Source organism: Rhodocista pekingensis, assembly GCF_042665545.1.
GTDB lineage: Bacteria > Pseudomonadota > Alphaproteobacteria > Azospirillales > Azospirillaceae > Rhodocista > Rhodocista pekingensis.
This window is the reverse complement of record NZ_JBHTCM010000009.1, coordinates 1-55,557: the sequence shown is the minus strand read 5'-3', so window position 1 is coordinate 55,557 and position 55,557 is coordinate 1. Positions and strand designations below refer to the sequence as shown.

Sequence of the window (55,557 nt, the reverse complement as noted above, 5' to 3'; positions counted from 1 at the left end):
AGGAGCTGTTCGCCTCCTATACGGAGAACATCCGCGCCTTCGTCTCGGCCGCCACCAGCGGCCCCTTCTCCACGACGCCGGAAGGCTTCGCCGCCATCCGCGACAGCCTGGAGCCGGAGACGTCGCAGACCGTCGAACTGGGCTGGCGCTTCCGCGTCGATACCCTGCAAGGCAGCGTGACCGGCTACTACGTGAAGTTCGACGACCGCCTGCTGACCCTCTCGCTCGGGGCCGGCATCGTCGGCAACCCGACGGCGCTTCAGAATGTCGGCAGCGTCACGACGAAGGGCGTGGAGGCCGCCGCCACCTGGGAGTTCGTCGAGAACTGGTCGGTGTTCGGCTCGCTGACCTACAATGACAGCAAGTACGACGACAACGTGCTGGACGCCAACGGGGTGATCACGGCGGCGACCAAGGACAAGAAGGCCACCGATACGCCGGAGTTCATGGCCAAGGGCGAGCTGGCCTATGACGACGGCGACCTGTTCGGCACGGTCGGCGTCTCGCACACCGGCAAGCGCTACTACACCTACCTGAACAACGGGTCGGTCCCGTCCTACACGCTGGTGGATGTCAGCCTCGGCTACCGCTTCTCCGGCTCCGGCTGGCTGGACGGGCTGGAGGTGCAGGCGAACGTGACGAACCTGTTCGACAAGGAATACGTCTCCACCATCGGGTCGAACGGCTTCACCAACGCGGACCCGAACGGCACCTTCCAGACCCTGCTGGCCGGGGCGCCGCAGCAGTTCTTCGTGACGCTGCGCAAGTCCTTCTGATCCCCGCCCGGGGCGCCGCGGCCCGCGGCGCCCCGTCCTTCAGCCATATCCGGGAGCCCGCCATGTCGGACACCGATCCGGACCGCCGCCGGTTGCTGACCGGCATGGCGGCAGCCCCCCTCGCCCTCGCCGCCGGCCTGCGCGCCGACGGAACCCGGGCCGACGGAACCCGGGCCGAGGGGGCCGCCGCCGGACCCGCCCCCTGTCCCGCTGCCGACGAGGGCCGCACCATCCGCCGCATCGCCTTCGGCTCCTGCGCCAAGTCGGAGAAGGAGCAGCCGATCTGGGACGCCATCGTGGCGGCGGAACCGGACCTGTTCATCTTCCTGGGCGACAATGTCTATCTGGACACCCGCGACCCCGAGGTGATGCGCCGCAAGTACGCGGCCCTGGCGGCCAAGCCCGGCTTCCAGAAGCTGCGCGCCCGCACCCCGGTGATCGCCATCTGGGACGATCACGACTACGGCGAGAACGACGCCGGCGCCGACTATCCGATGAAGGAGGAATCGCGGCGGCAGTTCTGCGATTTCTTCGGCGTGCCGGCGGAGTCGCCCCGCCGCACCCAGGACGGCATCTACACCAGCGTCACTTTCGGCCCGCCGGGCCGGCGCTTGCAGATCCTGCTGCCCGACCTGCGCTGGAACCGCACCCCGATCCGCACCCTGGACCTCGGCGGCAGACCCTACGACGCCTGGGCGGACGAGCAGGCCAGGGCCGGCCGGCCGGTGCCCGGCCCCTATGCGCGCAATCCCGACGATCCAGCCACCATGCTGGGGGAACGGCAGTGGCAGTGGCTGGAACAGCAGCTCGCCCGGCCGGCGGATGTGCGCATCCTGGCGTCCAGCCTCCAGGTCGTGGCCGACTTCCCCGGTTGGGAGGCCTGGATCAACTATGCCCGCGACCACCAGCGGCTGATCCAGACGATCCGCGACAAGCGGGCCGACGGGCTGTTCTGCATCTCCGGCGACACCCATTACGCGGAGATTTCCCGCCTGGACGTGAACGTCCCCTATCCGCTGTGGGACTTCACCTCCTCCGGCCTGACGGAGGTCTGGCCGGTGCTGCCGCCCAATGCGCGGCGCCAGGGCGAGGCCTGGCGGGCGGAGAATTTCGGCCTGATCGAGATCGACTGGCAGGACGGGAACCCGGTCGTCACCGTGCAGATCCGCGACATCGTCGGCGCGGTCCGGCTGGAGCAGCGCCTGCGCGTCGCGGATCTGGCCGTGCCGTGAGCCCCTGACGGGGGCCGCCGGTCAGGCGGCCTCCGCCGCCGGGGCCGGTCAGGCGGCCGCTTCCACCGGGATGGTCCGCAGCCGCATCGTCACATGCTCGATGCCGCCGTCGTCGTAGCTCTCCCCCTCCGTCCGGAAGCCGAAGCCGGCGTAGAAGGGCTGGAGATGCAACTGGGCGGACAGCACCACGTCCACATGCGGATGGTGGAGCGTGACCTGGCGCAGGCTCTCGGCCACCAGCCGGCGTCCAAGCCCGCGTCCGCGGGCCGCCGGCGCCACCACGAAGCGGCCGATGAAGGCCGGCGCATCGTCCCGCGGGCCGCAGCAGCGCGCATAGCCGAGAAGCTCGCCGCCCGGACGGTCGCGCGCGCTGAGGTGCCAGCAGAACGGGTCGCGGCCGTCCAGGTCCTGGAAGGCCGATGCCTGCTCGACGATGAAGACGGACTGCCGGAAGCCCAGCAACTCGTAGAGCCGGGCGGCGGAAAGGTCGTCGAAGGTACTCCAGCGGTAGTGCATGCACCGCCTCCGCAAGGTTGACGGACCGGGCTCGGCGGCACCCGGTCCGATGGGTCGATGGAACGGCCTGCGCCCGCCCGGCGGACCGTTCTTGTTACTCCGCAGCCTCCAGGAACCCGCCGCTCTGCCGTTGCCAGAGGGCCGCATAGCGGCCCCCCAGCGCCAGCAGGTCGGCATGGCTTCCCTGCTCCACGATGCGCCCGCCCTCGACATAGAGGATGCGGTCCATCCCCGTGATCGTCGAGAGCCGGTGCGCGATGGCGATGACGGTCCGCCCCTGCATCAGCGTCCACAGCGCCCCCTGGATCAGGTGCTCCGACTCGCTGTCGAGCGCCGAGGTGGCCTCGTCCAGCACCAGGATGCGGGCGTCCTTCAGCAGGGCGCGGGCGATCGCCACCCGCTGCCGCTCGCCGCCGGAGAGCTTCACGCCCTGCTCGCCGACGACGGTGTCGTAGCCGGTGGGCCGCCGCGCGATGAACTCGTGGGCATGCGCCTGCCGGGCGGCCTCCTCCACCTCCGCCTGGGTCGCCCCCAGGCGGCCGTAGGCGATGTTCTCGCCGATGGTGCGGTGGAAGACGCCGGGCTGCTGCGGCACCTCCGCGATGGCGGCGTTCAGGCTCTCCTGCGTCACGGTGGCGATGTCCTGCCCGTCGATCAGCACCGCCCCGCCCTGCGGCTCGTACTGCCGGCGGATCAGCTTGACGAGCGTGGACTTGCCCGCGCCCGAGCGACCGACCAGACCGATCTTCTCCCCCGGCCGGATGGTCAGCGACAGCCCGTCGAAGACCTTCGTCCCGTCGGGGAAGCTGAAGCGCAGGTCGCGCACCTCGATCCGCCCCTCCGTCACCGCCAGCGGCATGGCCCCCGGCGCGTCCACGATGCCGTGCGGGGCCGACACCAGATCCAGCGCCTCCGACAGCGTGCCCAGCTCCTCGAAGAAGCTCAGCAGCCGGTCGGACAGGTGCCAGACCGTGTTGGAGATCTGGAAGCCCAGGGTGAAGACGAGCGTGAACTCGCCCACCGTCATCGCCCCCGCCAGGGTCCGGGCCAGCGCCACCCAGACCAGCACGCCCAGCAGCAGGATGATGCTGGCCATCTGGAACAGCCGCATCACCACGAGATACCAACGCAGCCGCCGCGAGCGGAACCGCTCGGCATTGATCCAGTGGCCGAGGAAGCTGCGCTCGAAGGCGATGCGGGCGAAGCCGCGGATCAGGTCGGCGTTGGTGATCGCGTCGATGATCCGGCCGGAGCTGGTGGAGACCGCCTCGCTCATCTGCTCCGACAGGCGGAAGCAGTGCCGCGCCAGCCAGCCGCTGACCGCGATGTAGAGCACCGCCCACGCCATCAGGAAGGCCGAGAACGCCGGGGCCGCCGTCCACAGCAGCACGACCGCCACGGCCAGGAGCACCGCCGTCCGGATCATGTCGAACATCATGATCTCGATGATGCCCAGGATGGCGTTGGCGCCCTGCTTGATCTTCTGGCCCAGCTTCCCGGCGAAATTGTCCTGGAAGTAGGTGTGGCTGTGTCCCATCAGCCAGCCGAACATGCGCTTCTGCGCCAGCGCCCGGATCGAGGGCGAGGTGTAGATGTCCACCACCTGGTAGACGCGGTACATGCCGATGCCGAAGAACCAGATGCCGAGCAGCAGCACGAACCAGCCGAGGATGCCGATGCCCTCCACCGGCTGGCCCGCGCTGGCCGCGGTCAGCCCGTCGATCAGCCCCTTCAGGGCATAGGGCTCGAACGCCTCGATCGTCTGCCCGGCCACCACCGCCGCCACCATGAGCGCGATGCGGCCGGCGAACTTTTCCCGCATCAGGGACCAGATGAAACGGAACGGCCGCCGCTCCAGCGGGCGCACGGTCTCGCCATCCTCCCAGGAGAAGGCGCGGTCCTGATCCTCCAGGCTGTCGATGCGGACGGCGCGCATGCCCCGGTCGAGGGAGGCGCGCAGGAAGGTGGCGAACATGGAAGGGACTCCCGGGCGACGGCCCGTACCGACGGCGAAGGCGGCCCCGATGACCGGGACCGCCTTCCGTATATTCATCCGATGTCGGAAGATATGACGGATAAAACCTGAGCCGTCAACCCGGAAATCCCCTGTGCTATCGGTGCCGCCGGGCGGGGGCCCGCCATCCGGCCCCCGCTGCCGTTCTCCCTGACATCAGGCGCCGCGGATGGTGGCGATGAAGCGCTGCACCTCGTTGCGCAGACGGTCGGCCTGACCCGACAGCGTATCCGCCGCTTCCTGGGTCTCCGTCGCCATCCGGTCGGTACGGCCCGCCGCCTCGGTGACCTCCGCCATGCTGGAGAGCGCATCGCGCGTGCCCAGTGCGGCCTCCTGGATGTTGCGGCTGATCTCCCGCGTTGCCGCCCCCTGCTCCTCCGACGCGGCGGCGACGGCCGTCACCGCTTCGTTGATGCCGGTCATGATGCGGCTGATGGCGCGGATCGCCTCGGCCGCGCCGCTGCTGGCGGACTGCATGGCGGCGATCTGGGCCGTGATCTCCTCCGTCGCGCGGGCCGTCTGGCCGGCAAGACTCTTGACCTCCCCGGCCACGACGGCGAAGCCCTTGCCGGCTTCCCCGGCGCGGGCCGCCTCGATCGTGGCGTTCAGCGCCAGCAGGTTCGTCTGCCCGGCGATCTGCTGGATCAGGTGGATCACGTCCCCGATCCGCTGCGTCGCCGCCAGCAGTCCCGCCACGGTCCCGTCCGTCCTGTCGGCCTCGCCCACGGCGTCGGCCGCAAGGCGCGTGGTCGAGGCGAGACGGACATTGATCTCGTCGATGGTCCGGGCCAGTTCCTCGGCCGCGGCGGCCACCGTCTGCACCCGCTCGCTCGCCTGATCCGCCGCGGCGGCGGCCGTCGCCGCCTGACCGTCGGTCGTGCGGGCGATGGCGCTGAGATCGCCGGCATTCGCGCGCATCCGGTCGGCCTGGGCCGAGACGTCCCGCACCAGCCCTCCGACCGAGTCCTCGAAGCGCAGGGCCAGCCGCTCCAGCTCCCGGCGCCGCTCCTCCGCGGCCCGCTTTTCGTCGTGCCGCCGCTGCTCCTCAAGCTCGGCCATGCGGAGGCTGTTCGCCTTGAAGAGCCCGAGGGCCTGATTGATGGCGCCGATCTCGTCCTTGCGCTCCCGGTCCGGCACCTCGACCTTGAGGTCGCCGGCGGTCAGCGCCTGGATCGTCGTGATGCTCCGCTGCAAAGGCTGGCCGACCACCCGCCGGGTGGCGAGCCAGAGCGCCCCCAGCAGCACGACCAGAAGGGCGGCGCTGCTGAGGAGGATGAAGCGACGCAGCTCCATGGTCGGCTGCTGCACCTGATCCACCGGCAGGTTGACCAGGATGGACCAGGGCGTCCGGCTGCGCCCGACCGTGACCGGCAGGAAGAACTGCTTCACCGGCGCCTTCAGGCTGGCCGAGACGGAGAACTGCTCGTAAGGCTGGCCGGCCTTGATGGCGGGCAGGACCGGCCGCAGCCGCTCGTTGGTGTCCGCGATCGGCCTGCCCAGATGCGCCGGATTGAGGTACGCCGCCCAGCGGCCGCCGTTGGAGATGAGGTAGGCAGCCCCCGTCCCGTAGGGCTTCACGGTCTTCAGCGTCTCCCAGATGGCCTCGGTGGAGATATCGACGCCGGCCACGCCGATGAAGCGTCCGTCCTCGACGATGGGAACGACCAGCGAGACCAGCAGGACGTCCCGCCCGCCGACCGTGTAGCTGAACGGCTCGACGATGACCTCCTGCAAGGTACGCCGGGGCTCGTTGTAGTAGTCGCCGGCCGGGCCGGGATCGTCGTAGCCGGTGATCGCCTCCAGCGCGACCGTCCCGGACGCCCGGTTCCAGTAGGGCAGGAAACGGCCCGTGGCGTCGCTGCCGGGCGCGCCCACGAAATCGGCGTCGCGGCCGTCGAGCGCGTCCGGCTCCATCCCGATCCAGAGGCCGAGAAGCTCGGGATGGGCCTCGGCAAGGCCCTGCATCCAGGTCAGCAGGCGGGCCCGGTCGACCAGTCCGCCCTTCCTGAAGCCGAGGATCGAGGCCGCCATCATCCGGCTCATCGCCATCGCTTCGTTGAAGCGGCCCTGCACCTGCTCGGCATAGCGATGACCGATTTCCCGGCCCTCGCTGTAGGCCAGCGCGTCCGTGGCCGCACTGCTCTTCGCCGTGATGGTGACGACCCCCGCCCCGAGCCCGACGACCATCACGAAGGCCGTGACGAGGAGAAGCCTGGTGACCAGGGAATGCTGACGCAGCATCCGATCCTCCGCTGCATAGGACTATTACGGAGGATTTAGCACAAAAGTACTACATCCGTGTGCAGGCAGCTTTTCCCGCGACACTGTGCCCGGTGGCGCCCGGCGTCGATCAGCCCGCCAGCAGGGCGACCAGCCATTTCAGGGCCGTCAGCCCGGCCGCCGCCGCGGTGGCCAGGGCCGCGCGCCGGTTCAGCAGGGTGCTGCGGTTGAAGGCGGTGACGATCCGGTTGAGGTCGCGGGCGTCCAGCTCCTCATGGAAGGAAACGCGGCGGAGGGTGCGTCCGCTGGCCTGGAACCAGAGCACCGCCGACAGCAGCGCCGTACCGATCGCCAGCACATCCACGATGAGCAGCACTGTCCCGAGCATGGTCCCCGTCCGTCCCCGGCCCCCTGGCCCGAAGGGCAGAATAGACGGACCGGCGCGGCCGTGGCAGGGGGCCAGGGGCAGAAACCGAAGGAGCGGGCAGCAGAAGGGCAGCGCCGTCAGCGCACCTGGTACTGGCTGGGCGGGACGCCGAAGGTGCGGTGGAACAGGGCGGTGAAGGCGCTGGGGCTGTCATAGCCCACGTCGAAGGCGACGGTGGTCACCGGCCGGCCGGCGGAGAGCAGCGACAGCGCCTGCATCAGGCGGGCCTGCTGGCGCCAGACGGCGACGCCCATGCCGGTCTCCCGCTTGAACTGGCGCGTGAAGGTGCGGCGGCTCATCCCCGCCACCCGCGCCCAGTCGTCCAGGTCCCGCTGGTCGGCGGGATCGGCCAGGATGGCGCGACAGACGCGGACCAGCCGCTCGTCCGCGGGCATCCGCACCTGGTAGGGCGCGCTCGGCATGCGCCCGATCTCCTCCAGCAGCAGGGCGACGATGCGGCCCTCCCGGCCCTCCGTGTCGTAGTCGGGGGGAAAGCTCACCACCTCCAGGATCAGGGCGCGCAGGAAGTCCGACACCTCCAGCACCCGGCACGGCCCGGACCCGGCATCCGCGTGCGGGTCGATGTAGAGGGTGCGCAGCGCCACCGGCCCGCGGCAGGACACTTCGTGCGGGGTGCCGGCGGGCAGCCACAATGCCCGCTGCGGCGGCAGCACGAAGGAGGTCGTGTCCGTCACCACCGACATCACCCCGGCCGAGGCGTAGAGGAGCTGCGTATGCCGGTGGGAATGCAGGGGATCGACGAAGCCGGGCGGGTATTCGTCCTGCAACGCGATCACCGGCCGTTGCGTCACCAGATAGTCGGCGCTGCGCTTCATTCCCCGCCCCAGGCGTCCGTTGGCCCGAACGGGGTGACTTCATCCCGGCCGGCGGCAGCGGGTCAAGGTCCGGCGGACGGAACGGCCCGATCCCGCCGGTGAATGGCCCGTCCGGGAAAGCCTGCCATCCCCGCGGGCCGTTAGCATCCCTGTCCGTGAAACCAGCACGAGCGCCGCCCGTGACAGCCGACGCGATCCCGGCCGGGGATCTGGACCCCGAGATCCGCCGCTTCCACCGCGCCATCACCGAGGGCTACGCCGCGCACCCCAGGGGGCCGGACCACAGCGTCGCGGACAGCCGGCGGGTAGCGGAACTGGTGCGCGCCCCCTGGACGGCCGGCGGTCCCGCGATGGCGTCCACGGAGGAGCGCCGGGTAGGCGACCTTGCGGTGCGGGTCCGCATCCATCGGCCGCGGACCGGCGGCGACCTGCCGGTGCTGCTCTATGTGCATGGCGGCGGCTGGATGCTGTTCAGCCTGGACACGCACGACCGGCTGATGCGCGAATACGCGGCCCGCGCCGGCGTCGCCGTGGTCGGCATCGACTACAGCCTGTCGCCGGAGGCGAAGTTCCCCCGCGCACTGGAGGAGATCGTCTCCGTCGCCGGGTGGGTCCGGGCCGACGGGGCCGCGGCGGGGTTCGATCCGGCGCGGGTCGCCATCGGCGGCGACAGTGTCGGCGCCAACATGTCGGTCGCGGCCAACCTGCTGCTGCGCGAACGCGGCCTGCCGGTGCTGACGGCCATGCTGCTGAACTACGGCGCCTTCGACCACGCCGTCACGCCGTCGCACCTGCGCTATGGCGGCGACGGCTACCTGCTGAACAGCGCGGAGATGGAGGTCTTCTGGGCGGCCTACCTGCGCGGGCCGGAGGACTATGCCGAGCCGCTGGCCGTGCCGCTGCGGGCGGACCTGCGCGGCCTGCCGCCCGCCTTCATGACCATCGCCCGCTGCGACATCCTGCTGGACGGCAACCTGGCCATGGCCGCCGCCCTGCGCGCCGCCGGGGTGGAGGTGGAGAAGCGGGTCTACGACGGCGCCAGCCACAGCTTCCTGGAAGCGGTGTCGATCTCCCCCCTGGCGGACCGGGCCCTGGCGGAGGCGTCCGACTGGCTGTCCCGCACCCTGGAAAGGAGCTGAGCATGGCCCCCCCGTTCCAGCCCGCCGATCCGGCCGAGATCGCCGCGCTGATCGAGGCGCACCCGCTGGCCTGGGTGGTGGCGCACGGCCCCGCCGGCTTCGCCGCGGCGCCGCTGCCGCTGCTGGCCGACCTGGACGCGGACGGCAACGTCGTCCGGCTGGTCGGGCACATGGCGAAGCGCGGCCGGCTGGCGGCGGTGCTGGCGGAATGCCCGCGCGCCCTGATCCTGTTCCAGGGGCCGGAGGGCTACATCTCCCCCGCCTGGGTGCGCGACCGGACCTGGGGGCCGACCTGGAACTACGCGGTCGTGCAGATCGAGGCGGACATCGTGCTGTGCCCCGACCAGACCGACGCGGCGCTGATCCGGCTGGCGGAGCAGATGGAACGGCCGCGGGGCAATGGCTGGGTGCCGGCGGACATGGGCCGCCGCTACGAGGGACTGTCGCGCGCCATCGTCGCCTTCCATGCCGAGGTCCGGTCGCTGGACGCCCGCTTCAAGCTGGGCCAGGACGAGCGGCCGGAGATCCTGGAGGACATCCTGGCGGCGCTGCCAGCGGACGGTGAACTGGCCGCCGCCATGCGGCGCAACAATCCCCGCCGCTGACGGGACGGCGGGGTCCGGAAGGTCCGCGGAAGGGGGCTTCCGCGGCGTGGGGATGGCGTCGCCCCGATCCGGCCGCGGTCCGCCGCAGCGCAGCGACTCCCGCCGTCCCAAAGCGCGCCGATGGCCCGATCGCAACAGCAAATGGCCCCTACGGGCGCGCCGGGCCGCCCGCGATCTGCCTACGCTTGAACCCGGAAAGAGGCCGCACACGGCCCGCGAACACGCTTGAACAGGGGTCTTCAACGATGGCGAACCAGACGTCCCTCCGCGCGGCCTGCCTTGCCGGTGCCGCCTGCCTCCTTCTCCCCGCCGTCGCGGCCGCCCAGGACAGCGGCGGCGACAGGGGCGTGCTGATCGAGGAGATCATCGTCACCGCGACCAAGCGGCTGGAGAGCGCCCGCGACATCGCCGGCTCCGTCTCCGCCGTCAGCGGCGAACAGCTCGAAGCGCTGGGCGCGCAGAGCTTCTCCGACTACATCCAGCGCACCCCCGGCGTCGTCTTCAACGACTTCCAGCCCGGCACCTCCCACGTCGTCATCCGCGGCATCGCGACCAGCGCCGGCAACGTGCAGGGCCAGGGCACGACCGGCTATTACATCAACGAGGTGCCGCTGACCGAGCCGGGCTGGACCATCGTCATTCCGGACATCGACACCTTCGACGTGGACCGGGTGGAGGTGCTGCGCGGTCCCCAGGGCTCGCTGTTCGGGTCGGCCGCGATGGGCGGCGCCGTCAACTACGTCGCCAACAAGGCCGACGCGTCCGGGATGGATGCGGCGCTGGAGGCGACCCTGTCCCGGACCCGCAACGCCGATCCCTCCTGGGCCGGCAAGGCGATGCTGAACCTGCCCGTGGTGGCGGACAAGCTGGCGGTCCGCGCGGTCGGCAGCTTCCGCCGCGAGGCGGGCTTCCTGGACAATGTCGGCATCGGCGAGAAGGGATCGAGCGACATCGACGTCGGCGGCGGCCGCGCCTCCGTCGTCTGGACCCCGGACGAGCTGACGGAGGTGTCCTGGCTCAGCCTCTACCAGAAGACGGAGGCGGACGACGCGCCCTACCGCAACCCGGCGCTGGGCGACCTCACCCGCTCCACCGCGCTGGCCGAGCCGCACGACACCGAGGTCCAGGTCCACAGCCTGCGCATCGACCGCGACCTGGGCTTCGCCACCTTGACCGCGCTGGGCGCCTACCAGAAGAAGGAACAGGGCTTCGTCTTCGACTACACGCCCTACCGCGGCGCCTACAACGCCGACCTGGGCCTGAACCTGACCAATCCGCTCTACATCAAGAGCGGCGGCGACAGCACCGGCAAGAGCGCGGAGCTGCGCCTCGCCTCCAACGATGACGGGCCGTTCACCTGGCTGGTCGGCGGCATGTACTTCGAGACGCAGAAGGACCTCTATGAGGCGCTGGGCGCCCGTGGGGCCGCGGCGGCATTCGACGCCTCCCCGCTGTACGGTCCGGGCGCCGGCGCCGTCATCGCCCCCGACGGCGAGATCTTCAACGCCTTCTATACCGACCTGGACGGCAAGGAGTACGCGCTGTTCGGCGAAGCCAGCTACGCCTTCACGCCCGAGCTGAAGCTGACCGCCGGCGGGCGCCTGTTCAAGACGGAGGTGTCGGAGACCGCCACCTCCGCCGGGTTCTCGGTCTTTCCGGGCGGCGGCAGCGCCAGCGTGACGGAGACGAAGGAGGACGGCTTCTCGCCCAAGGTCTCGCTGAGCTACACCCCGACCCCCGACCTGATGGTCTATGCGCTCTATTCGGAGGGCTTCCGCTTCGGCACCCCGAACACCCAGGGGCTGAGCGCCTATCCGGTGCCCGGCGGCTCCCGCAGCGACAGCCTGAAGAACTACGAGATCGGCCTGCGCAGCACCCACCTGGACGGCGACCTGCTGCTGGACGCGACCCTGTTCTATGTGGACTGGACGGACATCCAGCTCCGCCTGCAGACGCCGGACAGCTTCAACTACGCCACCAACGGCGGGGCGGCGGAGATCAAGGGCATCGAGTTCTCCGGCTCCTGGCACGCGACGGACAATCTCGATCTCCAGACCAGCATCACCTACCAGGAGGCCCGGCTGGAGGAGGACCTGTTCATCCTCTGGTACGGGACGGCGCCGAAGGGCGCCCGCCTGCCCGGTTCGGCCGACTGGTCCATCTCCAACACGGCCGTCTACCGCTTCGACGCAGCCTACGCGCCCACCCTCACCCTGTCGCACCGCTACCTGTCAGAGGGGCTGAGCGACCTGAACTCCGCCGTGCCGGGCGTGACGCCGAACGAACAGGGCGACTACAACATCTTCGACGCCCGCCTGGGCGTGGACCTGGGCGGCACGCGGGCGACGCTGTTCGTCACCAACATCACCGACGAGCGCGGCGTCACCCGCACGGTGCCGGAGGCGAACGGGCTGAGCCAGGGCATCCTGCGCCCGCGCACCTTCGGCCTCACCCTCGCCTGGGCGATGTAGGCGCGGGGGGCCGGGCCGGCCGGCGGGTGGAAGAAGGATGCAGGCGATGCGGCGGCGGCAGTTCCTGACGACCTCCCTGGCAGCGGGACTGCTGCCGCTGGCCGGCTGCGCGGCCGGTCGGGACGCAGGTTCGTCTTCCGGTTCGTCCGGCGGCGGCCCGGTCCCGCCGCGTCCGCCGAAGCGGCCGAAGCGCATCGTCCAGCTCGGCCGCGTCCGCATCGACGACTATGCCTGGCTGCGCGATCCGGACTGGGCGCGGGTCTCCCGCGACACCGGCCTGATGGACCCGGAGATCCGCGCCCATCTGGACGCGGAGAACGCCTATGCCGAGGCGATGCTGGCCCCGACGCGGGAGCGGCAGGCCGTCTTCGCCCGGCGGATGCTGGCGCTGGCCGGAACGGACGCGCCGCCGCAGCCCGTCGCGGACGGGCCGTGGGAGTACTACGAGTATGTACGGCCGGGGGAGGACCATCCGGTCCATGCCCGCCGTCCCCGCGGCGGCGGTGCCGAGCAGGTGCTGCTGGATGCCCAGGCGCGGGCGCGCGGGCATGCCTATTTCCGGCTGGCCGAGGCGACCCACAGCCCCGACCACGGATTCTTCCTCTGGGCCGAGGATGTGGAGGGCGGCGACCGCCACCGTATCTGCGTCCGCGACCTGACGACGGGCCGGGTGACGACGACGCCTGAGGCCGACGCCTACGGCTACATGGGCGTCGTCTTCTCCCCGTGCTCGCAGTACGTGTTCTGGATCTGGCGCGACCCGTTCAGCCGGCCGATGCGGCTCTACCGCCGCCCCTCCCGCGGCGGGGAGGACGTGCTGGTCTATGAGGAGACGGACCCGGCACTCTTCATGGCGGTGCGCCGGACGGCATCCGACAACTACGTCGTCATCCACACGCTGGGGCCGGACCTGGACGAGATCCGCCTGATCCCCGCCGCGACCCCCACCGCCGCCCCCCTGCTGGTGGAGCCGCGCCAGCCCGGCCTGCACTACCAGGTGGAGGACTGGGACGGCGCGCTGGTCATCCTGACCGATGCCGACGGGGCGGTGGACGGCAAGCTGATGCGCGCCGACCCCGCGCGGCCGGGCCGCGCGCACTGGCGCGAATGGCTGCCGCACCGACCCGGCCGGCACATCATGGAGATACGCCCCTTCCGCGACCATTTCGTGCGGCTGGAGCGGGTGGACGCGCGCCCCACCCTGATCGTCACCCCGCGCGGCGCCCCCCCGCACGGTGACGCTCTTGAGGACACGGTGACCTTCCCGGAAGCCGCCTATGCCCTGACGCTCCCGCCGGTGCAGGAGCATGACGGCGCGGCGCTGCGGCTGGTCTACCAGTCGCCCCACACCCCGCCGCAGACGATCGACTACGACATGGCGGCGCGGACGCGTCGCATCGTCCAGGCGGGCACGGCGGGCGCCGGCTTCTCCCCCGACGCCTACGAGGTCCGGCGGCTGGACGCCCCGGCCGCGGATGGCGCGCTGGTGCCGGTGACGGTCCTGATGCGCAAGGGCACGCGGCTGGACGGGCGCAGCCCGCTGCTGCTCTACGGCTACGGCGCCTACGGCATCTCCTCGGAAGCGGAGTTCTCCGTGCCCGCCCTGGCGCTGGTGGAGCAGGGCTGGATCTACGCCATCGCCCATGTCCGCGGCGGCTCCGAACGCGGTCAGGGCTGGTTACTGGACGGGCGGCGGTTCAAAAAGCGCAACAGCTTCACCGACTTCATCGCCGTGGCGGAGACCCTGATCGCGCAGGGCTACACGGCCCGCAAGCGGATCGTCGCCTACGGCCTGTCGGCCGGCGGGCTGCTGATGGGCGGGGTGCTGAACCTGCGGCCCGACCTCTGGGGCGGGGCGATCGCCCAGGTGCCGTTCGTGGACATGCTGAACACCATGAGCGATGCCGACCACCCGCTGGTCCCGGCCTTCCGGCCCGACTGGGGCGACCCGCTGGCGGACCCGGAAGCCTACGACTACATCGCCTCCATCTCCCCTTATGAGAATGTGCGGGCGCAGCCCTATCCGCCGGTGCTGGCGACGGCCGGCATCCGCGACGACCGCGTCTCCTACTGGGAGGCGGCGAAATGGGTGGCGGCGCTGCGGGAGAAGACGACGGGCACGGCGCCGGTGCTGTTCCGCATCGACATGGCCGCCGGCCACCAGAGTGCGGCCGGCCTGTCCGACCGGATGAACCAGATGGCCCTGTTCTGGGCCTTCGCGGAATGGAGCCTGACCCAGGGCTGAGCCTCGGGCGCGCAGGAGGAACCAGCATGAAGACCGCCGACGCCCTGGCGCTGGGCCGGCTCGACGCGCACGACCAGGCCGCCCTGCTGCGGGCGGGGGAGCTGTCCGCCGCCGAGCTGGTGGAGGCCGCGATCCTGCGCATCGAGGTGCTGGACCCGTCGCTGCACGCGGTGAGCTGGCCCGCCTTCGACGAAGCGCGGGCGCGGGCCGCCGCCCCCCTGCCCGACCGGCCGCTGGCCGGCGTGCCCTGGCTGCTGAAGGACTCGCTGGACTGTCCGGGCATGCCCAGCCGCGCCGGATCGGCCAGCCGCATGGACGTGCCGGTGGCGCGCGCCTTCCCCTATGTGCAGCGCCTGGACGCCGAGGGGCTGGTGCCCGTGGGCAAGAGCGCCATGCCGGAGTTCGGCCTGCTGGGCGTGACGGAGCCCCGGATCGCGCCGCCGACCCGCAACCCCTGGGCGCCCGCCCGGTCGCCCGGCGGTTCCAGCGGCGGGGCCGGGGCGGCGGTGGCCGCCGGGCTGGTGCCGCTGGCGCACGGCAGCGACGGCGCCGGCTCCATCCGCATCCCCGCCTCCTGCTGCGGGGTTGTCGGGCTGAAGCCGGGCCGCGGCGCCACCGTGCGGGTGCGCGCCCGGCACGTCATCGAAGACCTGCTGGTGGGCGACAGCCTGATCGCCCGCAGCGTGCGCGACGTGGCCTGGGGCTTTGCCGCCGCCCACCCCGCCCGGCCGGCCCCCGTGACCCGGGCCGTGGCGCGGCGGCTGCGCATCGCGGTCGTGCTGCCGACCCTGCGGGGCGAGATGCCCGATCCGGTGCTGGTGGAGGCGGTGACCCGCACGGCCGACCTGTGCGAGCGGCTGGGCCACCGGGTGGAGAACGCCGCCTGGCCGTTCGACGGGCCGGCAGCGGACGCGGCGGAGCGCACCCTCTGGTGCCATATCGGGGCGGACTGCGTGGATGCGGTGCGGACCGCGGGCGGCGACCCGGAGGCGCTGCTGGAACCCTGGACCAACGCGCTGGGCCGCATGGCGGAGGCGCTGCCGACCGACGCGCTGGAACGCGCCTACGGCCAGATCGCCGGGCTGCCCGTCCGGCTGGCGGCGTTCTTCCAGGAGTACGACCTGATCCTCTCCCCCACCCTGGCGGCCCCGCCGCCCCCGATCGGCTTCATGGCGCCCGACCTGCCGGGGGAGGTGCTGCTGGAACGGATGTTCGGCTGGCTGGGCTACACGCCCTTGCAGAACCTGGCCGGAACCCCGGCGATCACCCTGCCGCTGCACGGAAGCGCCGACGGCCTGCCCGTCGGCGTCATGGCCGCCGCCGACCGCGGGGCGGAGGACCTGCTGCTGGGCCTCGCCTTCGAACTGGAAGAGGCACAGCCCTGGCGCGACCGCTGGCCGCCGCTGTCCGTGGCCGGGGAGGTGCCCCGGGCCGGTTGAGGAGACGCGGATTCAGGGGCGGCGCAGCCCCCGCGCGACGGCGGGCCGGCGGAAACGGAACGCCGGCTGCCAGCCATGCGCCAGCACGGCGGCGAGCAGAAACCCCGCCGCGGCCAGTTCCAGCACCTCTTCCAGCCGGCGCAGCACGAGGTAGGGGCGGATGTCGAGGTCGATCAGCACCGCCAGGGCAAGCAGCGCCACGGCGATGACGGCGCGGCGCTCCGCCGGCCGGTCGGCAAGGGGACGGGCCACGGCCCGCAGCAGCGGCCAGAGCCGCCAGAGCAGCAGCCCGGCCAGCCCGGCGCCCAGCACGGCCGCGGCCAGGACAGCCGCCTTGTGCGCCGACAGCCAGGGCCGCGCCTGACGCCAGAGCAGCATCGCCAGATCCTGTCCGCCATCCAGTTCCCCGCCGCCCGGCATGGCCGGCATGGCATAGCCGAACAGGCGCGCGCCGAAGCTGATCTCGCTGAGGAAGCAGAGCAGGGCCAGCCCGGCGACGCCCCGGCGCAGCCAGCGCCGCCCACCCGTCCCCGCCAGGGCGATGACGGCCGCCGCGAGATACAGCAGGGCCGACAGCGTCTCCACCGGCCCGTCCTCCGGCAGCAGCCGCGCGGCCATCCTCTCCGACACCAGACAAAGAACCGCGACCCCTGCCACGGCCCCGGCGATCAGCCGGTCCGTCCTGCCATCCATCAGATCGCCTTCCACGCCTGCGACATCATTCCGTCATGAAAACGTCATCGACAGCACTGTGGCCAGACGCCAATCCGGTCCGGACCGGCGGCGCACCCAGCTACCCCCGTCGGCGGCGTCGGCGCCCGATCGGAGTCCGGCCGGACCGGGGCCGCAGGGCGGCGACGCCGATGCTCTGCTCCGCGGTGGCGAGGATGCGGTCTGCGTGGGGGCGCAGGGCTTCGCGCTGGACATCGCAACGGGCGCAGTCGGCAACGCGCCGCAGGGCCTCCAGGAGCCGGATGAGGACGGCCGGCTTGCCCTGCCCGGCCTGCCGGATCGGGTCGAACGCCGCCGCCGTCATCCCGCTGTGGTCGCTGCCCGAGCGGATGATGCGGACGCTCCCGTCCCCATCGCGCACCAGCGCGGGGTCGGGGGCGTCCGGGTCCCTTTCCCGGCCGCGCTGCGGCGCCATCTGACAATCGTCGAGAAAAAACCGGCCGGCTGTCGATCCGACCGGGCCCCGTTCGTCGTGAGGGCATGGGGCCGTTGCGGCCCCTTCGAACCGGAGGAGAGAGACGATGCGCGTCATGGTCCTGGTCAAGGCGACGGTGGACAGCGAAGCCGGCATCCTGCCCACCAGCGAGCTGCTGGAGGCGATGGGCCGGTACAACGAGGCGCTGGCGAATGCCGGCATCATGCTGGCGGGCGAAGGGTTGCAGCCCTCGTCCAAGGGTAAGCGCGTCGCCTTCGACGGCGCCGACCGGCGGGTGATCGACGGCCCCTTCGCCGAGACGCGGGAGCTGGTCGCCGGCTACTGGCTGTGGGAGGTGAAGGACATGGCCGAGGCGATCGAATGGGCGAAGCGGTGCCCCAACCCCATGCCCGGCCCCAGCGAGATCGAAATCCGGCCCATCTACGAGATGTCCGACTTCGGCGACGTCCTGACGCCGGAGATCGCCGCGCTGCATGAGCGGGTGGGGACGAAGACGGCGGCACGTTGAGCCTTCCCCCTGGATCGGGACCCGTGACGACGGGCGAAACCCATCGCGCCATCGAGGCGGTCTTCCGCATCGAACGGGCCAGGCTGGTCGCCGGCCTGGCCCGGCTGGTGCGCGACGTGGGCCTGGCCGAGGAACTGGCCCAGGACGCCTTCGCCACGGCGCTCGTCGCGTGGGAGGCGGGGGGCGTGCCGGAGAATCCCGGGGCCTGGCTGATGGCCGCGGCGAAGCGCCGGGCCATCGACGGCCTGCGCCGCGGCCGCATGCTCGACCGCAGGCACGCCGAACTGGCCCGCGAACTGGAAGAGAAACGCGACCGCGGCGTCGAGGAGGTCGAGGCGGCCATGGACGACGATGTCGGCGACGAGCTGCTGGGCCTGATCTTCGCCGCCTGTCATCCGGTCCTGTCGCCGGAGGCGCGGGCCGCCCTGACCCTGCGCCTGATCGCCGGGCTGAGCACGCAGGAGATCGCCCGCGCCTTCCTGGTGAGCGAGGCCGCCATCGCCCAGCGCATCGTCCGGGCCAAGCGGACGCTGGGCCGCGCCGGCCTGACGTTCGAGGTGCCGCGCGGCCGGGAGCGGGAGGCGCGCCTCGGCTCCGTCCTGGAGGTCGTGTACCTGATCTTCAACGAAGGCTATGCGGCCACCGCCGGCGATGACCTGATCCGTCCCGCCCTGTGTGCGGAGGCCCGGCGGCTGGGTCGCATCCTGGCTGCCCTGGCCCCCGACGAGCCGGAGGTGTCGGGCCTGCTGGCACTGATGGAGATCCAATCCTCCCGCCTGCCGGCGCGCACGGCCGCGGACGGGTCGCTGGTGCCGCTGCCGGACCAGGACCGCAGCCGCTGGGACCGGCTGCTGATCCGGCGCGGCCTTGCCGCCCTGGAGCGGGCGGTGGCCCTGGGCGGCGGCGACCGGCCCTACACGCTGCAGGCGGCGCTGGCCGCCTGCCACGCGCGGGCGCGCACCGCGGCGGAGACGGACTGGCCGCGGATCGCCGGCCTGTACGATGCCCTGCGCGCGGTGATGCCGTCGCCGGTGGTCGAGCTGAACCGCGCCGTGGCGCACAGCATGGCTTTCGGCCCGGAGGCCGGCCTTGCGCTCCTGGACCGGATCGGCGGCGCGCTGGACGGCCATGCGCCCCTGCCCGCCGCCCGCGGCGATTTCCTGCTGCGCGCCGGGCGACGGGCGGAGGCCAGGGTCCAGTTCGAGCGGGCCGCGGCGCTGAGCCGCAACGGGCGCGAGCGCGCCTTCCTGCTGGCCCGCGCAGCGTCCTGCGACAGCGGGGCATGAGCGTCACGCCGGGACGCCTGACGCCCCGACGGGGCCTCACACCGCCGGCATGGCCCGGTCGATGATGGCGCGGGTGTCGATCGTGGCGTCGAAGGCGCCGTACATCGCCCCCCGCTGCCGCAGCCGCAGGGCGCAGAAGGCGTCCGCCAGGGGGTTGTCCCACTCCAGCAGCACCGCCGCCTGGGCCGCCAGCGCCAGACGCTCCACCAGCATCCGGGCCGTGCCCTCGGTCACGCGGCGCAGGTCGATGCCCGCGATCCAGTCGTCATAGTCTGGGTTCCGGCCGGCCTGGGCGGTCAGGTAGTCCTTCAGCGCGGCGGCGCTCTCCGGCTCCCGCGCCATGGCGCGCAGCACGTCCAGCGCGATGACGTTGCCCGAGCCTTCCCAGATCGCGTTCAGCGGCGACTGGCGGAACAGCCGGCCCATCGGGCCGGTCTCGATGTAGCCGGCGCCGCCCAGGCACTCCATCGCCTCGTAGACGACGCCGGGCGTGCGCTTGCAGACCCAGTACTTGGCGACCGGCGTGAGCAGGCGGGCGACCGGGTCCTCCGTGTCAAAGGCACGGGCCAGCCGGAAGCCCAGCGCCGTCGCGGCCTCCGTCTCCAGGGCGAGGTCGGCCAGCACGGTCGCCATGGCCGGCTGGTCGACGAGGCGGCGCTGGAAGGCGGAGCGGTTCTTCGTGTGCCACAGGGCCTGCGCCACCGCCCCGCGCATGATCTGCGCCGAGCCGACGACACAGTCCAGGCGGGTGTGCTGGACCATCTGGATGATGGTGGCCACACCCCGCCCCTCCGGCCCGACGCGCCGGGCCAGCGCGCCGTGGTATTCGATCTCCGACGAGGCATTGGAGCGGTCGCCCAGCTTGTCCTTCAGGCGCATCACGCGGAAGCCCGGATTGCGCTCCCCGTCGGGCAGCCAGCGCGGCACCAGGAAGCAGGTCAGGCCCCCCTCGGCATAGGCCAGCGTCAGGAAGGCGTCGCACATGGGCGCCGAGCAGAACCATTTGTGGCCGGTCAGGCTGTACCAGCCCTCCTGCCCGGTCGGGACGGCCCGCGTCGTGTTCGCGCGGACGTCGGAGCCGCCCTGCTTCTCCGTCATCGCCATGCCGATGGTGACTCCCGCCTTCTCCCCGGCCGGGCGCACGGCCGGATCGTAGCGGCCGGCCAGGATGCGCGGCACCCACTCTGCCGCGACCGCCGGCTCGACCCGGAGCGCCGGCACGGCGGCATAGGTCATGGTCATGGGGCAGATCGTGCCGGAGTCCGCCTGCCCCGACAGGTACAGGATCGCGGCATGGCCGACATGGCCGGCGGGCGAGCCGTCCCAGGCGATGGCGGCGAAGCCGTTGTCGAGCCCGAAGCGCATCAGCTCGTGATAGGCGGGGTGGAAGCGCACCTCGTCGATGCGGCGGCCGTAGCGGTCGAAGCTGTCGAGTTCGGGGATCCGGCGGTTGGCCTCCACGCCCCAGTCGATCACCTCCGCCGTGCCGGCGCGGGCGCCCAGGGCGGCAAGCCGCGCCTCATGCACCCCGCCGCCGGCCTTGCGGACGGCCTCCACCAAGGCCGTGTCGCCGCTGAACAGGTTCAGCCCTTCCAGGGGCGGCGGCTGGTTGAAGACCTCATGGGTCTCGAGCTGGGTCAGCGGCCGGATGCTGGACATGGTGCGTTCCTCCCTTGGTCGGCGTCGGCAAGGTGGACCCGCCCCTGCCCGGAAAACGCGCGATCCCGGCGCGCGTCACAGGCATCATGGCCTTCCCGACCCCCTCATTGTTGCGTATCATGTCGGAAATGGACGTAGACTGCAACACCCATCCCCCCGGCGAGGCCGGCGCCATCAGCGCGCGGACCCTGATCCTCGACCTGATGGACACGGGCTCGCCCCCGGATTTCTCGACCCGCGACCTGGTGCAGGCGGGCGCCGCCTTCGGGCTGGAGGCGACGGGCATCCGCACCGCCCTCACCCGGCTGAGGCAGGAGGGGCGTGTGCGGGCGCTGGACCGCGGGCGCTACGCGATCGGGGCGAAAGCGGAACCCCTGCAACACCGCATCCTGGGCTGGCGGGAGGTCCAGAGCCGGCGACGGCTCTGGGGCGGCGGCTGGCTGCTTGCCGTCGCCGGCCCGCAGGAACGGGCCAACCGCACTCTCTGGCGGCATACGGTGCGCGCGCTCGACCTCGAAGGCTTCGCGGAGGCGGAAACCAATGTCTGGGTGCGGCCGGACAATCTGGAGGGCGGGCCGGAGGGCGGGGCCGCCGCCATGCGCCGGCGGCTCCTGGCGCTCGACGGCGCCCCCAGTCTGCTGCTTGTCCAGGCCACGGCCCTGGACGAGCAGCGGGAGGCGCGGTTCAGGACGCTGTGGCCCGTGGCCGGACTGGCGGCCTCCCATGCCGGGCTGGTCCGCCGGCTGGCGGAGAGCGCCGCCCGCCTGCCGGCGCTGCCGCTCGTCGAGGCCGCGGCGGAAAGCCTGCTGACCGGGCGGGAGGCGATCCGCGCCATCCTGCGCGACCCGCTCCTGCCGGAAGCGCTCTGCCCGCCCGATGCCCTGACCGCCCTGATCGCCGCAATGGACGCCTACGACCGGCTCGGCAAGGACATCTGGCGGCGCTATCTCGGCACCTGACCCGGCAGCACCTGGGGCGGGCTGAGCGCGACGATGCCGTCCAGGGAGCAGTGTCCGTCGTGGTCGAACACGGCGATGTGGAGCGTCCCGTCATGGAGGGTCAGATAGTACGGCACGAGCGGCGGGTCCGCTGCCGGCAGGAGGCCGCTCAGATCCTGCCAGCGGCCCTGGGCGAAGTCCTCCCAGTTGCGCCAACGGATCAGGCGGGCGGGTGCCGTATCCCCGCCGAAGGCATAGGACGGCGTGAAGTAGTTCGTGCCGTAGTACCAGCCGTCGACCTTCTCCACGTCGTTGAGCACGAGGCCGGTGGTGGCGAGCGCCCCCGCCGGGAAGTCGCGGTAGGGCGTGGCCGACCGCGCCGCCCCGTCCCGCGGGCGCGGACTGCGGAAGACCGTGTAGAGATGCCGGTCGAAGTCGTCGATCCGCCAGACCTCGCCGCGGCTGGAATGGATGATGTGCAGGTGACCGTCGAACCACGACAGCGAGCGGGCGTAGTTCATCTCCTCCGGGGTGAAGCTCCAGACCTCGACCGGGCCGTCCAGGGTCCGGAAGCGGAACAGGTGCCGGCCGCCGTCGATCACATAGGCGTATCCGGTCTCCGGATCGACGATCTGGTCGTGCGGCCGGCTGAGGCGGATGCCGGCCAGTTCCGTGCGGGCGATGATGCCGGCATGGCCGGACAGATCGTCCACCTGGACCATGCGGTGATGGTCCGTGTCGTTGATGAGCCAGGCCCCGTCCGGCAGCCGGGCGACCGAATGGCCGCCCTTCAGGGGCAGGTCGGAGACCTGCCAGGGACCGCCCTGCACCCGGTAGAAGACCGCCCCGCCCCGCGTGACCGTGGATGTGAGGGTCGTGACGTCGCCGAAGAACCCGATATGGGTCGGCACGCAGAGATCACCCGTCACCGGCAGCCCGGCCAGATCGACGGAAACGGCGGTTCCTGCGGCAGGGATGCCGGCACGCGAGACGGCGGGGGACGCCGCGTCGGCGGCGCCCCCCACCAGCACGAGCAGGGCCGGCACGAGCAGGGCCAAAGCTGGCGCAAGGCGCATGCTCAGAACTCCTTGCGCACCACCAGATTGATCCGGCGCGGCGCGGCATAGGCGGCACGCCGGTCCATGTACGCCTCGTCGGTCAGGTTGGTGACCTTGAGCGACAGGGCGAGGCCGCTGGGCAGGACATAGTCCAGGCCGGCATCCAGCACGGTGTAGCTGTCGGCGGCGAAGGGGCTGTTGCCGGGCGTGTTGTTGGTCATCAGGATCGGGCCCTGGCGCCACAGCAGACCGGCATTCGCCGAGAGGTCGCCGGGGCCGACCGCGCCGAAATCGTACTTGCCGAAGACAGAGACGGCGTTCTTCGCCACCCCCTCCAGCGGGGCGCCCACCAGGGCCGGGTTGGTGCTGGTCAGCACCTCGGAGTCCGTATAGGCGTAGGAGGCGAAGACGGTGAAGTCAGGGCCGATGCGGCCCGCGATGTCGATTTCCACGCCCTTGGACCGCTCCTCGCCGGACAGGTTGAAGATCGGCTTCAGCGGGTCGTCGCTGGCGATGACCTGAAGCACGTTCTCGCGCTTCAGGTTGAAGAACGCCACGGTGCCCGAGAGCCGGCGGTCGAACAGGTCGAGCTTGAGACCGACCTCCTTGTTGATGCCGGATTCGGGATCAAAGGTCCGCACCTCGCCGCTCTGCAAGGTGTAGGAGGCGTTCAGGCGGAAGGACTCGCTGTAGAGCCCGTAGACGGACAGCCAGTCGTTGACCGTGTAGTTGACGCCGGCCTGCGGCGTCGTGTTGTCGGTCCCGTTCAGATCGTCGTACCGCGCCCCGACGAGGATGTGGGTGCGGTCGTCGGCCAGCGTGATCTGGTCGGTGACGAAGAATCCCTTGGACTCCGTCGGGGCGTTCTCCACGAACACGGCCCCGGCGGCAAGCTGGTCCCGCGTCTCCGGACGGTAGTAGCGCACGGCCGGGTCCGTCGGCGGGTTCAGGACGTCGATCGCCGGTGCATACGCCCCCGTCCTGCCGAAGCTCTCGCCCTCGCGGCGCAGATACTGCCCGCCCAGGATCACCTGATGGGTCATCCAACTGGTGTCGAAGCGCGTGGAGAGATCCGCGAAGACGAAGTCGGTGTCCTGGTGGTTCAGTTCCAGATAGTTGCGCCGCACGAGCAGACGGTCCGACCCCGGGACCATGGCCCAGCCGATCATGTTGAACTGATCGCTGTCGATCTCGGTGTGGGCGCCGACAAGGCGCAGGGTCGTGTCCTCGCCGAACTCATGCGTCAGGCGCACTTCCAGGTTCTGGGCCGTGATGATGTTGCGGTCGTCGGGGAAGATCGGGCTGTAGCGCGTGCCGGCATCGGCGTAGCGGATGCCCACGCTGGCAAGGTCGCGCACCTGCGGATAGGCGTCGCGCTGATAGCGGGAATCGGTCTCCCGGTATTCATAGTCCAGCAGCAGCCGCGTCTTCTCACCGAGGGCGAAATCGACCACGGGATTGACGAAGACCATCTCCTCCTTGCCGTTCTCCAGATGCGAGCCGGCATTGGTGTAGGCCGCCATCAGGCGGTAGCGCGTGTCCCCGAACAGCGGGCCGGTCGCATCGGCCTCGGTCCGGTAATAGTCGAACGACCCGATGGTCTGGCTCACGCTGTAGGCCGCCTCGGCCTGCGGCGCCCGGGTGATGTAGTTGATCAGCCCGCCCGGATCGTTGAAGCCGTAGAGGATGGAGTTGGCACCCTTGACGACGTCGATCTGCTGGATGTTCGCCGTGTCGGAGAAGACGTTGTAGGGAACGCCGTTCCGCATGATCAGGCTGGAATTGAAGCCGCGGATGGCGAAGCGTTCGCCGCGGCCCAGATTGTCGTTGCGGTTGACCTTGTTGATGCCGGACACGAAGCGGATCGCGTCCTCGATCTTGCGCGCGCCCAGATCCTTGATCAGCTCCTGGTTGACCACCTGCACGCTCATCGGCAGGTCCTTGAGCGGGGTGACGATGCGGGTGCCGCCGGCCGTGGCCTGGACGCGGTAGCCGGTGATCGTCAGCTCCTCCATCGGCTCGGCAGCAGGCGCGGCCGCGGCTTCCGGCTTCGGCCGCGCCGGGGTTGCCGGCGCCACGGGGGCGGCAGCGGTGCTGCGGACGATGACGGCATCGCCGTGCATCTCGAAGCCCAGCCCCGTCCCGGCGAACAGCGCCTCCAGCGCCTCCCTCGGCGCCATCTCGCCGGACACGCCCCGCGTCTTCAGCCCGTCCGTCATCGACGGATCGGCCAGGATCTGCAACCCGCTGGCGCGGGCGAAGGCCGTGAGGGCCGGCCCCAGATCGCCGGCAGGGATATCGATCCTGATCGCCTGCGCCTGCGCGGCGCCCACCATCACCGACACTGCGACCAGAGACGTTGCCGCGGCACGGAACCATCCGATTGTCATCTCGCCCATCTTCTCCGGGGACGCCGGCCTCCCCACCCCATGCGGGGCCCGTCGCGTCTGCCGGGGGAAGACGCCGGCGCCGGGGCGATCTGACAGACGGTTCCGTGAAGTTTTTAATACGGTTTCCCGTCGCCCGCGGCCGGCGCGAGCACGTACCGGTCCGCCTCCCGCCGCAGGTGCAGCCGGTGCAGCAGGGCGATCCCCTCCAACTGCTTCTCCGTCTCGGACAGGCGGAAATAGCCGCTGACCCGCAGCCGCTTCAGGGCCGGATCGGCCAGTTCAACGGGACGGTCCGACCAGCGGTTCAGCTCTTCGACCAGGCGGCCGAGCGACATCCCCGAGGTCTCGATCCAGTCGCTCCGCCAGGGCGCCGGGTCCGGTTCGAACGGCCGGACCTCGCCCAGGCGGCCGGACAGGACGGCGACCCGCTGTCCGGCCGTCGCCTCGATCCCCTCCCGGTCCGCGGGGCCGAAGCGCACCCGTCCCGAATAGACGGACAGTTCGGTGCCGCCGCTGAAGCGGTCGAGGACGAAGCGGGTACCCAGCACCTCCGTCCGGCTGTCGCCGGCGTCGATCACGAAGGGCCGGGCCGGATCGCGGGCCACCTCGAACATGACGCTGCCCTGGCGCAGCTCGGCCGCGCGCTCCGTGCGCCCCAGGGACACGGTCAGGCGGGTGTCGCCGCCGAGCGTGAGGGTGGACCCGTCGTCGAGCGCGACGGTCAGGCTCTGGCCGCGGCCGGTCCGGTAGGTCACCGCCGGATCGCTGAGACCGGCGCCGATCCAGAGCAGCGCCAGCAGCACGGCGCAGGCCGCAGCAGCCAGCCGGGGCCGCGCAAGCGCCGCGAAGACGCCCGCCAGGATCCCCCCCGGGACCGGCCGCCGATCGTCCCGGACCCGCCCGGTGGCCACCTCCGCCCGGGTCGTGTCCGCCCGGCGCATCGCCTCATGCAGGGCCGGGTCGTTGCAGAGCCCGAGCAGATCCAGGGCCGCCGCGCGGCGGGCCGGATCGGCCGTGATCCAGGGGTCCCGGTCCAGCTCGTCCGCCCCGGCGTCCAGGCGCGTCGCCAGCCAGCGGGCCGTTTCCTCAAGGACGCGGGCCTCACGGGCGCGGGACTGGTCAGCAGTACGGTCGCGGCTCATGCGCGCTTGCCCCGGCTCGTCTTCTTCGTGATTTCGGACTGAAGGGTGAGCATGGCCCTCGCCACATGCTGGTCCACGGCGTTTTCCGTCAAGGACAGGGACTCGGCCACGACCCGGGAGCTTTCGCCGTGCAGCTTGCGCCGGATGAAGATGGTTCGCCGCAAGGGGGGCAGCCGGTCAAGGGCCTGCGCGAACATCGCCACCCGTTCCTGACGGATGGCGGCCTCGTCGGGCGGGCAGTCGGGATCGGCGATCTGGTCGCCGAGCATCTCCGTCGGCTGGCGCGCCGCCCGGCGGAAATGGTCGCGGATCAGGTTAAGCGCCACCTGTTTCATCCAGGCCATCCGGTTTCCGACCCCGCCGGAAGCGCCGACGCTCAGAAAGCGTACGAATGTCTCCTGAACAATGTCGTCGCTCATCCAGGGATCCCGGACGCGCCGGGAGATGAAACTCAGGAGTTCTGCCTGCTGCTGACGCATGTCTTCGGGAGAGTCTGTCAAACCCGTCCACCGTCACCGGAGATGATCCGTCTCCCTTAGCGAATTCGCATGACGTCTTTGCGACAGCGGCCGTCGAATCAGGCGGATGCGTCGGGCCGGTGCCGGGCACGGGCGGGCAACGGAGGAAACGGACCGCCCCGTGCCCGCCATCGCCCGCACAGGCGGGGGCCGGACGCGCCGGGCGTCCGGATGTGAGACGGGTGGATGTCGGGAAAGAGTGGTGCCCCCGGTCGGACTCGAACCAACATGCCCTTCCGGGCAACAGATTTTGAGTCTGCCGCGTCTACCAATTCCGCCACGGGGGCACCGGGCGCGAACGCGGGCGGGATCATAGCGGGACGGCGGCCGGGAGCAAGGGCTTTCCGCGCCGCCCGCAGGAAAGAGCCGCGATGCCGCAGCGCAGCCCCTGCCCACCGCGCATCCGGCGCGTCGGGCAGGGCGCGCGGTGGACGGCGGCGGGGCGCACTGCTACACCCGTGCCAGCCCCCGCCCCGCAGGACCTGGCCGACCGTGATCCGCAAGCTCTATGACTGGACGATGCGTCTGGCGACGCACCGGCACGCGCTCCGCAGTCTGGCCGGAGTCTCCTTCGCCGAAAGCTCCTTCTTCCCCATCCCGCCCGACGTGATGCTGATCCCGATGGTGCTGGCCGACCGCCGCCGCGCCTTCCTGATCGCCACCGTCTGCACCGTGGCCTCGGCCCTGGGCGGGCTGTTCGGCTATCTGATCGGGTCCGCGCTCTACGAGGTCGTCGCCGAGCCGCTGCTGCGCGCCTATGGCTATACCGAGGCGTTCGGGGAGTTCGAGCGCGCCTACAAGGAATGGGGCGTGCTGATCGTGGCGGGCGGCGCCCTGACCCCGTTCCCCTACAAGATCACGACCATCTTCAGCGGCATGGTCGGGATGTCGATCCCCGCCTTCTTCATCGCCTCGTTCCTGGCGCGGGGCCTGCGCTTCTATGCCGTCGCCGCCCTGCTGTACTGGTTCGGCGAGCCGATCCGCGGCTACATCGAACGGAACCTGGGCCTGCTGACGGTGGTCTTCTTCGTCCTGCTGGTCGGCGGCTTCGCCGCCGTCAAGCTGCTGTTCTGAGCCGCCCCCACCGGCCCGGCCGGGCTTGCCCCCTTCCCGCTTCCGACCATATCGACGGCATGAGCGACCTTCTTTCCACCCGGCCCCGCCTGATCGCCCTGCTGCTGCTGGCCGGGGCGGCCGGGGCGCTGGGGGCGGCCATCACCTTCCAGTACCGCGACGGCCTGCCGCCCTGCGAGCTGTGCCACTGGCAGCGCTGGGCGCACGCCGCGGCCATCGGGCTGCTGCTGCCCGCCCCCATGGCGCTGCCCGGGCCGCGCGCCCGGGCGCTGCTGCTGGCCCTGGGCGGCGCCGCCTTCCTGGCCGGCGCCGGCATCGCGCTGTTCCATGTCGGCGTCGAGGAACACTGGTGGCAGGGGCTGTCCGCCTGTAGCGTCAGCGGTCCGGCCCCGGACAGCATCGAGGCGCTGCGGGCGCAGATCCTGGGCGCCCCGCTGGTCCGCTGCGACGAGATCCAGTGGTCGCTGGCGGGTCTGTCCATGGCCGCCTGGAACATGGTCCTGTCCCTGGGTCTGGCGCTGCTGGCCTTCGCCACGGCCTGGGCCGGCTACCGCAGGAGAAACGCATGAGCGATCCGACCGTCATGATCCACGATCCGGAGCCCGCCCGCCGGCCGTCGGTGGACGATCCCCTGCCCGTGCTGCCGCGCCCGGCCCGGCTGCCCGGCGACCCGGACCGCAAGGCCCATCTGGACCGGATGATCCGGGTGGACCATGCCGGGGAGTTCGGTGCCACCCGCATCTATGCCGGCCAGATCGCCGTGCTGGGCAAGGGCCGCCACGGGCCGGTGCTGCGCCACATGGCGGAACAGGAGAAGGTCCATCTGGAGACGTTCGAGGCGCTGATCGCCCGCCGCCGTGTCCGGCCGACGGTGCTGCGGCCGGTCTGGCATGTCGCCGGCTACGCCCTGGGCGCCGGCACGGCGCTGCTGGGCGAGCGCGCCGCCATGGCCTGCACCGTGGCGGTGGAGACCGCCATCGACGGCCATTACGCGCAGCAGGCCGCCGCGCTGGGACCGGAGGAGGCGGAGCTGAAGGCGACCATCGAGCGATTCCGCGAGGAGGAGCTGGAGCACCGCGACATCGGGCTGGCCAACGAGGCGGAGCGGGCCACGGGCTATCCGGTGCTGTCGGCCCTGATCAAGGCCGGCTCCCGCGCCGCCATCTGGCTGTCCGAACGCTTCTGACCCGGAGGGAAACGGCGGGCCGGACGTTCCGGCCCGACTGTCCCGCCGGGCGCAACGATGCATCCCGGCGGGGGCCGCTTCCCCGGCAGCCGCGACGATCCCACCTCCCTGGACAGCACAGAGAGCGTCCACCGAGGAGGATCACAGAATGCGCCGTTCCGCCGTCACCGCCGGGCTGCTGCTGGCCCTGGCCACCGCCGTCCCGGTCCTGCCCGTGGCCAGCCCCGCCGCCGCCCAGGAGCTGACCCAGGCGCCCGCCGAAGCGCAGTCCGGCCGCTATGCCCTGGACCCGGCCCATGCCAAGGTGCTGTTCTCCGTCCGGCACCTGGGCTTCTCCACCTACTACGGCGCCTTCCCGGCCCTGTCGGGCACCCTGGACTACGACGCCAAGGACCCGACCCGCAGCCGGGTGGACATCACGATCGACGTGGCCGCGGTGGACACCAGCGACGCCGAGCTGGACAAGCACCTGCGCTCCGACGACTTCCTGGATGCGGGCAAGACCCCGACCGCCCGCTTCCGCAGCACCGGGGTCGAGGTGACCGGCGAGCGCACGGCGCGCATCACGGGCGATCTGACCCTGCGCGGCGTCACCCGCCCGGTGGTGCTGGAGGCGACCTTCAACCAGGCCGGCGTGAGCCCCGTCAGCAAGGTCTACACGATCGGCTTCGATGCCGAGACGGTGCTCAAGCGGTCGGAATGGGGCGTGTCGGCCTATGTTCCGGCCGTCAGCGACGAGGTGACCCTGCGCATCGGTGCGGAGTTCACCCGGAAGCCCTGACGGCAGCCATGATCGCGGCCGCCCGCGCCCGTCGGCCACAGGTCGGCCGGGTGCGGGCGCACGTCGGCGGTGGCCGGTCGAAGCGGCGGCCGGTCGAAACGGCGGGACGATGGAAGCGCGTCGGAGGGGGACCGGCGGAGCGTCAGAACGGCTCCAGCTCTGAATCCCAGTAGAGGAAATCGCGCCAGCTCTGGTGCAGGTAGTTCGGCGGGAAGGACCGGCCGTTCTCCTGAAGCTGATGGGCGGTGGGCTGGAAGGGCGGCTGGACCGGAAACATCCCGCACTGGTGGGGATAGCGGCTGCCCTTCATGAGATTGCAGGCGGAACAACTGGTGACGACATTTTCCCAGGTGGTCCGTCCGCCTTTGGACCGGGGAATCACATGGTCGAAGGTCAGTTCCTGGGTGGGAAAACTTCGACTACAGTACTGGCAGGAGAAACGGTCGCGCAGGAAGACGTTGAACCTTGTGAAAGCCGGCCTTCGTGTCGCCGGTATGTATTCCTTCAGGCTGATGACGCTGGGCAGCCTGATCTCCTGCGTCGGCGACCGGACCACGCGGTCGTAGACGGAGATGATGTTCACCCGGTCCAGGACCACGGCCTTCACCGCCTCCTGCCAGGACCAGAGCGACAGGGGGAAGTAACTGAGCGGACGGAAATCCGCGTTCAGCACCAAAGCCGGACAACTGTCGAGCGGTGGCATCAATGCCAACCCCCCTGCTGTTCCAGTCCGTTCCGATCCCGTCCCGGTCCGCGCACTGCCGGCCCGGAAGACCCGCCGGAACCCGGCGCCCTAGATAATCGCCGACGCCGCAAAAAGCAACCTTCGAGTCTCCGCCCGGCCTGAATGTCATCTATCCGCAATATTGGGCAGCACTAATCTTGGGGTTCATTGCCCGGACCGGCCACCGTGGATGGTGGCCGGAACGGCCGGCCGGCGGCAGAGGGAGAAAACTGCGGCGCCGAGTCGCCGCCTGCGCGCCCCCCGCACCCCCCTTGGGCCGCACCGGCCGCGATGCTAGACCAGGATCATGACCGCATCCGCCGTCCCGTCCGCCCCCGTCGTCACCCGCTTCGCGCCCAGCCCGACCGGGTATCTGCATCTGGGCCACGCGCATTCCGCCCTGGCCGGCTGGCGCGCCGCCCGCAGCACGGGCGGGCGCTTCCTGCTGCGCATCGAGGACATCGACCCGCAGCGTTGCCGGCCGGAGTTCGACGCCGCGATCCGCGAGGATCTGGCCTGGCTGGGGCTGGACTGGGACGGGCCGGTGCGCCGCCAGTCCGAGCATCCGGACGACTACCGGGCGGCGCTGGAGCGGCTGCGGGCGCTGGGCGTGCTCTATCCCTGCTTCTGTTCGCGCAAGGAGATCCAGGAGGAGATCGCCCGCGCCGGCCACGCCCCGCACCTGACGCCGGCGACGGCCGGGGCCGGTCCGGGGCCGGAGGGACCGCTCTATCCCGGCACCTGCCGTCGGCTGGCCCCCGACGACGCGCAGGCGCGCCTGGCGGACGGGCAGCCGCACGCCTGGCGGCTGGACATCGCCCGCGCCCTGGACCTGACCGGGCCGCTCTGCTGGCACGACCGGGCGTGCGGCATGCAGACCGCCGTGCCCGGCATCCTGGGCGACGTGGTGCTGGCCCGGCGGGACGCCCCGGGCAGCTACCACCTTTGCGTCACGCTGGACGATCATCTCCAGGGCGTCACCCTGATCACCCGCGGGGTGGACCTGTTCGAGGCGACCCATGTCCACCGGCTGTTGCAGGCGCTGCTGGGGCTGGCCGTGCCGGAATACCACCACCACGGGCTGCTGACGAACGCCGCCGGCGAGCGGCTGTCCAAACGCGACGGGGCGAAGGCGCTGCGCGCGCTGCGGGCAGAGGGGCTGGCGCCGGCGGCGGTGCGGGCGCTGGCCGGCTTTCCCGACTGACGTGCAGGGCGCAGGGCGCAGGGTATGGTCACGACAATGAGACTTTTCTTTCGCCCCGCCCTGGTCCAAGCGTATGGATGAGACGGGATACGCACGAATTCTTCCTGCGCCGCCCGGACTCCATGATATAGACGCGCCATGCACGACACCGCAGCCATCGACCATTACCGGCGCCTTGCGCAGGATACCACCATCGACGGGACGACCCTGCTGTCGACGGACTACTTCAACCATTTCAATGAAGTGATCATGCTCCTCTCGATGCTCGGCGACATGCCGGACATGCTGGAGGAGGTGAAGGCCTGGCGGCCGAAGACCTATGCCGAACATTTCCGCGGCAGCGGCCTGCATTTCGCGCCCCTGGCCATCGAGTGCTACGAGAACGCCCCGCCCGAATACCGGGTCCCGTTCGACCTGACGATCGACGAGCTGAACGCCACCATCGCCGACGCGCTGACGGAACTGGACGCCTCCAAGGACGATCCGGCGCGGATGGGCGACGTGGCCGTGGACTACTGGCAGCGCCTTCAGGCGCTGGTGGACCGGGGCAGCGCCATCGTCCACGGCTCGATGCCGCAGGCGACGCTGGACCAGTCGGCCATCGACGATCTGTTCTGACCGGTCCGAGGGCGCGCCGGGATCAGCGCCGCAAGGGCGGGATCAGCGCCGCAGGCCGGAGCAGAGGGCGATGTAGTCCGGGTGGTCGGGCGTCAGCCAGCCGTGCCGGATCAGGAAGTCGATGACGACGAGGTTCACGTTGAACTTCCAGTCGTCGCTGCCGGCCACGCTCTCCGCCACGCGGTGGAGCGGCCACAGCTCGAACCGCTCCACCTCCCCGTCGGTGTTGCGGGGAACAAGCCCGTCGGGCAGTTCCAGATCGTAGCAGAACAGCGTGTCCGGCTTCAGCCCGGAGCCGTTCTCCAGCAGGTAGGAGATGACGCCGACGGGCCGTGCCCGGTCGGCGACCGCCGCCGGCAGGCCGGCCTCCTCATGCGCCTCCTTGCGCAGATTCTCCGCCAGGGTCAGGCCCATCGGCTGGCCGCCGGCGACGAGGTTGTCGAGCTTGCCCGGCGCCACGCCGCGGTCGCGTGCCCGGTGCCCGACCCAGAGATGCAGCCCGTCGGGCCGGCGGACATAGCCGTTGACGTGAAGGCCGAAGCTGCGCAGCCCGAAGAAGGGCACGGCGGCGCGGTCGATGCCCAGCAGCGGCTCCGCCCCCCAGCGGGTCAGCACCGGATAGGTTTCCCGCCGCAGGCCGGGAAGGGTGCCGTCCGCCACCAGCACGTCCAGCGCCGCGGCCATCGCCGCCGTCCGCCCGGCCGCGGTGCCGGACCGCTCCGCCAGGGCGATGCCGTCGCCCGTCGGCTCGAACGGGTCGCCCAGGGCGAGAAGCCGGCGGAAGAAATCCTCACGCACATGCCCGACATGCTGCCCGGCCACGAGAAAGGGCCGGTAGCGCGACAGGTCGTGCGTGTTGCAGGCGGTCAGGTGGCGCAGAAATCCCATGCCGGGGAGGTTACCCGGATCGGGGCCGGCCGCAACCGCTGTTTCGCCCCCTTCCCCATCCGGGCCGGATGGCCTAGGGCGATGGCGGGGCTGGCAGCGGGCGGCACAGGGGCTATAACGGCGGCCATGAACGGATTCCTGGTCTTCCTCCTGATCGCCGCCATGCTGGCCGTGCTGGGCGCGCTGGTCGTCGGGCTGGTCGCCATGGCCCGCGGCGGCGAGTTCGCCGCCCGGCACGGCAACCGGCTGATGCGGCTGCGCGTCGCCTTGCAGGCGTTGGCCCTGGTGCTGTTCGTCCTGGTCCTGCTGTCCGCCCGGGGCTGAGCGGGCGGAACGGAGGAGACGGCATGGTCGCGCTGACCCGCATCACCACCCGCGCCGGCGACGGTGGACTGACCTTCCTGGGCGACGCCACGCGGGTGCCGAAGACGGCCGTCCGACTCGACACCTACGGCACCGTGGACGAGGCGAACGCCCTTCTGGGCGCGGCGCGCCTCTACACGCGGGGCCGCGACGGGATCGCAGGCGAGGCCGACGCCATGCTGGCCCGCATCCAGAACGAACTGCTGGATCTGGCGGCCGACCTCTGCCTGCCCGAGCGGGACACGCCGCGGCGCCGGCCGCCGCTGCGGATGCTGCCGTCGCAGGTGGAGCGCCTGGAGACGGAGATCGCGGCCCTGGACGCAGTCCTAGGCGCGGACCCGGCGTGCCCGGCGCTGCTGCCGTCCGGCGGCAGCCCGGCCGCTGCCCTGCTCCGTCTGGCCCACGCCGTCGTCCGCCGGGCCGAGCGCCGGCTGGTGGTGCTGGCGCGGGAGGAGACGGTCGGGGAGACGGCGCGGCAGTACACGGACCGGCTGTCCGACCACCTGCTGCGGCTCGCCCGCCGTCTGGACGCGGCGGAGACTTGAGTTATCCACAGGCCGCGCGACACGACGCACCAGGATCCACCCTGCCGTTGTGCGGCGCGTCCGCAGAGCGGACAGCGAGCCCCTTTACCATTACGTAAACGTAAACTATCTCTCTGGGCCGGGAGGGGCGGCCCGGCGGCTGCTCCGGCCAGGGCCATGTCGTCCGGGCCTGCGTTGACAGTGTTTCGAGTGCAACATACTTTGCGCCGGCTCGAAGGCGGGGCTGAGCGGGGCGCGAACGCCTGTGACAGTCCCGCCGAACCAGGGGCCGGCGCGCCACCGAACCGTCAGCACGCCGCTGACACCGGGCCGCTGCCAGGAATGGCCTTGCTACCAGGGGATCGCCGATGAAGATACTGGTCGCCGTGAAACGGGTCGTTGACTACAACGTCAAGATCCGCGTCAAGCCGGACAACACCGGCGTCGAACTCGCGAACGTGAAGATGTCCATGAATCCGTTCGACGAGATCGCGGTGGAAGAGGCCGTGCGCCTCAAGGAAGCCGGCAAGGCGACGGAGATCGTGGTCGTGTCCATCGGTCCGGCCGCCGCGCAGGAGACCCTGCGCACGGCGCTGGCCATGGGCGCCGACCGCGGCGTGCTGGTGCAGACCGACGCCGAGACCGAGCCGCTGGCCGTGGCGAAGGCGCTGAAGGCCATCGCCGAGAAGGAGCAGCCGGGCCTCGTCATCGTCGGCAAGCAGGCGATCGACGACGACGCCAACCAGACCGGCCAGATGCTGGCCGCCCTGCTGGGCTGGGCGCAGGGCACCTTCGCCTCCAAGGTCGTGGCGGCCGAGGGCTCCGTCGCCGTCACCCGCGAGGTGGACGGCGGCCTGGAGACGGTCGAGCTGAAGCTGCCGGCGGTGGTGACCACCGACCTGCGCCTGAACGAGCCGCGCTACGCCTCGCTGCCGAACATCATGAAGGCGAAGAAGAAGCCCATCGAGACCCTGACCCCGGATCAGGTGGGCGTGGACTTCAGCCCCCGCCTGAAGACGCTGAAGGTCACCGAGCCGGCGAAGCGCAAGGGCGGCGTGAAGGTGGCCGATGTCGCCGCTCTGGTCGACAAGCTGCGCAACGAAGCCCGCGTGATCTGACAGGGGGAGCCGACCATGACCATCCTCGTCGTTGCGGAGCCCTCCGAGGGCCCGATCAAGAAGCCGACCCTGACGACCCTGGGCGCCGCCGCCAAGCTGGGCGGCCCGGTGCATGTGCTGGTCGCCGGCAAGGGTGCCGCCGCGGCGGCCGAGGCCGCCGGCAAGGCCGCGGGCGTGACCAAGGTGCTGCTGGCCGACGCGGCCGAGTACGAGCACCCGCTGGCCGAGAACCTCGCCCCGCTGGTCGCCAAGGTGGCGAAGGACGGCGGCTACGGCCATGTCCTGTTCGCGGCCACGACCTTCGGCAAGAACGTCGCCCCGCGCGTCGCCGCCCTTCTGGACGTGCAGCAGATCAGCGAGATCAGCGGCGTCGTCTCCGCCGACACGTTCGAGCGGCCGATCTATGCCGGCAACGCCATCGCCACCGTGCAGTCGTCGGACGCCGTGAAGGTCGTCACGGTGCGCGGCACGGCCTTCGAGCCGGCCGCGGCCGAGGGCGGCAGCGGGGCGGTGGAGCCCGTTTCGGGCAGCGGCGACGCCGGCCTGTCGACGTTCGTCGGGGCGGAGCTGTCGAAGTCCGAGCGGCCGGAGCTGACCGCGGCCCGCGTCGTCGTCTCCGGCGGCCGCGGCATGCAGTCGGGCGACAATTTCCACCTGCTGGAGAAGCTGGCCGACAAGCTGGGCGCCGCCGTCGGCGCCTCCCGCGCGGCGGTGGACGCCGGCTTCGTGCCGAACGACTACCAGGTCGGCCAGACCGGCAAGATCGTGGCGCCGGAGCTGTACATCGCCGTCGGCATCTCGGGCGCCATCCAGCACCTGGCCGGCATGAAGGACAGCAAGGTGATCGTCGCCATCAACAAGGACGAGGAGGCGCCGATCTTCCAGATCGCCGACTACGGCCTTGTGGGCGATCTTTTCAAGGTCGTGCCCGAGTTGACCGAGCAGATCGACAAGTAATGTGCCATCGTGGAGGGGCGGCCCCGTCGGGCCGCCCCTTCCGCGTCCGGGTCCCGCCCCCGGCTTCCTCCTGGCGGGACTGTTCCGCGTTCGTCCCCTTTGCGTCGTCAGGGTAGCGGCATGATCGAGAAGATCGGTATCATCGGTGCCGGCCAGATGGGCAGCGGCATCGCCCATGTCAGTGCGGTTGCCGGCTTCCAGGTGAAGCTGGTGGATGTGCGCGCGGACCAGCTCACGAAGGCGGTCGGCGGCATCGGCCGGAACCTGGAACGGCAGGTCGCCAAGGGCAAGCTGACCGAGGCCGTGAAGGACGCCGCACTGGCCCGCATCGCCACCGCGGCCGATCTCTCCGCGCTCGCCGACTGCGATCTGGTGATCGAGGCGGCGACGGAGAGCGAGGACGTCAAGCGCGCCATCTTCAAGCAGCTCGTGCCGCACCTGAAGGCCGACGCGCTGGTCGCCACCAACACCTCGTCGATCTCCATCACCCGGCTGGCGGCCAGCACCGACCGGCCGCACAAGTTCATCGGCATGCACTTCATGAACCCGGTGCCGGTGATGCAGCTCGTCGAGATCATCCGCGGCATCGCCACGGACGAGGAGACCTTCCAGGCGATCAAGGAGCTGACGGCGAAGCTGGGCAAGACCGCCGCCATCGCGGAGGATTTCCCGGCCTTCATCGTCAACCGCATCCTGCTGCCGATGATCAACGAGGCCGTCTACACCCTGTACGAGGGCGTCGGCACGGTCGAGGGCATCGACACCGCCATGAAGCTGGGGGCGAACCACCCGATGGGCCCGCTGGAGCTGGCCGACTTCATCGGGCTGGATACCTGCCTCTCCATCATGCAGGTGCTGTACGAGGGGCTAGCCGACAGCAAGTACCGCCCCTGCCCGCTGCTGGTGAAGTATGTCGAGGCCGGCTGGCTGGGCCGCAAGGTCGGGCGCGGCTTCTACGACTATTCCGGCGACGTGCCGCGGCCGACGCGGTAGCCGTGCCGGCAGCGACAGGCGGCCCGGGCGCCGCGCCCCCTGCAAGGGGGCGCCGGCCCGGATCACGCCGGTCAGTAGCTCCCCGCGATGACGCGGCGGATCAGGTCCAGGGCGGCCGGGGCGTCCCAGGCGGCTTCCCCCTCCAGCCGGCCGAGCAGGCGTCCCTCGCGGTCGATCAGGTAGGTGGTGGGCAGGCCGCGGGCCTTGAGCGCCGCCATCGCCGCGGTCTGCGGGTCGAGATAGACCGGCAGATGGGCGATCCCCGCCTTCTCATAGAAGGGCAGCACCTGGGCCGCGCCGCCGCGGTCCTGCGACAGCGTGACGACCTGGAAGTCGTCCCCACCCAGCGCCGCCTGGAGCCGGTCGAGCGACGGCATCTCCTTGACGCAGGGCGGGCACCAGACGGCCCAGAGGTTCAGCAGCACCACCTTGCCGCGGAAATCCGCGAGCGTCACCGGCCGGCCGTCGCGGTCGGTGAAGGCGAAGTCCGGCGCCGGCTGCGGCGTGCCGGTCACCGTGAAGGGGGCCAGCGACTCCGCCAGCGTCCCCCGCCCCGCACCAGCCTCTGAAGCGGGCTGTCCCGTGCTCTCTCCCGCGGTCCGGGAGCCGCCCTGACCCTGATCGCCGCAGGCCGCCAGCGAGAGAATCGCCGCCAAGGCCAGCACGGGCATTGCGGGGCGCCGCAAAATCGCCATTCTTCCCCTCGTTCCTCTCCGTTCCGGAACGGGTGCGGCGCGCTGCGGCGCCGCCGCCGTCCCGGACATAGCTCGGCCTCCGCCCGCATGACGTCAAGCCTGTCCGACACTCCGTCACAGCCCAGCCCGACCGACACCCGGCCCGACTCCGGCGGTCCCCGTTCCAACGAGCTGTGGGGCGGCCGCTTCGCCCGCGGCCCCGCCGAGATCATGGAGCGCATCAACGCCTCCATCGGCTTCGACCGCCGACTCTGGTCCCAGGACATCGCGGGCTCCCAGGCGCATGCCCGGATGCTGGCCGCCCAGGGCATCATCCCGGCCGCCGACGCCGAGGCCATCGTGGCCGGACTGGAGCAGGTGGCGGCGGAGATCCGCGAGGGCCGCTTCACCTTCAGCACGGCGCTGGAGGACATCCACATGAACGTGGAGGCGCGGCTGAAGGAGCTGATCGGCGAGCCGGCCGGCCGGCTGCACACGGCGCGGTCGCGCAACGACCAGGTGGCGACGGACTTCAAGCTCTGGGTGCGCGACGCGCTGGACCGGCTGGACGGCGACCTGCGGGCCTTGCAGGCCGCCCTGATCGACCGGGCGGAGGAATACGCCGACACGGTGATGCCCGGCTTCACCCATCTCCAGACGGCGCAGCCGGTCACCTTCGGCCACCATCTGCTGGCCTATGTCGAGATGCTGGGCCGCGACCGCGGCCGCGTGCGTGATGCCCGCGCCCGGCTGAACGAGTGCCCGCTGGGCAGCGCCGCCCTGGCCGGCACGCCCTACCCCGTCGACCGCGCCATGACGGCGGCGGCGCTGGGCTTCGACCGGCCGACGGCGAATTCGCTGGACGCCGTGTCGGACCGCGACTTCGCGCTGGAGTACCTGTCCGCCGGCGCCATCTGCGGCGTCCACCTGTCGCGGCTGGCGGAGGAGATCGTCCTCTGGTGTACCAGCCAGTTCCGCTTCATCCGGCTGACGGACGCCTTCACCACCGGCAGCTCGATCATGCCGCAGAAGCGCAACCCCGACGCGGCCGAGCTGGTGCGCGGCAAGGCCGGGCGGGTGATCGGCAGCCTGAACGCCCTGCTGGTCATGATGAAGGGCCTGCCGCTGGCCTATTCCAAGGACATGCAGGAGGACAAGGAGCCGGTGTTCGAGGCGGAGGAGACGCTGTCGCTCTGCCTTGCCGCCATGACCGGCATGGTGCGCGACCTGACGGCCGACCCGGCCGCCATGCGCCGCGCCGTGGAGGCGGGCTTCCCCACCGCCACCGATCTGGCCGACTGGCTGGTGCGGCGGCTGGGCATGCCGTTCCGCGAGGCGCACCACGTCACCGGCCGCATCGTCAAGGCGGCGGAGGAGCGGGGCTGCGGCCTGTCCGACCTGCCGCTGGAGGCGCTCCAGGCCGTGGAGCCCCGCATCACCGCGGACATCTTCCCCGTGCTGAGCGTGGAGGCGTCCGTCGCCTCCCGCACCAGCCTGGGCGGCACCGCGCCCGATCTCGTGCGCAGGGCGGCGCAGGCCGCCCGGGAGCGTTTCCTGTGAGCCGGACCCGATCCTTCCCCCTCTGGCCTGCGGCCCTCTTGCTGGCGCTGCCGCTGGCGCTGACGGCCTGCGGCAAGAAGCCGGGCTTCCCCGCCGCCCCGCCGAACGCCGAACCCGGGCGCTTCTACCCCGATCCGGCGCTGGACCCGCAGCCGGCGACGCCGCCGGCCACGGGCACCGCGACGCAGAGCGGCCAGACCGGCACCACCCCCGGACAGGACACGAGCACGGCGCCGGGTGCCGAGGACGCGCTGAAGCCGGTCGATCCGATCGCCCGCCGTCCCGGCAGCCGCTCCGGCCCCGCCATCCCGCCGAGCGGCGGGGGCATGTGATGGCGAAGGTCCCCTCCCCCGGCTTCGCCTACCGCGACGGGGAGCTGCATGTCGAGGACGTGCCCCTGTCCGCCATCGCGGCGGAGGCGGGCACGCCGGCCTATGTCTATTCCACGGCGGAGCTGCGGGCGAACTGGCGGGCCTATGCCGACGCCTTCGACCTGGACGGCCCCGGCGGGCGCGACGTGGCCGTCTGCTATGCCCTGAAGGCCAACTCCAACCTCGCCGTCATCCGCACCCTGGCGGCCCTGGGAGCCGGGGCCGACGTGGTGTCGGTGGGTGAGATGCAGCGGGCGCTGGTCGCCGGCATCCCGGCCGACCGCATCGTCTTCTCCGGCGTCGGCAAGACACGCGACGAGCTGGCGGCGGCGCTGAAGGCCGGCATCCACCAGATCAACGTGGAGAGCCTGCCCGAGCTGGACCTGCTGTCGGCGGTGGCCAGCGGGCTGGGGCTGGTGGCGCCCGTCGCCCTGCGCGTCAACCCCGACGTGGACGCGGAGACGCATGGCAAGATCACCACCGGCCGCAAGGAGGACAAGTTCGGCATCGACTGGTCCCAGGCCGGCGCCGCCTTCGCCCGCGCCGCGGCCCTGCCGGGCCTGCGCCCGCTGGGCGTGGCGATCCACATCGGCTCCCAGCTCCTGAAGACGTCGCCGTTCGCGCTGGCCTTCGCCAAGGTGGCGGAGCTGGTGACGGACCTGCGGGCGCAGGGCATCGGGATCGAGCGCATCGACCTGGGCGGCGGCGTCGGCGTCCCCTACCGGGAGGAGGACATCGGCCCCGACCACCGCGCCTATGCGCAGGTGGTGCGGGAGACGGTGGGCCCCCTGGGCTGCCACATCACGCTGGAGCCCGGCCGCTCGCTGGTGGCGAGCGCGGGCGTGCTGCTGTCACGGGTCGTCCATGTCAAGGAAGGGCTGCACCGCCGCTTTCTTGTCCTGGACGCGGCCATGAACGACCTGATCCGCCCCTCGCTTTACGATGCCTGGCACACTATCCTGCCGGTGAAGCAGCCCGCCCGCGGCGCCCCGCTCAGCGCGATGGACGTCGTCGGCCCGGTCTGCGAAAGCGGCGACACCTTCGCCAAGGGGCGGCGGCTGCCGCCGATGCAGGCGGGGGACCTGGTGGCGATCCTGACCGCCGGCGCCTATGGCGCGGTCATGGCCTCCACCTACAATTCCCGCCCGCTGGCGCCGGAGGTGCTGGTGGCGGGCGGCGAGCGGGCGGTGGTGCGCCGACGCCCGACGCTGGAAGAACTGCTGGCGATGGAAAGCGTCCCGGCGTGGCTGCCGCCGCCGGGGTCCCGTTGACAGGGGGCGGGCCGGGCCGGAGCCCGGGCGGACGCCCCGGAGGGTGAGCAATGCAGAGCCGGTTCCGTGCCCGGGAGGTCCCGCCGTCCGCTGAAGCCGCGGAGATGCCCGGCGCACGCCGCGGCGCGGCGCCGGGCGCCCCCGGTTCCGGCCTGCGCCTGCACGCGGCCCGCGCCGCCCTGGCCTGGGAACGGCTGTGGCCCCGGCTCTGGCCCGCCGTCGGCGTCGCCGGCGGTTTCCTGGCGCTGGCCCTGTTCGGCCTGCCGCCCCTGCTGCCGGGCTGGCTGCACCTGCTGCTGCTGCTGGCGACGGCCGGCGGCGTCGGCTGGCTGGGCGTCACCCGGCTGCGCGGCTTCCGCTGGCCCGGCGTGGAGGAAGGCCGCCGCCGGCTGGAGCACGACAGCGCGCTTACCCACCGGCCTCTGGCGACCCTGCGCGACGGCCGCGCCACCGGCGACGGGGACCCGGTGGCCGATGCGCTCTGGCAGATGGCGCAGGAGCGGGCGCGGCAGCAGGTCCGGGACCTGCGCCTGAACGCCCCGCACCCCAACCTGCTGGCGCGCGACCCCTGGGCCCTGCGCATCGCCCTGGCGCTGGTGCTGCTGGTGGCGGCGAGCGTCGCCCGCGACGACTGGAGCGAGCGGCTGGGGCTGGCGCTCCAGCCCCGGATCGCCGGGCTGGGACCGGCCGTGCCGGCGGCCCTGGACGTCTGGATCACGCCGCCGGACCACACCGGCCTGCCGCCCGTCTTCCTGACCCGCCGGCCCGTGCCGGCAGCGGCAGCGGAAACGGGGAGCGGCGACGCCGCCACGGCGCCCGCCGCGCCGGTGGACATCCCGGTCGGCAGCACGCTCCTGGCCCGGGTCAGTGGCGGCAGCGGCATCCCGGAGCTGGAGATCGACGGCAGCGCCACGCCCTTCGCCGGGGTCGCCGGCGGCGGCTTCCAGATCGACCGGCCGGTCACCGCCGGACAGCGGCTGAGCGTGACCCAGCGCGGGCGGGAACTGGGCGCCTGGGACATCCGAGTGGTGCCCGACATGGGACCCGGCATCGCCTTCCGCACCCCGCCCGCCGCGACGGAGCGCCATGCCACCCGGATCGACTACACCGCGGCGGACGACTACGGCGTCGCCCGGGTGGTCGCGGTCCTGACCCTGGCGGCGGAGACCGCGCCGGGGATCGACCGCACGCCGCTGGAGCTGCCGCTGCCGCTGCCCGGCGTGAACCCGAAGCAGGTGGCGGCCACCGGCTTCACCGACCTGACGCCGCACCCCTGGGCCGGGCTGCCGGTGAGCATCCGGCTGGAGGCCACCGACGGCGCCGGCCAGACCGGGCGCAGCGCCGAGCAGCCCTTCGTGCTGCCGGAACGGCCCTTCAGCCATCCGGTCGCCCAGGCCATCATCGCCGAACGGCGCCGCCTGACCCTGGGCGGCGATGCCGTCCGCGACCCGGTGTCCCGCGCGCTCTCCGACATCTCCGCCCGGCCCGACGGCTACCGCGGCGACCTGTCGGTCTTCATGGGGCTGCGCTCCGCCGTGGCCCGGCTGCGGCGCAACCAGGAGCCGGACGCGCTGGCCTCGGTGCAGGACACGCTGTGGGAGACGGCCCTGCGGGTGGAGGACGGCGGCCTGTCGCTGGCCGAGCGCGACCTGCGCGACGCCCAGCGGGACCTGATGGAGGCGCTGGACCGCAACGCCCCGGACGAAGAGATCGACCGGCTGATGCAACAGCTCCAGCAGGCCATGCAGCAGTTCATGGACGCCCTGGAGCAGAAGGTCCGCGAGGCCGTGGAGCGGGGCGAGATGCCGCCCGAGCTGCCCGACATGCCGAACCTCCAGAGCATGGACCGCCAGGGGCTGGAGCAGATGATGGAGCGGATGCGCGAGCTGGCGCAGACCGGATCGCGCGACGCGGCCCGGCAGATGCTCTCGCAGCTCCAGCAGATGATGGAGAACCTGCGCACCGGTCAGACGGCGGAGCAGCAGCAGGGTCAGGAGGCGGCCCGGCAGGTGATGGAGATGATGCAGCAGCTCCAGGATCTGGCGCAGCGCCAGCAGGAGCTGATGGACGAGACCTTCCGGCAGTCCGGCGAAGCGCAGGAGGAGATCCTGCCGCCGGACATGCCCCTGCCCGGGATGCAGGGGCCGAACCGGCAGCCCGGGCAGCCCCAACCCGGCCAGCCCCGCCCCGGCGGCCAGCCGGGACAGGCCGGGCCGCAGGGCGGCGATCCCGCCGCCATGGCCGCGGACCAGGAGGCGCTGCGGCGCGAGCTGGGCGACCTGATGCGCCGGTTCGGGGAGATGGGCGGCGACATCCCCCGCCCCCTGGGCCGCGCCGAGCGCGCCATGCGCGACGCCGGCGAGGCGCTGGAGCAGGGACTGCCCGGTCAGGCGGTGCCGTCGCAGGGGCAGGCGGTGGACCAGCTCCAGCAGGGGCTGGAGGCGATGGCCGAGCAGATGCAGCAGCAGATGATGGCCGCCGCCGGCATGCGCCCGGGCCAGCGCCCGCAGGCGGGCCGCCAGCCCGGCCGCGATCCGCTGGGCCGGCAGCTTCCCGGCCAGGGCATGTTCAACACCGACCGGGTGAAGATCCCGGAGGTGTCGGACGTGCAGCGGTCCCGCGAGATCCTGGAGGAACTGCGCCGGCGCGCCGGGGAACCGGACCGGCCGAAGCTGGAGCGGGACTATATCGAGCGCCTGCTGGACCGGTTCTGAAGCCCGCCCACCGGCCCCCGCGATCAGCCTAGAAGGCGGAGTCCGGCGCCGGCTCGGGGGCGACAAAGCTGTATTCAATCGCCTTCGCTTCCCCCTGCCGTTCCGGCATGCGGGACTCGAAGGTGACCGACTGGCCCGGGGCCAGCACCCGGGCCGGCGGAATGATCCGCCAGGAGAAGAGGCGCTGACCGTCTGCGCCGATGGCCCAGGCCATCACGTCCGGCACCGGGCGCTCCCGGTCCGAGGTGTTCTCGATGGTGCCGCTGACGAACAGCAGCACCGTGCCCTCGATGGTGCGGAACTCGCTGCGCGCCTTGTCCCGCGGCAGGACCAGGCCGGCCCCCGGCAGATCCGGCTCCACCGGCATCCCGACCAGTTCGTAGAACGCCCTGGCCGGCGGCCAGCCCCCGACGATGGCGTCCCGCCCGAAGAAGAGCCCAGCCGCCAGACCGGCGACCACGGCGGCAAGCCCGCCCCAGCGCAGCACGGCGCCGCGGCGCGACCGCTCCGGCTCCAGCGGCACAGGCAGGTTGGAGCCGAGGGGAAGCGGCCGCGGCCTCTGCGCCGGGGCGGCGCTGGTCGCGGGCGCGAAGGGATCGTCGCCGGGTGCCGACTCGGCAGGGTCCTGCCCGCCGGGGGAGAAATCCGTGGCGAAATCCGAGAGGAACCCGGGGGCGGAATCCGCCGCCGGCGGTTCCGGCACAGGGGCCGGGGCCGGTCGCTGGACAGGCCGGGCGGCTGGACGCGGCGCCACGGCCGGGGCCGCCGCTGCCGAGCTGTCGGGCTCCTGGTGCCAGATATGACCGCAGTTCCCGCACTTCACGCGACGGCCGCTGCCGAGCAAAGCCGCATCGAGCAGAAAACGCTTCGAGCACGCCGGGCAGGAGAGGATCATCCGGGGGAGCGACCTGTGCGGAGGGTTCAACCCTTATAGAAAGTGGCACGCGCCAGCGCAAGGCGGGGACCTGCCGCGGCGTCCGGAACTCGCCCTTTGAGCAGACGGCGGAAGCACGGCGCCGGGGCGCCTGCGACGGCGGACCACGCCAATGGCTGGACGCGGCGCCGGCCGGCGTGCGATCACTGTCCCGCCGCGCCGCCCCGACCGGAACCGCCGAGCGCCCGACAATCGCCGGAATCGTCGGCATCCTGGGAGCCCGGTGACGCAACCGACCAGTCCCGTTCAGCCTAGACCCGTACAGCCCGGAACCGTCCAGCGATGAGCCGCCGCGGCCATTACGACATCCCCCTGAAACGCGATGCCACCGGGCGTTTCCTGCCCTGGATCATCGCCCTGATGGTCTATCTGGCGAGCCTGGCCCTGGCCGCCGCCATGGTCATGTCCGATCTGGCGGCGCGCTGGGACACCGGCCTGTCGGGCAGCCTGACGGTCCAGGTGCGTCCCCTGTCGGGCAAGGACGCGCCGACGGTGGAGGCGCGGGTCCAGGACGTGCTGAAGCGGCTGGAGGGCCGCCCGGCCGTGACGGAGGCCCGTCCCCTGCCGCACGAGGAGGCGGTGCGGCTGGTCGAGCCCTGGCTGGGCAGCGGTGCCCTGCTGGACGACCTGCCGGTGCCCGCCCTGATCGACCTGACCCTGCGGCCCGACGCCGACGCCAAGGCGCTGGCGGCGGAGCTGGAGCGGTCCGTGCCGGGGGTGGAGGTGGACGACCCGGGCGACTGGCTGGCCGGGCTGCGCCGGCTGGCGGCGACCGTGCAGTGGGTATCCGCCGCCGTCGTCGGGCTGATCGGCGCCGTCGCCGTCGCCTCCGTCATCTTCGCCGCCAGCGCCGGGCTGGCCGTCCACCGGGCCGAGGTGGAGCTGCTGCATGTGATCGGCGCCTCCGACGGCTATGTCGCCGGGCAGTTCCAGCGCCACGTGCTGCGCCTGACCCTGATCGGCGGCGGCGCCGGGCTGGCGCTGGCCCTGCTGACCCTGTGGGGGCTGGACGCGGCGGGCCAGAGCCTGACGGCGGCGCTGCTGCCGCGGCTGTCGCTGACGCTGGAGCAGTGGCTGTCGCTTCCGGGCGTGCCGGCCGTGGCGGCCCTGCTGGCCGCCGTCACCGCACGGCTGACGGTGATGCGGGCCCTGGAGCGGCTGCCATGAGGTTTCCCTTCGGGGGAACGCGGGGGACGGAGCTTCCGGCCGACCCTGGGCGCCATCCGCTGCTGCACGGCCTTTTCGCCGGGGCGCTGGCCCTGGCCGTCGCCTGGTTCACCGGCCTGTTCCTGTTCGCGGCCGGGCTGCCCCGCACCCCGCCCGAGGACGACCGCCACACCGACGCCATCGTCGTGCTGACCGGCGGCAGCGAGCGGCTGGCCGCCGGATTCGATCTGCTGCGGGCACACCGGGCGCGCAAGCTGTTCATCTCCGGCGTCTACCGCGGCGTGGACGTGCAGGAGCTGCTGCGCCTGTCGCGGCAGGCGCCGGGCGACCTGGAATGCTGCATCGTTCTGGGCTACGCCGCCGACGACACCGAGGGCAACGCGGCGGAAACAGCTCTATGGGTGCGGCAGGAGGGCTTCAGGTCGCTGCGGGTCGTCACCGCCAACTACCACATGCCGCGCAGTCTGGTGGAGTTCCGCCGCGCCCTGCCCGACGTCGAGCTGGTCGCCCACCCGGTGGCGCCACCCAATGTCCGGCTGGAGCACTGGTGGCGCTGGCCGGGCACGGCGAGCCTGATCGTGGGCGAGTACAACAAGTTCCTGCTGGCCTGGACCCGCGCCCTGCTGCTGGCCCCGTCCGCCACCCCGCCGGGGGACGGACCGCCCGGCGTCTGGCAGCGCCCGGAACCGCTGAGCCGCTGATCCCGCGGGCACCGGAAGGCGCGGCCTCGGGCCGCGTGGACACTGAAAAGCGCGGCCTGCGGCCGCTCAGCCGCTGGCGTCCCGGCCGGGACCGGGCCGGGAGGTGTCTTCCACCGTCTCCGCCCCGGCGCGGGTGCCGCCGCGCCGGTCCGCGGCACCGGATTCCGCCCCCGGCTTCTGATGGTTGCCGGTGTGCTGCTGCTCCAGGATGCGCCGGGCCTCGTCATCGGCCCCTTCCGGGGCCTCGGGCATCCGCTGTGTCGGGTCCTCGGGTCTGTCGGCCATGCCGGCTGTCCTTCCGTTGCGGTTCGGTCTCTGCCGTCAACCGGACGGCGGCGCGACGGTTCCCCGGACGGGGTGGTGTGCCCCGTTCTGGACAGGGCCCGTGGCCGTGGTTAATGCTGGCCTGCCTGCTTCCGGAAGGGCGGACCCGGCCATGCTCGTGCTGCGCTCGCTGCTGTTCAACCTGGTCTTCTACGTCTGGACGATGCTGTGCTGCGTCGGCCTGCTGTGGATGCTGTTCATCCCGCGCCGGCGGATGATCGACGTGCTGGCCTGGTACATGCGCACGCTGGCCTGGCTGGAGCGCACCATCATCGGCCTGCACTACGAGGTGCGGGGGCTGGAGCACCTGCCGGCCCACGGCAGCTTCCTGGTCGGGGCGAAGCACCAGTCCATGTGGGAGACGATGAAGCTGCATCTGATCCTGGACGATCCGGCCATCATCCTGAAGCGCGAGCTTCTCTGGCTGCCGATCTGGGGCTGGTACGCGGCAAAGTCGCAGCAGATCCCGGTGGACCGCAGCCGGCGCGGCGCCGCCCTGACGCCGCTGGTGACGGGGGCGCGGGCCGTGGTGGCGCAGGGCCGCCCGATCGTCATCTTCCCCCAGGGCACCCGGCTGGCCCCCGGCACCTACCGGCCGTACAAGGTGGGGATCGGGCTGCTGTACCAGGATCTGGGCCTGCCCATCGTGCCGATGGCGCTGAACTCCGGCCTGTTCTGGGGGCGTCGCACCCTGATCCGTCACCCCGGCACCATCACCATCGAGTTCCTGCCGCCCATCCCGCCCGGCCTGCCGCGCGACGTCGCCATGGCCGAGCTGGAGGAGCGGCTGGAAGCGGCGAGCGAGCGGCTGTCGCTGGCCGCCGGCGGCCCCCCGACCGAACGGCCGACGACCCCGCGCCGGATCCGCCTGCGCACCGCGGCCCCCGCGCGCGGGCAGGCGAGCGCCTGAGAGCCGCGCCCGTCCTGGAACCGGGTCGGCAGCGGCGAATCGGCCGGAACGTCCGGCCGCGCGCAAACATCGGGTGAACATAATACGAACACAGCCTTGACTTGCCCGGTGGCCGCTCCCTACTGTGCGGAGTGACGACGAGCCGGACCGCCCGCCCCTGTCGTGGACGGCCCGGCGCACGCCGCCCGCGGACCCTGCGCGGGAGGGCACCGGAGCGGGGGTCTTGCATGGCGGACTCTGCGACGACCGATGGCCTGACCGGGGCCGGAGGACCGGCCGGAGCCGAGGGCTCGGCCGGGGGCAAGGGCCTGACCGGCCCCGCGGGGCTCGGGCTGCCGCCCATCTCCCGGCAGATCTGGGACATGAAGTACCGGCTGAAGGGGCCGGCCGGCACGCCGGCGGACGCGACGGTGGCGGATACCTGGGCCCGCGTGGCGCGGGCGCTGGCCGCGCCGGAGCGCGATCCGGCGGCGTGGGAGGGGCGATTCCGCTCGGCGCTGGAGGGGTTCCGCTTTCTGCCCGCCGGCCGCATCCTGGCCGGGGCCGGGACGCAGCGGACGGTGACGCTGTTCAACTGCTTCGTCATGGGCACCGTGCCCGACGACATGGGCGGTATCTTCGCCCATCTGCGGGAAGCGGCGCTGACGCTCCAGCAGGGCGGCGGCATCGGCTACGACTTCTCGACCCTCAGGCCCAAGGGGGCGCCCGTGGCCGGCGTCGGGGCCGACGCCTCCGGCCCCGTCTCCTTCATGGATGTGTGGGACAGCATGTGCCGCACCATCATGAGCGCCGGCAGCCGCCGCGGCGCCATGATGGCGACCCTGCGCTGCGACCACCCCGACATCGAGCTGTTCATCGACGCCAAGCGCGAGCCCGGCCGGCTGCGCAACTTCAACCTGTCGGTCCTGGCGACGGACGCGTTCATGGCCGCGGTGCGGGAGGACCGGCCCTGGCCCCTGCGCTTCGAGGGCCGGGTCTTCCGCACCGTGCCGGCCCGCGCCCTGTGGGACCGCATCATGCGGGCGACCTACGATTATGCCGAGCCGGGCGTCATCTTCATCGACCGCATCAACGAGCAGAACAACCTCGCCTACTGCGAGACGATCAGCGCCACGAATCCGTGCGTCACGGCGGAGACCTGGGTGGGGACCGCCGAGGGGCCGCGGCAGGTGCGGGAGCTGGTCGGCCGGCCCTTCACCGCCCTGCTGCATGGCCGACCCTGGCCGTCGGCGCCGGAAGGCTTCTTCCCGACCGGGGTCAGGCCGGTGCTGCGCCTGCGCACCCGCGAGGGCCTGGAACTGCGCGCCACGGCCGACCATCCGGTGCGGCGGGTGGTGGCCCGGGCGGATGGCGGGGCGGATGGCGGGGCCGCGGAAGAATGGACGGCGCTGGGCGCGCTGAAGCCCGGCGACCGCGTCCGCCTGGGCGAAGCCGCGGCGGAGCCGGGCTGGCCGCCCCCGCCCGGTTCGACCGCCGAGGGGGAGGCGGCCGGCTATCTGCTGGGCCTGCTGGTCGGTGACGGCACGCTGAAGCGGGACAAGGCGGTGCTGTCCGTCTGGCTGCCCGCGGCGGAGAAGGACGCCCCGACCGGTGTGCGGGGCGTGATGGCCGCGGCGGAGGCGGCGGCGCGATCCCTGCCCCACCGCGCCGACTTCCGTGGCTGGGCCGCCGTCGCCGGACGCCGGGAGTACCGGCTGGCCACCGCGGCCTTGCGGAACCTGGCGGCCCGGTTCGGGCTGGCGCCCGGCGCCAAGGCCGTGACGCCGGAGATCGAGCGGGCGTCGAGCCTCTTCCAGGCGGCCTTCCTGCGCGGCCTGTTCGATGCGGACGGCAGCGTGCAGGGCAGTCAGGCGAAGGGCGTCAGCATCCGGCTGGCGCAGAGCGACCTGGAACGGCTGCGGGCGGTGCAGCGGATGCTGCTCCGCCTCGGCATCGTCTCCACCCTGGCCGCGGACCGGCGGGCGCGGTCCCTGCGCCTGCTGCCGGACGGACGGGGCGGCCGGCGGCCCTATGCCTGTGCCGCCGACCACGAACTGATCATCGCCCGGGACAATGTCAGCCGCTTCGCCGCACGGATCGGCTTCGCGGACACGGACAAGGCCGGCCGGCTGCGCGCAGCACTCTCCGCCTACCGGCGCCGGCCCAACCGGGAGGACTGGACGGCCGAGGTGGCGGAACTGGTGCCGGACGGCGAGGCCGAGGTCTTCGACGTCCGCATCCCGGGGGCGAACGCCTTCGAGGCAAACGGCCTCGTTGTCCACAACTGCGGCGAACAGCCCTTGCCCCCCTATGGCGCCTGCCTGCTGGGCTCGGTCAATCTGGCCGCGCTGGTGCGCGATCCCTTCACGCCGGCGGCCCGGCTGGACCGGGAGGCGCTGGAGCGGGTGGTGCCGCTGGCCGTGCGGATGATGGACAATGTGGTGGACGTCTCCCGCTTCCCGCTGGAGGCGCAGGCCGCCGAGGCGCGGGCCAAGCGGCGCATCGGGCTGGGCGTCACCGGGCTGGCCGACGCGCTGATCCTGTGCGGCGTGCGTTACGGCTCCGAAGCCGCGGTGCGGCTGACGGAGGAATGGCTGCGCGCCATCCAGGTCACGGCCTACCGTACCTCCGCCGCCCTGGCGGCGGAAAAGGGCGCCTTCCCGCTGTTCGACCGGGCGGCGTACCTGGAGCGGCCCATGATCCGCGCCCTGCCGCCGGACGTGCGCGAGGCCATCGCCGCGCACGGCGTGCGCAACGCCCTGGTCACCTCCATCGCGCCGACCGGGACCATCAGCCTGTTCGCCGGCAATGTCTCCTCCGGCATCGAGCCGGTCTTCGCCTACGAGTACCAGCGCGCCGTGCTGATGCCCGATGGCAGCCGGCGGACCGAAGCGGTGCAGGATCTGGCCTACCGGCTGTACCGGCAGAGGATGGGGCCGGACGCGCCGCTGACCGACGCCTTCGTCGATGCCCAGAGCCTGGAGCCGGCGGCGCATCTGGTGATGCAGGCGGCGGCGCAGCGGCATGTGGACAGCGCCATCTCCAAGACCATCAACTGCCCGGCCGACCTGCCCTTCGAGGCGTTCAAGGACGTCTACCGGCAGGCCTACGAGCTGGGCTGCAAGGGCTGCACCACCTACCGGCCGAACGCCGTCACCGGGTCAGTGCTGTCCGTGCCGGCGGCGGGCGGGGCAGCGGGCGGGACGGCGCCCGCGTCTCCCCCGGCGCCTGCGGAGCCGGCGCGTGCGGAACCGCCGCGCGGCGAGGGGGCCGTGGTCTACATGACCCGGCCACTGGACCGGCCGGAGGCCCTACCTGGCCACACCTACAAGGTGAAGTGGCCGGACAGCGACCACGCCCTCTACATCACCGTGAACGACATCGTGCAGGACGGGCGGCGGCGGCCGTTCGAGGTCTTCATCAACTCCAAGAACATGGAGCACTATGCCTGGACGGTGGCGCTGACGCGCATGATCTCCGCCGTGTTCCGCCGCGGCGGCGACGTCTCCTTCGTGGTGGAGGAGCTGAAGGCCGTGTTCGACCCGCGCGGCGGCCAGTGGGTGGAGGGGCGCTATGTACCCTCGCTGCTGGCCGCCATCGGGCAGGTGATCGAGCGCCACATGCTGGAGACCGGCTTCCTGCCCCGCCCGGGCACGGCGGCGGACAGCGCCGCGCGGACTCCGGCCGCGACGGCGGGCGGTCCCACTGCGTCCGATCCCGCGACCGACCCCGGCGCCGCCCGCCTGGGCCAGTGCCCCCGCTGCGCCCAGGCCACCCTGCTGCGACAGGAGGGCTGCGACCTCTGCACCAACTGCGGCTATTCCAGGTGCGGATAAGGCGGGAAGCCCCCGCCCGACAGCGAACAGAGAGATGGCGCCCCGTCGGTCCACGGGCACCGATCCAATCGTTGTCCCGACCGGCGGTCTGTCTCTGAAAATGCCTATCTTGCCTTGCCGATCACATCCGATCATGATCGGAATCCACCGACCCGGACAACCAGGACATGCGCACCACCTGCCAGGACAGGCGCGCTGCCGGAGCACTCTTGTCGAAAGGATGGCGAAAAGACCAAGTATCGCGCCATGAAATGAAAATACCGGTCAGTTAATGGTTGATAAACGGATCGAACGCTTTGATGGAGCCTTGGAATACCGGCCGCTTTCCGCATCATGATGATGTCCGCATCGTGACGCTGTCAGGGTCCGGCCGGCAACGGGAGGGATGATGTCCGCCTATCTTGCCAATCTGAGTTTCATCCGGAAACTGATCTTCGGGTTCTCGGCAGTCATTGCCGTGGTCGTCCTGTCCGGACCGTTCACCTGGCAGGCCGCAGGCACCATCGAGCGCGCGGGCCGGTGGACGACCCATACCTATACGGTCCTCGACACCTTGGACGATATCCTGGCCGCCATGATGAACCAGGAGACCGGCCTCCGCGGCTTCCTGCTGGCCGGACGGGAGGAGTTTCTCGCTCCCTACACCGCCGGAACCGCTCTACTCGGGACCGCAGTCGCCGAGGCCAGACGCCTGACCGCGGACAATCCCGCGCAGCAGGCCCGGCTGGACGCCCTGATGGCGGATGTCCGCTCCTGGCAGAGCGAGATCGCCGAGCGGGAGATCGCGCTGATGCGCGACCCTGCAACGCAGGAGCAGGCACGGGCCCTGGAATCCTCCGGCGCCGGCAAGCGGTACATGGACGCCATCCGCTCCAAGGTGGAGGAGATCGAACAGACGGAGCGGCAGCTCCTGGGCGTGCGTGCGGCGGAGCAGGAGGCGGCGCTCGCCTCCCTGCGCTGGACCGTGGTGCTGAGCGCGCTGGGGGCGGCCCTCGTCGCGGCCCTGATGGGAGGGCTGCTGTCCCGGCTGATCGCCACCCCGGTGGCCGCCATGACGCAGGTGATGGGGCGGCTGGCCCAGGGCGACCGGAGCATCGCCGTCGCCGGCACCGACCGCCGCGACGAGATCGGGTCCATGGCCCGCGCCATCGAGGTGTTCAAGCGCAACGCCATCGAGGCCGCCCGGCTGACCGCGGAGCAGGAGGCGGAACGCAAGGCCAAGGAGGAGCGCGCCGCCCGGATCGACGGACTGCTCCGCCAGTTCCAGCAGACGGCCCAGACCGTGGTCGATGCTGTTACCGCCGCGGCGGGAGAGTTGCAGGGAACGGCCACGGCCATGACCGGCACGGCGCGGTCCACGGCGGAACGGGCGGGGACGGTTGCCGCCGCCTCGAAGCAGGCATCGTCCAATGTCCAGACCGTGGCGGCGGCGACCGAGGAACTGACCGCCTCGATCCAGGAGATCGGCCGGCAGGTTTCCAGTTCCGCCCGGATCGCCGGGGACGCGGTCGCCGAGGCTGAACGGATGACCACGCAGATCCAGCAGCTTGTCGCCGCCTCGGTCCAGATCGGCCAGGTGGTGGAGCTGATCTCCAGCATCGCGGGCCAGACGAACCTGCTGGCACTGAACGCCACCATCGAGGCCGCCCGCGCGGGCGATGCCGGCAAGGGCTTCGCCGTCGTCGCCAGCGAGGTCAAGGCGCTGGCCACCCAGACCTCGCGCGCCACGGAGGACATCCAGGCCAAGGTCGCCGAGATCCAGCAGGCGACCGGGTCGGCGCAGACGGCCATCGTCGGCATCGGGCAGACCATCCGGCGCATGAGCGACATCGCGGCGGCGATCGCCGCCGCGGTGGAGGAACAGACCGCCGCGACCCGCGACATCGCCAGGAACGTGCAGGAGGCCGCCCGCGGCACCGAGGAGGTCAGCTCGACCATCGCCGGCGTCAACGAGGCGGCGGCGGAGGCGGGCGGCATGGCGACCCGGATGCTGGACGCCTCGGACGGTCTGGCGCGGCAGTCCGGGGTTCTCCGCAGCGAGGTCGCGGGCTTCCTCGACGCGGTCCGGGCCGCCTGAGGACCCGGCGTCCTTCAGTCCGGTGGCCCCCGGTCCGGTGGCCCTCAGTCCGGTGGCCCCCAGTCCGGTGATGGGCCGCCGATCCGGGCGGCGAGGGCCTCCAGACCGGTATCGCGGATGCCGAGGTCGCGCAGGTGGGCGACGAGGCTGAGCAGGTAGTCGGCGCTGCGGCCGGACTGGCCCACGCCCTGGCGCACCAGCGTCTCCAGCCCTTCCGGCCCGAGCCGGCCGCAGTACTGCGGGTGCGCCCGGTCCACGGTGAAGACCAGCGCCGGGGCGCTGCCGCCGCCCTCCGTCCGCACCGCCAGCCGCCGGGGACGGTAGACGCGGTTCACCATCTCCCGCTCCCAGAGATAGGCCAGCGTCTCCTCGACCCGGTCGGCGGCGACACGGTAGACGATGCCGCGGCAGGAACCGCCGCGGTCCAGTCCCAGCACGGCCCCCGGCCGCTCCGGCGTGCCGCGGTGGCGCCAGGACAGCACGCAGAACGACCGGTGCCAGCCGCGCAGCAGGGCCCCTTGCCGCTCCAGATGCACAAAGCCGGGATTCCACATCAGCGAGCCGTAGGCGAAGACCCAGAGGTCGCTGCCGGCCGGGTGGCCGAACTCGGCATGCGGGGCGGGAACGGTCGTCGGGGCGGTCTCCATGATCCCCAACCCCTAGCATCCCGGCGCGGGAAGCCCAAGGGTGCGTCTGCTGGAACGCCCAGACGATGCGCATTGCAAGGTTCGCTCCTGGACACCTTAGAGCCCGTTTTGAAAGTTGACGCAGGCGTGGTGAGGGCCTGAGGGGACGGCTGTTGACAGGGAACATCCCCCTGCCGGAGAGCGCCGATGTGGACGCCCGAGGACCGCCGGCTGGTTGGTGATTAGGGCGCCGGCCAAGCCCTGAGCGATGATCAGTACCGTCTGATCGAACCGCTGATCCCGCCGCCCAAGCCGGGTGGGCGGCCACGCACCACCGACATGCGCCATCTCCTGGACGGGCTGTTCTACGTGGTGCGCACCGGCTGCCAGTGGCGCCACCTGCCACCGCCGCCCGCCTTTCCGCCGTGGCAGACCGTCTACCGTTACTTCCGCGCCTTCCTGGAGGCCGGGGTGTGGGAGGGCCTGCGTCATCACCTGGTGGTGATGTTGCGCGAGCAGGAAGGCCGCGCCCCGACACCGACGGCCGCCATCATCGACACCCAGAGCGTCAAGACGACGGAAAAGGGGGCGCCCGTGGCTTTGACGCGGCCAAAAAGGTGTGGGGGCGCAAGCGCCACATCGCCGTCGACACCGCCGGCTTCCTGCTCGGCGTCCTCGTCCACGCCGCCGACATCCAGGACGCCGACGGCGCGGGCGAATTGCTGACACGGATCAAGCGGCTGTACTGCTGGCTCCAGGCCGTCTTCGCCGACAGCATCTACAACCGGCTGCCGGTGATCCTCGCCTGCTTTCTGCTCGGGCTGACGTTGATCATCGTCCGGCGCATCGCCGGCGGCGACTTCATCCTCGTGCCGCGCCGCTGGGTGGTCGAACGATCCTTCGGATGACTGGGCGATGGCGGCGCCTGTCCAAGGATTACGAGGAACGCACCGATGTCGCCGAGGCCATGGTCACCCTGGCCTTCATCCGTCTCATGCTCCACCGCCTCGCTCACCCCAACCGAAAGCGGCTTCCTTCGCCAGACTTCTGAAACGGGTTCTCAGTGGCGCTGGTGCCGGCGGTGGCGGTGGCGGTGGCGGTGGCGGTGGCGGGGACGGGGACGGGTTTGACTTCGCCTGGGGTAGCGGAGATATTACTGTGACCTGTTGTCAGGCCGCCCAATGCCCATCACCGTCGAGGCTGACATTTTCACCCTCAAAATTAGCCCGGCTGACTATTTGAGAAGCTTAGGTGACGCTGTTCAATATTATTACTACCAGATTTTGAACGAGATGTATATCGCTGGAGCAGCACAGCGGGTTGAGGGGCAATAACCTAGGGCTGGGACCCATAAAGGGGCTTGCCACGGCTGCGGTGGGCTGATTCAAGGTCTCCG

49 protein-coding genes, 1 tRNA gene and 2 pseudogenes (1 of these 52 only partly in view) are annotated in these 55,557 nt (G+C 71.7%); 32 read left to right on the top strand and 20 right to left on the bottom strand.

Translation table 11 applies throughout. The features are described from left to right. Positions 1–776, top strand: partial view of a TonB-dependent receptor gene (locus tag ACFQPS_RS07695; protein WP_377357866.1) — the end only. The gene continues 1,516 nt to the left of window position 1, outside the view; only the last 776 of its 2,292 coding nucleotides appear in the window; its start codon lies beyond the left edge, outside the window; it ends in the stop codon at positions 774–776. Positions 777–838: 62 nt separating this feature from the next. After that, the gene (locus ACFQPS_RS07690) at positions 839–2,008 is read left to right on the top strand and encodes an alkaline phosphatase D family protein (RefSeq protein WP_377357865.1); all 1,170 of its coding nucleotides are present in this window, start codon (positions 839–841) and stop codon (positions 2,006–2,008) included. A gap of 48 nt (positions 2,009–2,056) precedes the next feature. Here the strand turns inward: ACFQPS_RS07690 and ACFQPS_RS07685 are convergent, their stop codons facing one another. The 5 genes from ACFQPS_RS07685 to ACFQPS_RS07665 form a co-directional block, all read right to left on the bottom strand. Next, positions 2,057–2,524 (bottom strand): GNAT family N-acetyltransferase, encoded by a 468-nt coding sequence (locus tag ACFQPS_RS07685; RefSeq protein WP_377357863.1) that lies wholly within the window; start codon positions 2,522–2,524, stop codon positions 2,057–2,059. A 94-nt stretch (positions 2,525–2,618) separates the two neighbouring features. Next, on the bottom strand, positions 2,619–4,499 hold the full coding sequence (locus ACFQPS_RS07680) for an ABC transporter ATP-binding protein (protein WP_377357861.1): 1,881 nt from the start codon (positions 4,497–4,499) through the stop codon (positions 2,619–2,621). A 195-nt stretch (positions 4,500–4,694) separates the two neighbouring features. Then, the gene (locus ACFQPS_RS07675; RefSeq protein ID WP_377357860.1) at positions 4,695–6,779 is read right to left on the bottom strand and encodes a methyl-accepting chemotaxis protein; all 2,085 of its coding nucleotides are present in this window, start codon (positions 6,777–6,779) and stop codon (positions 4,695–4,697) included. Positions 6,780–6,888: 109 nt separating this feature from the next. Then, a complete protein-coding gene (locus ACFQPS_RS07670) occupies positions 6,889–7,146 on the bottom strand; it encodes a hypothetical protein (RefSeq protein WP_377357858.1) in 258 nt (85 codons plus the stop codon). 116 nt (positions 7,147–7,262) lie between these two features. Continuing rightward, positions 7,263–8,021 carry an AraC family transcriptional regulator gene (locus ACFQPS_RS07665; protein ID WP_377357856.1) on the bottom strand — a complete coding sequence of 253 codons (759 nt, stop codon included), beginning with the start codon at positions 8,019–8,021 and terminating at the stop codon, positions 7,263–7,265. A gap of 179 nt (positions 8,022–8,200) precedes the next feature. Here ACFQPS_RS07665 and ACFQPS_RS07660 point away from each other — a divergent pair, with 179 nt between their 5' ends. From ACFQPS_RS07660 to ACFQPS_RS07640, 5 genes are all read left to right on the top strand, one after another. Further along, positions 8,201–9,160 (top strand): alpha/beta hydrolase fold domain-containing protein, encoded by a 960-nt coding sequence (locus ACFQPS_RS07660; RefSeq protein WP_377357855.1) that lies wholly within the window; start codon positions 8,201–8,203, stop codon positions 9,158–9,160. Positions 9,161–9,162: 2 nt separating this feature from the next. Then, positions 9,163–9,765 carry an FMN-binding negative transcriptional regulator gene (locus ACFQPS_RS07655; RefSeq protein ID WP_377357854.1) on the top strand — a complete coding sequence of 201 codons (603 nt, stop codon included), beginning with the start codon at positions 9,163–9,165 and terminating at the stop codon, positions 9,763–9,765. A gap of 245 nt (positions 9,766–10,010) precedes the next feature. Further along, positions 10,011–12,236: a TonB-dependent receptor gene (locus ACFQPS_RS07650; RefSeq protein WP_377357852.1), complete on the top strand. Its 2,226-nt coding sequence runs from the start codon at positions 10,011–10,013 to the stop codon at positions 12,234–12,236. A 46-nt stretch (positions 12,237–12,282) separates the two neighbouring features. After that, the gene (locus tag ACFQPS_RS07645; protein WP_377357850.1) at positions 12,283–14,481 is read left to right on the top strand and encodes a S9 family peptidase; all 2,199 of its coding nucleotides are present in this window, start codon (positions 12,283–12,285) and stop codon (positions 14,479–14,481) included. A 26-nt stretch (positions 14,482–14,507) separates the two neighbouring features. After that, the gene (locus ACFQPS_RS07640) at positions 14,508–15,920 is read left to right on the top strand and encodes an amidase family protein (RefSeq protein ID WP_377357848.1); all 1,413 of its coding nucleotides are present in this window, start codon (positions 14,508–14,510) and stop codon (positions 15,918–15,920) included. A gap of 12 nt (positions 15,921–15,932) precedes the next feature. On the opposite strand, the gene ACFQPS_RS07635 is transcribed toward ACFQPS_RS07640, so the two are convergent. Continuing rightward, positions 15,933–16,613 (bottom strand): hypothetical protein, encoded by a 681-nt coding sequence (locus ACFQPS_RS07635; RefSeq protein ID WP_377357846.1) that lies wholly within the window; start codon positions 16,611–16,613, stop codon positions 15,933–15,935. Positions 16,614–16,713: 100 nt separating this feature from the next. Beyond that, positions 16,714–17,067, bottom strand: coding sequence for a DUF2254 family protein (locus tag ACFQPS_RS07630; protein ID WP_377357844.1), 354 nt, complete (start codon positions 17,065–17,067; stop codon positions 16,714–16,716). A 106-nt stretch (positions 17,068–17,173) separates the two neighbouring features. Between ACFQPS_RS07630 and ACFQPS_RS07625 the strand changes: the two genes are divergently transcribed. Together ACFQPS_RS07625 and ACFQPS_RS07620 are read left to right on the top strand one after the other, a co-directional pair. Continuing rightward, complete coding sequence (locus ACFQPS_RS07625; protein ID WP_377357843.1) at positions 17,174–17,596, top strand: YciI family protein; 423 nt, start codon at positions 17,174–17,176, stop codon at positions 17,594–17,596. A 23-nt stretch (positions 17,597–17,619) separates the two neighbouring features. Beyond that, on the top strand, positions 17,620–18,882 hold the full coding sequence (locus tag ACFQPS_RS07620; protein WP_377357841.1) for an RNA polymerase sigma factor: 1,263 nt from the start codon (positions 17,620–17,622) through the stop codon (positions 18,880–18,882). Positions 18,883–18,918: 36 nt separating this feature from the next. Here ACFQPS_RS07620 and ACFQPS_RS07615 read toward each other — a convergent pair whose 3' ends face one another. Further along, the gene (locus ACFQPS_RS07615) at positions 18,919–20,541 is read right to left on the bottom strand and encodes an acyl-CoA dehydrogenase family protein (protein ID WP_377357839.1); all 1,623 of its coding nucleotides are present in this window, start codon (positions 20,539–20,541) and stop codon (positions 18,919–18,921) included. 128 nt (positions 20,542–20,669) lie between these two features. Between ACFQPS_RS07615 and ACFQPS_RS07610 the strand changes: the two genes are divergently transcribed. Further along, entirely contained in the window at positions 20,670–21,500 is an 831-nt protein-coding gene (locus tag ACFQPS_RS07610; RefSeq protein ID WP_377357837.1) for a hypothetical protein, read from the top strand. On the opposite strand, the gene ACFQPS_RS07605 is transcribed toward ACFQPS_RS07610, so the two are convergent. The 5 genes from ACFQPS_RS07605 to ACFQPS_RS07585 form a co-directional block, all read right to left on the bottom strand. Then, positions 21,485–22,555: a hypothetical protein gene (locus ACFQPS_RS07605; RefSeq protein ID WP_377357836.1), complete on the bottom strand. Its 1,071-nt coding sequence runs from the start codon at positions 22,553–22,555 to the stop codon at positions 21,485–21,487. The genes ACFQPS_RS07610 and ACFQPS_RS07605 overlap by 16 nt on opposite strands. Positions 22,556–22,557: 2 nt before the next feature. Next, positions 22,558–24,936 carry a TonB-dependent siderophore receptor gene (locus tag ACFQPS_RS07600; protein ID WP_377357834.1) on the bottom strand — a complete coding sequence of 793 codons (2,379 nt, stop codon included), beginning with the start codon at positions 24,934–24,936 and terminating at the stop codon, positions 22,558–22,560. Between the two features lie 104 nt (positions 24,937–25,040). Then, positions 25,041–26,069: a FecR family protein gene (locus tag ACFQPS_RS07595; RefSeq protein ID WP_377357832.1), complete on the bottom strand. Its 1,029-nt coding sequence runs from the start codon at positions 26,067–26,069 to the stop codon at positions 25,041–25,043. Then, complete coding sequence (locus tag ACFQPS_RS07590) at positions 26,066–26,548, bottom strand: RNA polymerase sigma factor (RefSeq protein ID WP_377357830.1); 483 nt, start codon at positions 26,546–26,548, stop codon at positions 26,066–26,068. The genes ACFQPS_RS07595 and ACFQPS_RS07590 overlap by 4 nt, the downstream gene beginning before the upstream one ends. Before the next feature lie 239 nt (positions 26,549–26,787). After that, positions 26,788–26,874: transfer RNA gene (locus ACFQPS_RS07585), tRNA-Leu, on the bottom strand. Between the two features lie 205 nt (positions 26,875–27,079). Between ACFQPS_RS07585 and ACFQPS_RS07580 the strand changes: the two genes are divergently transcribed. From ACFQPS_RS07580 to ACFQPS_RS07565, 4 genes are all read left to right on the top strand, one after another. Beyond that, the gene (locus tag ACFQPS_RS07580) at positions 27,080–27,661 is read left to right on the top strand and encodes a YqaA family protein (protein ID WP_377357829.1); all 582 of its coding nucleotides are present in this window, start codon (positions 27,080–27,082) and stop codon (positions 27,659–27,661) included. A gap of 59 nt (positions 27,662–27,720) precedes the next feature. Beyond that, positions 27,721–28,230 carry a disulfide bond formation protein B gene (locus ACFQPS_RS07575; protein ID WP_377357828.1) on the top strand — a complete coding sequence of 170 codons (510 nt, stop codon included), beginning with the start codon at positions 27,721–27,723 and terminating at the stop codon, positions 28,228–28,230. Next, a complete protein-coding gene (locus ACFQPS_RS07570) occupies positions 28,227–28,847 on the top strand; it encodes a demethoxyubiquinone hydroxylase family protein (protein WP_377357826.1) in 621 nt (206 codons plus the stop codon). The genes ACFQPS_RS07575 and ACFQPS_RS07570 overlap by 4 nt, the downstream gene beginning before the upstream one ends. Before the next feature lie 148 nt (positions 28,848–28,995). Next, positions 28,996–29,628, top strand: a complete 633-nt coding sequence (locus ACFQPS_RS07565; RefSeq protein WP_377357825.1) for a YceI family protein — start codon at positions 28,996–28,998, stop codon at positions 29,626–29,628. A gap of 142 nt (positions 29,629–29,770) precedes the next feature. Here the strand turns inward: ACFQPS_RS07565 and ACFQPS_RS07560 are convergent, their stop codons facing one another. After that, positions 29,771–30,331, bottom strand: a complete 561-nt coding sequence (locus ACFQPS_RS07560; protein ID WP_041785610.1) for an HNH endonuclease — start codon at positions 30,329–30,331, stop codon at positions 29,771–29,773. 328 nt (positions 30,332–30,659) lie between these two features. Between ACFQPS_RS07560 and gluQRS the strand changes: the two genes are divergently transcribed. Together gluQRS and ACFQPS_RS07550 are read left to right on the top strand one after the other, a co-directional pair. Beyond that, positions 30,660–31,556: a tRNA glutamyl-Q(34) synthetase GluQRS gene (gluQRS, locus tag ACFQPS_RS07555; RefSeq protein WP_377357823.1), complete on the top strand. Its 897-nt coding sequence runs from the start codon at positions 30,660–30,662 to the stop codon at positions 31,554–31,556. A 138-nt stretch (positions 31,557–31,694) separates the two neighbouring features. After that, positions 31,695–32,174, top strand: a complete 480-nt coding sequence (locus ACFQPS_RS07550; protein WP_377357821.1) for a hypothetical protein — start codon at positions 31,695–31,697, stop codon at positions 32,172–32,174. Between the two features lie 42 nt (positions 32,175–32,216). Here ACFQPS_RS07550 and ACFQPS_RS07545 read toward each other — a convergent pair whose 3' ends face one another. Beyond that, on the bottom strand, positions 32,217–33,062 hold the full coding sequence (locus ACFQPS_RS07545) for a DUF4743 domain-containing protein (protein ID WP_377357820.1): 846 nt from the start codon (positions 33,060–33,062) through the stop codon (positions 32,217–32,219). Positions 33,063–33,188: 126 nt separating this feature from the next. On the opposite strand from ACFQPS_RS07545, the gene ACFQPS_RS07540 reads away from it, so the two are divergent. The 5 genes from ACFQPS_RS07540 (at position 33,189) to ACFQPS_RS07520 (ending at position 37,017) form a co-directional block, all read left to right on the top strand. Then, positions 33,189–33,386 carry a twin transmembrane helix small protein gene (locus tag ACFQPS_RS07540; protein ID WP_377357818.1) on the top strand — a complete coding sequence of 66 codons (198 nt, stop codon included), beginning with the start codon at positions 33,189–33,191 and terminating at the stop codon, positions 33,384–33,386. Positions 33,387–33,409: 23 nt separating this feature from the next. Further along, entirely contained in the window at positions 33,410–33,970 is a 561-nt protein-coding gene (locus ACFQPS_RS07535) for a cob(I)yrinic acid a,c-diamide adenosyltransferase (RefSeq protein ID WP_377357817.1), read from the top strand. Between the two features lie 347 nt (positions 33,971–34,317). Beyond that, positions 34,318–35,067 carry an electron transfer flavoprotein subunit beta/FixA family protein gene (locus ACFQPS_RS07530; protein WP_377357815.1) on the top strand — a complete coding sequence of 250 codons (750 nt, stop codon included), beginning with the start codon at positions 34,318–34,320 and terminating at the stop codon, positions 35,065–35,067. A 15-nt stretch (positions 35,068–35,082) separates the two neighbouring features. Continuing rightward, complete coding sequence (locus ACFQPS_RS07525) at positions 35,083–36,024, top strand: electron transfer flavoprotein subunit alpha/FixB family protein (protein ID WP_377357814.1); 942 nt, start codon at positions 35,083–35,085, stop codon at positions 36,022–36,024. A gap of 120 nt (positions 36,025–36,144) precedes the next feature. After that, positions 36,145–37,017 carry a 3-hydroxybutyryl-CoA dehydrogenase gene (locus ACFQPS_RS07520; protein ID WP_377357813.1) on the top strand — a complete coding sequence of 291 codons (873 nt, stop codon included), beginning with the start codon at positions 36,145–36,147 and terminating at the stop codon, positions 37,015–37,017. Positions 37,018–37,088: 71 nt separating this feature from the next. On the opposite strand, the gene ACFQPS_RS07515 is transcribed toward ACFQPS_RS07520, so the two are convergent. Then, positions 37,089–37,712, bottom strand: coding sequence for a TlpA family protein disulfide reductase (locus tag ACFQPS_RS07515; RefSeq protein ID WP_377357811.1), 624 nt, complete (start codon positions 37,710–37,712; stop codon positions 37,089–37,091). A gap of 87 nt (positions 37,713–37,799) precedes the next feature. On the opposite strand from ACFQPS_RS07515, the gene argH reads away from it, so the two are divergent. The 4 genes from argH (at position 37,800) to ACFQPS_RS07495 (ending at position 43,607) form a co-directional block, all read left to right on the top strand. After that, positions 37,800–39,251, top strand: a complete 1,452-nt coding sequence (argH, locus tag ACFQPS_RS07510; protein ID WP_377357810.1) for an argininosuccinate lyase — start codon at positions 37,800–37,802, stop codon at positions 39,249–39,251. Then, on the top strand, positions 39,248–39,583 hold the full coding sequence (locus ACFQPS_RS07505) for a hypothetical protein (protein ID WP_377357809.1): 336 nt from the start codon (positions 39,248–39,250) through the stop codon (positions 39,581–39,583). The genes argH and ACFQPS_RS07505 overlap by 4 nt, the downstream gene beginning before the upstream one ends. After that, a complete protein-coding gene (gene lysA, locus ACFQPS_RS07500) occupies positions 39,583–40,893 on the top strand; it encodes a diaminopimelate decarboxylase (RefSeq protein WP_377357807.1) in 1,311 nt (436 codons plus the stop codon). Before ACFQPS_RS07505 ends, lysA begins: the two co-directional genes overlap by 1 nt. A gap of 104 nt (positions 40,894–40,997) precedes the next feature. Continuing rightward, positions 40,998–43,607: a TIGR02302 family protein gene (locus ACFQPS_RS07495; RefSeq protein ID WP_377357805.1), complete on the top strand. Its 2,610-nt coding sequence runs from the start codon at positions 40,998–41,000 to the stop codon at positions 43,605–43,607. A 28-nt stretch (positions 43,608–43,635) separates the two neighbouring features. Here the strand turns inward: ACFQPS_RS07495 and ACFQPS_RS07490 are convergent, their stop codons facing one another. Both ACFQPS_RS07490 and ACFQPS_RS07485 read right to left on the bottom strand, forming a co-directional pair. Further along, positions 43,636–44,310 carry a hypothetical protein gene (locus ACFQPS_RS07490; RefSeq protein ID WP_377358034.1) on the bottom strand — a complete coding sequence of 225 codons (675 nt, stop codon included), beginning with the start codon at positions 44,308–44,310 and terminating at the stop codon, positions 43,636–43,638. 99 nt (positions 44,311–44,409) lie between these two features. Further along, positions 44,410–44,502, bottom strand: a pseudogene (locus ACFQPS_RS07485) (zinc-ribbon domain-containing protein); the annotation flags it as partial. A 321-nt stretch (positions 44,503–44,823) separates the two neighbouring features. On the opposite strand from ACFQPS_RS07485, the gene ACFQPS_RS07480 reads away from it, so the two are divergent. Both ACFQPS_RS07480 and ACFQPS_RS07475 read left to right on the top strand, forming a co-directional pair. Next, complete coding sequence (locus ACFQPS_RS07480; protein WP_377357804.1) at positions 44,824–45,708, top strand: cell division protein FtsX; 885 nt, start codon at positions 44,824–44,826, stop codon at positions 45,706–45,708. Next, a complete protein-coding gene (locus ACFQPS_RS07475; RefSeq protein WP_377357803.1) occupies positions 45,705–46,409 on the top strand; it encodes a YdcF family protein in 705 nt (234 codons plus the stop codon). The genes ACFQPS_RS07480 and ACFQPS_RS07475 overlap by 4 nt, the downstream gene beginning before the upstream one ends. 66 nt (positions 46,410–46,475) lie before the next feature. On the opposite strand, the gene ACFQPS_RS07470 is transcribed toward ACFQPS_RS07475, so the two are convergent. Then, complete coding sequence (locus tag ACFQPS_RS07470) at positions 46,476–46,694, bottom strand: hypothetical protein (protein WP_377357802.1); 219 nt, start codon at positions 46,692–46,694, stop codon at positions 46,476–46,478. 151 nt (positions 46,695–46,845) lie between these two features. Here ACFQPS_RS07470 and ACFQPS_RS07465 point away from each other — a divergent pair, with 151 nt between their 5' ends. The 3 genes from ACFQPS_RS07465 (at position 46,846) to ACFQPS_RS07455 (ending at position 53,535) form a co-directional block, all read left to right on the top strand. Next, positions 46,846–47,643, top strand: a complete 798-nt coding sequence (locus tag ACFQPS_RS07465; protein WP_377357801.1) for a lysophospholipid acyltransferase family protein — start codon at positions 46,846–46,848, stop codon at positions 47,641–47,643. Positions 47,644–47,870: 227 nt separating this feature from the next. After that, positions 47,871–51,458 carry an LAGLIDADG family homing endonuclease gene (locus ACFQPS_RS07460; RefSeq protein ID WP_377357800.1) on the top strand — a complete coding sequence of 1,196 codons (3,588 nt, stop codon included), beginning with the start codon at positions 47,871–47,873 and terminating at the stop codon, positions 51,456–51,458. A 388-nt stretch (positions 51,459–51,846) separates the two neighbouring features. Beyond that, on the top strand, positions 51,847–53,535 hold the full coding sequence (locus tag ACFQPS_RS07455) for a methyl-accepting chemotaxis protein (protein ID WP_377357799.1): 1,689 nt from the start codon (positions 51,847–51,849) through the stop codon (positions 53,533–53,535). 44 nt (positions 53,536–53,579) lie between these two features. Here ACFQPS_RS07455 and ACFQPS_RS07450 read toward each other — a convergent pair whose 3' ends face one another. After that, positions 53,580–54,182 carry a gamma-glutamylcyclotransferase gene (locus tag ACFQPS_RS07450; protein WP_377357798.1) on the bottom strand — a complete coding sequence of 201 codons (603 nt, stop codon included), beginning with the start codon at positions 54,180–54,182 and terminating at the stop codon, positions 53,580–53,582. A gap of 240 nt (positions 54,183–54,422) precedes the next feature. Between ACFQPS_RS07450 and ACFQPS_RS07445 the strand changes: the two are divergent. Next, a pseudogene (locus ACFQPS_RS07445) lies at positions 54,423–54,632 on the top strand (transposase); the annotation flags it as partial. Further along, complete coding sequence (locus tag ACFQPS_RS07440) at positions 54,551–55,069, top strand: transposase (protein ID WP_377357796.1); 519 nt, start codon at positions 54,551–54,553, stop codon at positions 55,067–55,069. The pseudogene ACFQPS_RS07445 and the gene ACFQPS_RS07440, both read left to right, overlap by 82 nt. Positions 55,070–55,557: the final 488 nt, after the last annotated feature.

Excerpts from the sequence above, each read along its gene's own strand:
- ACFQPS_RS07690 (WP_377357865.1), top strand. The coding sequence starts at position 839 with ATGTCGGACACCGATCCGGACCGCCGCCGGTTGCTGACCGGCATGGCG.
- ACFQPS_RS07635 (WP_377357846.1), bottom strand. The coding sequence starts at position 16,613 with ATGGATGGCAGGACGGACCGGCTGATCGCCGGGGCCGTGGCAGGGGTC.
- ACFQPS_RS07570 (WP_377357826.1), top strand. The coding sequence starts at position 28,227 with ATGAGCGATCCGACCGTCATGATCCACGATCCGGAGCCCGCCCGCCGG.
- ACFQPS_RS07590 (WP_377357830.1), bottom strand. The coding sequence starts at position 26,548 with ATGCGTCAGCAGCAGGCAGAACTCCTGAGTTTCATCTCCCGGCGCGTC.
- ACFQPS_RS07515 (WP_377357811.1), bottom strand. The coding sequence starts at position 37,712 with ATGGCGATTTTGCGGCGCCCCGCAATGCCCGTGCTGGCCTTGGCGGCG.
- ACFQPS_RS07460 (WP_377357800.1), top strand. The coding sequence starts at position 47,871 with ATGGCGGACTCTGCGACGACCGATGGCCTGACCGGGGCCGGAGGACCG.
- ACFQPS_RS07450 (WP_377357798.1), bottom strand. The coding sequence starts at position 54,182 with ATGGAGACCGCCCCGACGACCGTTCCCGCCCCGCATGCCGAGTTCGGC.
- ACFQPS_RS07655 (WP_377357854.1), top strand. The coding sequence starts at position 9,163 with ATGGCCCCCCCGTTCCAGCCCGCCGATCCGGCCGAGATCGCCGCGCTG.
- ACFQPS_RS07605 (WP_377357836.1), bottom strand. The coding sequence starts at position 22,555 with ATGCGCCTTGCGCCAGCTTTGGCCCTGCTCGTGCCGGCCCTGCTCGTG.
- ACFQPS_RS07495 (WP_377357805.1), top strand. The coding sequence starts at position 40,998 with ATGCCCGGCGCACGCCGCGGCGCGGCGCCGGGCGCCCCCGGTTCCGGC.
- argH (WP_377357810.1), top strand. The coding sequence starts at position 37,800 with ATGACGTCAAGCCTGTCCGACACTCCGTCACAGCCCAGCCCGACCGAC.
- ACFQPS_RS07535 (WP_377357817.1), top strand. The coding sequence starts at position 33,410 with ATGGTCGCGCTGACCCGCATCACCACCCGCGCCGGCGACGGTGGACTG.
- ACFQPS_RS07595 (WP_377357832.1), bottom strand. The coding sequence starts at position 26,069 with ATGAGCCGCGACCGTACTGCTGACCAGTCCCGCGCCCGTGAGGCCCGC.
- ACFQPS_RS07525 (WP_377357814.1), top strand. The coding sequence starts at position 35,083 with ATGACCATCCTCGTCGTTGCGGAGCCCTCCGAGGGCCCGATCAAGAAG.
- ACFQPS_RS07565 (WP_377357825.1), top strand. The coding sequence starts at position 28,996 with ATGCGCCGTTCCGCCGTCACCGCCGGGCTGCTGCTGGCCCTGGCCACC.
- ACFQPS_RS07560 (WP_041785610.1), bottom strand. The coding sequence starts at position 30,331 with ATGCCACCGCTCGACAGTTGTCCGGCTTTGGTGCTGAACGCGGATTTC.
- ACFQPS_RS07665 (WP_377357856.1), bottom strand. The coding sequence starts at position 8,021 with ATGAAGCGCAGCGCCGACTATCTGGTGACGCAACGGCCGGTGATCGCG.
- ACFQPS_RS07650 (WP_377357852.1), top strand. The coding sequence starts at position 10,011 with ATGGCGAACCAGACGTCCCTCCGCGCGGCCTGCCTTGCCGGTGCCGCC.
- ACFQPS_RS07455 (WP_377357799.1), top strand. The coding sequence starts at position 51,847 with ATGTCCGCCTATCTTGCCAATCTGAGTTTCATCCGGAAACTGATCTTC.
- ACFQPS_RS07640 (WP_377357848.1), top strand. The coding sequence starts at position 14,508 with ATGAAGACCGCCGACGCCCTGGCGCTGGGCCGGCTCGACGCGCACGAC.
- ACFQPS_RS07550 (WP_377357821.1), top strand. The coding sequence starts at position 31,695 with ATGCACGACACCGCAGCCATCGACCATTACCGGCGCCTTGCGCAGGAT.
- ACFQPS_RS07645 (WP_377357850.1), top strand. The coding sequence starts at position 12,283 with ATGCGGCGGCGGCAGTTCCTGACGACCTCCCTGGCAGCGGGACTGCTG.
- ACFQPS_RS07685 (WP_377357863.1), bottom strand. The coding sequence starts at position 2,524 with ATGCACTACCGCTGGAGTACCTTCGACGACCTTTCCGCCGCCCGGCTC.
- ACFQPS_RS07675 (WP_377357860.1), bottom strand. The coding sequence starts at position 6,779 with ATGCTGCGTCAGCATTCCCTGGTCACCAGGCTTCTCCTCGTCACGGCC.
- ACFQPS_RS07630 (WP_377357844.1), bottom strand. The coding sequence starts at position 17,067 with ATGGCGCCGCAGCGCGGCCGGGAAAGGGACCCGGACGCCCCCGACCCC.
- ACFQPS_RS07625 (WP_377357843.1), top strand. The coding sequence starts at position 17,174 with ATGCGCGTCATGGTCCTGGTCAAGGCGACGGTGGACAGCGAAGCCGGC.
- ACFQPS_RS07615 (WP_377357839.1), bottom strand. The coding sequence starts at position 20,541 with ATGTCCAGCATCCGGCCGCTGACCCAGCTCGAGACCCATGAGGTCTTC.
- gluQRS (WP_377357823.1), top strand. The coding sequence starts at position 30,660 with ATGACCGCATCCGCCGTCCCGTCCGCCCCCGTCGTCACCCGCTTCGCG.
- ACFQPS_RS07475 (WP_377357803.1), top strand. The coding sequence starts at position 45,705 with ATGAGGTTTCCCTTCGGGGGAACGCGGGGGACGGAGCTTCCGGCCGAC.
- ACFQPS_RS07540 (WP_377357818.1), top strand. The coding sequence starts at position 33,189 with ATGAACGGATTCCTGGTCTTCCTCCTGATCGCCGCCATGCTGGCCGTG.
- ACFQPS_RS07470 (WP_377357802.1), bottom strand. The coding sequence starts at position 46,694 with ATGGCCGACAGACCCGAGGACCCGACACAGCGGATGCCCGAGGCCCCG.
- ACFQPS_RS07600 (WP_377357834.1), bottom strand. The coding sequence starts at position 24,936 with ATGGGCGAGATGACAATCGGATGGTTCCGTGCCGCGGCAACGTCTCTG.
- ACFQPS_RS07545 (WP_377357820.1), bottom strand. The coding sequence starts at position 33,062 with ATGGGATTTCTGCGCCACCTGACCGCCTGCAACACGCACGACCTGTCG.
- ACFQPS_RS07610 (WP_377357837.1), top strand. The coding sequence starts at position 20,670 with ATGGACGTAGACTGCAACACCCATCCCCCCGGCGAGGCCGGCGCCATC.
- ACFQPS_RS07480 (WP_377357804.1), top strand. The coding sequence starts at position 44,824 with ATGAGCCGCCGCGGCCATTACGACATCCCCCTGAAACGCGATGCCACC.
- ACFQPS_RS07465 (WP_377357801.1), top strand. The coding sequence starts at position 46,846 with ATGCTCGTGCTGCGCTCGCTGCTGTTCAACCTGGTCTTCTACGTCTGG.
- ACFQPS_RS07670 (WP_377357858.1), bottom strand. The coding sequence starts at position 7,146 with ATGCTCGGGACAGTGCTGCTCATCGTGGATGTGCTGGCGATCGGTACG.
- lysA (WP_377357807.1), top strand. The coding sequence starts at position 39,583 with ATGGCGAAGGTCCCCTCCCCCGGCTTCGCCTACCGCGACGGGGAGCTG.
- ACFQPS_RS07520 (WP_377357813.1), top strand. The coding sequence starts at position 36,145 with ATGATCGAGAAGATCGGTATCATCGGTGCCGGCCAGATGGGCAGCGGC.
- ACFQPS_RS07530 (WP_377357815.1), top strand. The coding sequence starts at position 34,318 with ATGAAGATACTGGTCGCCGTGAAACGGGTCGTTGACTACAACGTCAAG.
- ACFQPS_RS07680 (WP_377357861.1), bottom strand. The coding sequence starts at position 4,499 with ATGTTCGCCACCTTCCTGCGCGCCTCCCTCGACCGGGGCATGCGCGCC.
- ACFQPS_RS07575 (WP_377357828.1), top strand. The coding sequence starts at position 27,721 with ATGAGCGACCTTCTTTCCACCCGGCCCCGCCTGATCGCCCTGCTGCTG.